The organism is Amycolatopsis sp. FBCC-B4732 (assembly GCF_023008405.1).
GTDB lineage: Bacteria > Actinomycetota > Actinomycetes > Mycobacteriales > Pseudonocardiaceae > Amycolatopsis > Amycolatopsis pretoriensis_A.
On sequence record NZ_CP095376.1, the window covers coordinates 3,143,401 to 3,199,145 of the forward strand.

A 55,745-nucleotide genomic window follows, 5' to 3' on the forward strand; every position below is an offset into this window, starting at 1 on the left:
GTGTCGAAGTACTGGGTGTGCAAGCGGGCGCCGGCGCACGCCGCCGAAGCCCTCGAATGCTTCGGTGGCAACGGTTACGTCGAGGAGTCGGGCATGCCGCGGCTCTACCGCGAGGCGCCGCTGTCGTCCATTTGGGAGGGTTCGGGCAATGTGGCGGCGCTGGACGCGTTGCGCGCCATGGGCAAGCAGCCCGAATCGGTGGCCGCGTTCTTCACCGAGGTCGAGCAGGCCGCCGGCGGCGACGCGCGGCTGGACGACGCCGTCGACCGGCTCCGCAAGGAGCTGACCGACCTGGACGCGATCGAGTACCGCGCGCGCCGCGTGGTGGAGTCGATGGCGCTGGTCCTGCAGGGCTCGCTGCTGGTGCGCCACGGCCACGCGGCGGTCGCGGACGCGTTCTGCGCCTCCCGCTTCGGCGGCGACTGGGGCATCGCCTTCGGCACGCTCCCGGCCGGCGTCGACACGGGAGCGATCATCGAGCGCGCCGCCGTGCGCTAGCCGCGTTCGGCTCGCCGCCGGGCGAGCTCCTCGACGGCGCTGGGGAGGGTCACCTCGAAGTCGATGAGCTTCGCCCAGGTCGGGGTGACGACGATGCGGACCATGCCGTCGTAGAGCGAGCGCACCTCGCGCTCCCACTCCACGCGCTGCTCGGACGTCATCTCGTAGCTGCCGTTCATCGTCAGGTACTCCTGCGGGATGCCGTCGACGACGTCGAGCTCGGCGCGGCCGCGCAGCAGCAGGATCTTCGGCGGGTGGGACTCGGTGTCGATCGTCATGGCGACGGCCGGGTTCGCCCGCAGGGAGCGCAGCTTCGGCATGTTCTTCGCGGTGCACATGACGATCTCCGCGCCGTTCCAGGTGAACGCCATCGGGACCGACCTCGGGGTGCCGTCCTGGGCGACGTAGGCCAGGCGGGTGATGTCGCGGGCCAGCAGTTCCTTGCTGTAGGGCCGGTTCAGCACCTCGGTGATCTCGTTCTGCTCCACGGTGTCCTCCGTCTCCGGGGCGGCCGGTGGTGGCCGCTGCTACCCCTGGGACGGAGCCGTCACCGGGTTTTCGACATCAGCCGCCGAGCGCGTCGAGGGCGCCGGCGACCGCGGCGGCTTTGAGCTCCTCGACGGGGGCGTCGGGGAACTGCATGCAGACGTCCTGGAGGCCGCCGAGGGCCAGGATCGCGCGGGCCTGGCGCGCGAGCGTCGGGGACGGGCCGCAGATCAGTTCAGTGAGCCGGGTGCGCCAGCCCAGCACCTTGTCGATCAGGCCGAGCTCCGCCAGGGTCGGCATCTCGGCCAGCAGCATGATCACGTCCGCGCGGTGGCGGTAGTTGAAGTCGAAGAACCCCTCGATCAGCTCCCGCACCGGCGCGTCGCCGCGGGCCTCCTGGGTGCGGAGGAACGCTTCGCCGTCGTCGAGCATGGGCTGGACGATGCTGAGCACGAGGTCGTCGCGGGACGGGAAGTGGTAGTAGAGCGCGGGTTTGGTGATGCCGAGCCGGCCGGCGATGTCCTGGAGGCTGGTGCGCTGGACGCCCTGGCTGGTGAACAGGTCGCGGGCGACGTCCAGGATGCGCTGCTTGGTGTCGGAGGGTTTCGGCACCCGCCCAGCATAACTGACTTAACGATAGGTAAGGACCCGTGGTACAACTTACCTACCGTTAAGTCAGGGAGGTACTCATGCGGATCCTCGTCTCCGGCGCGAGCATCGCCGGCCCCGTGCTGGCGTATTGGCTCAGCCGTCACGGCTTCGACGTCACCGTCGTCGAACGCGCCCCGGCGCTGCGCAAGACCGGCGGCCACGCGGTCGACCTGTTCCGGCCCGCCATGGACATCACCGAGAAGATGGGCGTGCTGCCCCGCGTGGAAGCGCTCAAGACCGGCACCACCCGGATGACCCTGCACCGCGAAGGCGTCCGCCGGCCGGCGCGGGTGGACCTGTCGAAGATCTTCCAGGCCACCTCCGACCGGCACGTCGAGATCATGCGCGACGACCTCGGCGAGATCTACTACGACGCCGGCCGTGACGACGTCGAGTACCTCTTCGGCGACTCCGTCACCGCCCTCTCCCCCGACGGCGACGTCACGTTCGAGCACGCCGCGCCCCGCCGCTTCGACATCGTCGTCGGCGCCGACGGGCTGCACTCGAACATCCGCCGCCTGGTCTTCGGCGAGGAGGCCGGGCTGACCCGGTTCATCGGGGCGTACCTGGCGGTGCTGTCCCTGCCGGACACCCTCGGCCTCGACGGCGAGACGGTGATGCACCTCGGCGCCGGCCGCACCGCGGGCATCTACAGCGCCCGCCACCTCGACGACGCCCGCGCGGTGTTCCTGTTCCGCCGCGACGAGGAGCTCGGCTACCACCACCGCGACGTCCTGCGGCAGAAAGAACTGCTGCGCGAGGCGTACGCCGGGATGCACCCGCAGGTCGACGAGTGGCTCGCCGGACTGGACGGGCCGGGCCCGTTCTACTTCGACTCGATCACCCAGCTGCGGCTGGACACCTGGTCACGTGGCCGCGTCACCCTCGTCGGTGACGCGGGCTACTGCCCCGGCCCGGCGGTCGGCGGCAGCACGAGCCTGGCGGTGCTCGGCGCGTACGTCCTGGCCGGCGAGCTGGCCGCGGCGGGCGGCGACCACGAACGCGCGTTCGCCGCCTACGAACAGGAGATGGGCGAGCTGGTCCGCAAGAGCCGCGCCTTCGCCGTCGGGGCGGCCCGGAGCCTGATCCCGGCGTCGCGGGCGGGGGTCTGGGCGCTGACCACCGGCGGCCGGCTGATCTCGGCCCTGCCGGCCGGGGTGAGCCGCGCGGTCGCGAAGCTCAACACCGGCGGTGTGCGGATGCACGACTCGATGCCGGTCAAGGACTACGAGGTCGCCCCGGTGGCCTGACGGTGGTGCTCGGCGTCGGCCGCGGCACCCGAGGAAGCACGGGCGGGCGCGCGGGGAGGAGCCCGCGCGCCCGCACCCCCAGTGGCCCGGCGGTACGCCGCCGTTGCCGGACAGGAGGCAGCTGCCCGTGCGCTGGATACCGCGAATTTCGTGGATTTCAGCCCGTGAGCAATCCCGGATCCGGCTCCGGCGGGCCCGAGGGCCACCAGGTGTCGCCGTCGAGGCGGTACGGGTGCCACCGGCCGCGGCGGTCCAGCCGCAGCTGGAGCGCGCCGATCGTGCAGTGGTTGCGCTCGAACACCGGGGCCTCGTCGGCGAGTGCGGCCCGCGCGGCCGCCAGCACCGGCTTCGGCGGGGTCCACGCCGAGTCCAGGACCTCCAGCCCGTCCCGGCCGCCGAAGGTCCACGCCGCGACCGCCCGGTCGAACTCTTCACCCGTGCCCAGCCGCTCCGCCACGGCGGGGAACTCCGCCGCCAGCCGCACCGCGTCGGGGCGCCGTCCCGGCCACGGCTCGCCCGCCAGCACCGCCCGGGCCTGCGCCGAAGCGTTGGCCGCCAGCAGCGCGAACACCTCCGCGGGCACCCCCGGCGCCGCCGGGATCGACGGCGACCCCGAGGGCCGGAACGCGTCCAGCTCCGGCAGCGGCCCCGGTGTCCGGTCCGCCGCGGCGACCGCGGACACCACCGGCGCCAGCCGGCTCTCCAGCTCCTCCCGGATCTCCCGCTCACCCCGCCCGCGCATCAGCAGCAGCACGAACGGGTCCGCGTCCAGCAGCCACGACGCCTGGAACGACAACGCCGCCGCGTGCCGGCACGGCAGTTCCCAGCCCGGGCAGTCGCACTCCGGGTCGAGGTCGCCGATCACCGGCAGCAGGTGCACGCCGGCGTCGTCGGCCGCCTCGACCAGGTCGTGCGGCATGTCCCGGTCCAGCAGCGCCGCCAGGTGCCCCGCTCGCGAGGCGACCCGGTCGAAGAACCGCGTCCAGTCGACGTCGGACAGCTCGGCCAGCCGCAGCTCCGTGCGGTACGGGCCGCCGTCGGCGTCGTCGACCACCGCCGCGATCCGGCCCGGGCTCACCGTGATCGGCCCGACCAGCCCGGCCGCGGCGTACCGGCGGCCCTTCTTCAGCTGCCGCAGGTCCAGCGCGGTGTCCTCCATCGCGCGCACCCACGCCCGTCCCCACCACGAACGGGCGAGGTGCCCGGCCGCCCCGAACGCGGGAAACCCGCGCACCCGGTCGTCGGTCATCCGCGGCTCCTCAGTTCGACGAGCTCCGCGAGCTCGGTGTCCGACAGTTCCGTCAACGCCGCCTCGCCACCGGCCAGCACCGCGTCCGCCAGCGCCCGCTTCTCCCGCAGCATCGCCGCGATCCGGTCCTCGACCGTGCCCTCGGCGACGAGCCGGTGCACCTGCACCGGTTTCGTCTGCCCGATCCGGTACGCCCGGTCGGTCGCCTGGTCCTCCACCGCCGGGTTCCACCAGCGGTCGAAGTGCACGACGTGGTCGGCGCGGGTCAGGTTCAGCCCCGTCCCGGCCGCCTTCAGCGACAGCAGGAACACCGGCACCGCACCCTCCTGGAACCGCGCCACCAGCTCCTCGCGCCGGGGCACCGGCGTGCCGCCGTGCAGCAGCTGCGTCGCGATCCCGCGCCCGGCCAGGTGCTTCTCCAGCAGCCGCGCCATGGCGACGTACTGGGTGAACACCAGCACCGCGCCCCCTTCGGCGAGGATCGTGTCCAGCAGCTCGTCGAGCAGCTCCACCTTGCCCGAGCGGCCACCCGGCTCCTTGAGGTACTGCGCCGGGTGGTTGCAGATCTGCTTGAGCGCGGTCAGCAGCTTCACGATCCGCCCGCGCCGCGCCATCCCGTCGCTGGCGGCGATGTCGGCCATCAGCTCCCGCACGACCGCCTCGTACAACGCCACCTGGTCGGGGCTCAGCGCCACCGGCCGGTCGGTCTCGGTCTTCGGCGGCAGCTCGGGCGCGATCCCGGGATCGGACTTGCGCCGCCGCAGCAGGAACGGCCGCAGCAACCGCGAAAGCCGCTCGGCCGCCGCCGGGTCCCCGGCCTCGATCGGCTTCGCCCAGCGCTCCCGGAACTCCGCCAGCGACCCCAGCAGCCCCGGTGCCGACCAGTCCAGGATCGCCCACAGCTCCGAGAGCGTGTTCTCCACCGGCGTGCCGGTCAGCGCCACCCGCGCCGCCGCCGGCACCAGCCGCAACGCCTTCGCCGTGCCCGAACGGTGGTTCTTCACGTGCTGGGCCTCGTCGGCGACCAGCAGCCCCCACCGCACCCCGGCCAGCGGCGCCGGATCGGTGCGCAGCGTGCCGTAGGTCGTCAGCACGAACCCGTCGAGCTCCTCGAGCGAGCGGGCGCTGCCGTGGAAGCGCCGCACCGGCACCCCGGGCGCGAACCGGCGGATTTCGCGTTCCCAGTTGCCCAGCAGCGACGCCGGGCACACCACCAACGTCGGCCCCGAAGCGCGGTGCAGGTGCAGCGCGATCAGCGTGACCGTCTTGCCCAGGCCCATGTCGTCGGCCAGGCACCCGCCGAGACCCAGCCCGGTGACGGTGGCCAGCCACTGCAGCCCGCGCAGCTGGTAGTCCCGCAGCTGGGCAGCGAGCCCGGCCGGGGGCACCTCGGGTTCCGGTGGCGCGGACAGCCGTTCCCGCAGCCGCGCCAGCCAGCCCTCGGTGACGACCTCGACCACTTCGCCGTCGACCTCGGTGGTGCCGGTCAGCACCGCACCGAGCGCGTCGACCGGGGTCAGCGGCTTCAGCACCCGCTCCCGCGCCTTCGCCGCCAGCGCCGGATCGACCAGCACCCACCGGTCACGCAGCCGCACCACCGCCCGGCGCGCCTCGGCGAGCTCGTCCAGCTCCGCCTCGGTCAGCACCTCCCCGCCCAACGCGAGCTGCCAGTCGAACTCCAGCGCGCGCCCGCCGCCGAAGAACGACGGCAGGTCGCCCGGTACGTCACCGGAGCGGACCACGGCTCGCGCGGTCAGCGCTCCGGCGAGCTCGGCCGGCCAGTGCACCTCGATGCCGGCGGCCGCCAGCCGCGGGGCCGCGGCCGCGACCAGCTCGGTCACCTCGTCTTCGCCCAGCGCCAGCTCGTCCGGCACCGCCGAGGTCAGCAGCGGGCTCAGCGCCGGCCAGACCTGCGCACCCCGCCGCAACGCCAGCACGACGTCGATGCGCGCCCGCGGCCCGAACCGGCCGGCCTCCCACAGCTCCGCCGCGTCGGCGAGCTGCCCGGGCTCGGCCAGGCTGTGCACCTGCACCACCGCGCGGTAGCGCCCGGCGTCGAACCCGCCGGGTGCCTCGATCCGCAGCGAGACGCGGATGCCGGAGTCCAGGCCCGCGGCCAGCTCGTCGGCCCAGTCGCGCAGCGGCTCGGCCCGCTGCGGGGCGACCGCGGCGAACAACCTCGTCCCGGCCGCCTTCGCCGCGGCGGGCGTGCGGGGCAGCGTGTCGGCGACGGCGTCGAGGAAGGCCCGCAGCAGCGGCTCCGGAGCGCGTTCGTCCGGCGGCATCGCGGCCGCGAGGTCGCGCAGCCACGCGGCTTCGGCCGGTTCCAGCGGGCCGACGCGCCAGGCGTCGTACCCGCCCGCGGTCACCCCAGGCAGCAGCCGTCCCGCGGCGACCAGCCGCAGCGCCGCCGTCGCCGCGGTCGCCCAGAACCCGCCCGGCTCGCCCAGCAGTTCCCCGAGTCCGTCCACCACCGACAGCTCACGGCCGTCCAGGACGAGCCGTCCGGCCCGCGGTGGTTCCCCCGGTGTGAAGTCGACGTTCAGTTCCCCAGCCTCTCGTATCGGCGCACGGACAGCGGCACGAAGACCGCGAGCAGCACCAGCGGCCAGACGAGCGCCATCAGCACCGGGTGCGCGCTCACCCAGGACGTCCCGGCCGCGCCGGGGTTGCCGAACAGCACCCGCGCGGCGGTCACCGTCGAGGACAACGGGTTCCACTCCGCCACGGTTCCCAGCCACGCCGGCATCGTCGCCGTCGCCACGAACGCGCTGGAGAGGAACCCGAACGGGAACTCCAGGGTCTGCGCGAGCGTCACCATCGACGGGTCCGACGTCAGCAGCCCCAGGTAGATCCCCGCCCACACCAGCGCCGTCCGCAGCAGGAGCAGCAACCCGACCGCGGCCAGCGTCTCGCCGAGCGAGCCGTGCGGGCGCCAGCCCACGGCGAACCCGCAGCCCAGCAGCACCACCAGCGCCAGCACCGCGTTCGCCAGGTCCGCGGCCACCCGCCCGGTGAGCACCGCCGACGGCGACATCGGCAGCGACCGGAACCGGTCGGTGACCCCCTTGGCCGCGTCGTCCAAGACCGCGATCATCGTCCCGGACAACCCGAAGGCCATCGTCATCGCGAACATCCCCGGCATCAGGAACTCCCGGTAGGAGCCGCCGCCGGGCACGCTCATCCCGCCGCCGAGCAGGTAGGCGAAGATCAGCACCATCAGGATCGGGAACGCCACCACGGTGGCCAGCCGGGCCGGGCGCCGCGCCAGCTGCGCCAGGTAGCGCTGGGTCAGCGTCCAGCCGTCGGCCAGTGCCCACCTCATCGCGCCACCCCCGTCAGCTCCAAGAACACCTCGTCGAGCGTCGGGTGCCGCAGCGCCACGTCGGCGAACGCCAGCTCCGACGCCGCCAGCTCCCGCACGACGCCGGTCAGCATCGACGGCTCGGCCGGCGCGCTCACCCGCAGCTCCTCGGTGACCGGTTCGGCGCCGGTGACCCGGGCCAGCAGCGCCGCCGCCGGGCCGAGCGCGGCCGGATCGGTCACCGCCAGCTCGATCCGCGTCGCCCCCAGCGAGCCCTTCAGCTCCGCCGGTGTCCCTTCGGCGACGACGCGCCCGTGTTCGACCAGCGAGATCCGGTCGGCCAGCTGGTCGGCCTCCTCCAGGTACTGGGTCGTGAGCAGCACGGTCGTGCCATCGGCGACCAGCGAGCGCACCGCCCGCCAGACCTCGAGGCGGCTGCGCGGGTCCAGCCCGGTCGTCGGCTCGTCGAGGAACAGCACCCGCGGTGCCGCCAGCAGCGAAGCGGCCAGGTCGAGACGGCGGCGCATCCCGCCCGAGTAGGCCGACACCGGCTTCGGCCCGGTCTCGGCGAGACCGAAGCGCTCCAGCAGGTCGTCGGCCCGGCGGGCGGCTTCGCGGCGGCCCAGGTGGTGCAGCCGGCCGAACAGCACGAGGTTCTGCCGCCCGGACAGGATTTCGTCGACCGCGGCCTGCTGGCCGACCAGCCCGATCATCGACCGCACCTTCGCCGGTTCGGTGGCGACGTCGAAGCCGGCGATCCGGGCGACGCCGCCGTCGTGGCGCAACAGCGTGGACAGCACGCGCACCGCTGTCGTCTTGCCCGCGCCGTTCGGCCCCAGCAGGCCGCACAGGGTGCCCGCCGGAACGGACAGATCGAACCCGTCGAGGGCGTACGCGTCGCCGTAGCGCTTGCGGAGCCCCTCGGCATGGATCTGCGAAGTCATTCTCCCCCTCTTACTCTGTACGTTGTACGAAGATCGAGGTTAGCACAACTCCGTACAAAGTACGAAGAACGGGTGGGCACAATGACCGGCATGAGCACGGAGGACACCGACGAAGGCGACCCGCGCAGGGCGATCGAGCTGCTCTGGGGCGTCTCGGAGCGCCCGCGCCGCGGCCCGAAACCGAAGCTGACCACCCTCGACGTCGTCCGCGCGGCCGTGTCGCTGGCCGACGCCGACGACATCGAGGCGGTCACCATCCGCCGGGTCGCCGAGCTCCTGGGCGTCTCCGCCATGTCGCTCTACACCTACGTACCCGGCCGCGCCGAGCTGGTCGACCTGATGATCGATCACGTCCACGGCGAGCTCGACGCCCCCGAGCCGGGCCTGGTCTGGCGTGCGGCGCTGACCGCCGTCGCCGAAGCGCAGTGGCAGCTCTTCCACCGCCACCCGTGGCTGCTGCAGGTCACCACCAGCCGCTCGCCACTCGGCCCGCACAGCTTCGCCAAGTACGAAAACGAGCTGCGCGCGGTCGAGGGCATCGGCCTCGACGACGTCGAGATGGACGCCGTGGTCAGCCTGATCACCGGGCTCGTCCGGACCACCGCGCGCAGCTCGGTCGACAACGCCCGGCTGGTCCGCACGACCGGCCTGACCGACGCGCAGTGGTGGGAGCGCGCCGCGCCGGTGCTGGCCGGCATCCCGACCGCCGGCGCGGCGCACCACCCGATCTCCTCCCGGGTCGGCACGGCCGCGGGCGAAGCCCACAACGCCGCGGAGAACCCGGGCTACACCTTCCGCTTCGGCCTCGCCCGCCTCCTGGACGGCATCGAAGCGCTCGTCTCAGAGCGCCAGCAGTAGCCGCGCGGGCCGCCAGGTCCCGCCGTCGGGCGCGCGCGGCACGTCACCGGCCAGGGCCAGGTCCGGGAAGCGCGCGAAGAGCAGCGACAGCGCCACCTCGGTCTCCACCCGCGCGATCGACGCGCCCAGGCAAAAGTGCGGGCCGTGCGAGAACCCCAGCTGGGCCGGGCCGGTGCGGGTGACGTCCAGGCGATCGGCGCCGTCGAAGACCCGCGGATCGCGGTCGGCGGCCACCATCGCCGCGGTCACCCGCTCACCCGCGCGGATGAGCTCGCCGTCGATCTCGACGTCCTCACACGCGAATCTCGGCGTGGTCAGCAGCTGCGGGCTGCAGAAACGCATCAGCTCCTCGACCGCCCCCGGCCACCGTCCGGGCTCCGCGCGCAGCAGGTCCAGCTGATCCGGGTGCCGCAGCAGCGCCTCGACGGCGTTGGCGATCAGGTTCACCGGGGTCTGCCCGGCCAGCACCAGGTGCCAGACCAGGGTGACCAGCTCGGTGTCGGTGAGCCGGTCGTCGTCTTGGGCGCGCACGAGATCGCCGATGAGGTCGTCGCCCGGGTGAGCCCGGCTGCGCGCCACGGCTTCCTTCGCGCCTTCGATGATCGCCGGGATGGCCGTGGCGAAGTCCGGTCCGACTCCGCTCGCGACCGCGGCGCCGTACTCGCGCCAGCGCGGGCGGTCGGCCTCCGGGATGCCGGTCAGCTCGCAGATGACGTCCATCGGCAGCGGCCGCGCGAAGTGCGCCACCAGGTCCACGACGCCGTCCTCGGCTTGCGCGGGCAGGGCGTCGAGCAGCCCCTGGGTGACGGCGGCCAGGCGCGGCCTCAGCTGAGCGGCGCGCTTCGGGGTGAACGCCGGGGCGACCAGCCGCCGCAGCCGCAGGTGCTCGGGGCCGTCCTGCTCGGCCATGGTCCTCATGTACGCGAGGCAGTGCTCGGGGATGCCGGGCGGGCGCATGAAGCTCTCGGCCCGGACCTCGAAGCGCGGATCGGCCAGCATCGCGCGGGCTTCGGCGTAGCGGGTCAGCGCCCAGAACGGGCCGAACCCGGGGATGACCAGCTTGGCCACCGCGCTCACTTCGCGCGCCTGGTCGTAGGCGGTGAACGGGTCGGTGAGCACCGCGAGGTCCGTGAGATCGATTTCGGGGGTCATCCACCACTCCAGATGTTCAAAACAGATGTTCTTATCATCTCAGTGGTCACGGTATCTTGATCCGCGACGCCGCGGCAAGGAGGACGATGGTCAGGCTCAGCAGGGCGGAAACCCAGGAACGCAACCGCGCCAGGGTGCTGGCCGCCGCCCGGGACGAGTTCGCCCACCGCGGCTTCCGCGACGCCAAGATCGACGTCATCGCCGAACGCGCCGAGCTCACCCGCGGCGCGGTCTACTCCAACTTCCCCGGCAAGCGCGCCCTGTACTTCGCCGTCCTGGCCGACCTCGCCGAACGCGCACCCCGCCCCGCCACCCCGCCCGCGGACCCGAGCGCACCCGACGTCCTGGCCGCGTTCGCCCGCGCCTGGGTCGCCCGCCTGCCCCTGGCCACCGACAGCGAGGGCGAAGACGCCCGCCTCGCCCGCGACCTGCTGCCCGAAGTCCTCGCCGACGAGCACACCCGGCGGCCGTTCGCGCAGCTCATGCGCGTGAACGCCATCCTGCTCGGGCTCGCCCTCGAACGCGCACGCCCGGGACGGCGGCTCGTGCGGGTCGCCGAAGCCGCCCTCACCACGCTGCACGGCGCGAGCCAGCTCGCGGCCGCCGCACCCGGCTTCGGCGAGCCGTTCCACATCGTCACCGCCTGCGCCGCGCTGCTCGACCTCGGCCTGCGCGACGACTGGCCGGCGGAACCGCCGATCACCACCCAGGCCCGCCCCGCCGACGACCCCTGGCAGCCGCCGCCGGCCGTGGACCTCCTCACCGGGGAGGCGAGCAAGCCCGGCGACGGCGTCGTCACCGTCCTCGGCCTGCACCGTGCCGCGGCCTTCGAAGAAGCCGTCCGCACCGGCGCCGACGTCACCGCCGTGCTCGTCACCAGCGACCCCGGCGAACTCGCGGCACTGGCCCGCCTCGCCGTCGCCGACCTGCGCGGCTGCCTCGACCAGGCGATCACCCCGCCCGCCCGTCCCCGGCTGCGGCTCGTCTGCGACGCGAGCGGGGACCTGGCGGCGGCCGCCGGCGTCACCGCGGTCAGCGACGCCACCGAAGCGGCCGTCCGCGTCGAAGGCAGCCGGATCGTCGCCCGCGCCGAAGGGTTCGGCGCCTGCCACGCGGCCGCTGTCGGTCCCGGCCCGGCCCGTTCGTCGGGCAGGTGAACCGGCGGGAGGAGCAGAAGTGGACGTCGAGACCGCGGTCGCCGCAGCGTTCCGTGAAGAGTGGGGCCAGGTCGTGGCCACGCTCATCCGCGTCACCGGCGACTGGGACCTGGCCGAGGAGTGCGCCCAGGAGGCGTTCGCCCTCGCCCTGCGCACCTGGCCCCGCGACGGCGTCCCGAAACGGCCCGGCGCCTGGCTGACCACCGCCGCCCGCAACCGCGCCACCGACCGGCTCCGCCGCGCCGCCGTCGGCGCCGCCAAGCTCGAGGAGGCCGGCCGCGTGCACGTCCCCGAAAACACCGCAGCCCCCGACGACGAAAGCGGCGTCACCGACGACCGGCTGCGGCTCATCTTCACCTGCTGCCACCCCGCGCTGGCCACCGAAGCACAGGTCGCGCTCGCGCTGCGCACCCTCGCCGGCCTGTCCACCGCAGAGATCGCCCGCGCCTTCCTCGTCCCGGAAGCGACCATGTCGCAACGGCTCGTGCGGGTGAAGCGCAAGATCCGCCACGCCCGCATCCCCTACCGCGTCCCGCCCGCGCACCTGCTGCCCGAACGCACCAACGCCGTGCTCGGCGTGCTGTACCTGACGTTCAACGAGGGCTACTCCGCCAGCGCCGGACCCGACCTGCAACGCCCAGACCTCGCCGCCGAAGCCGTCCGGCTCGCCCGCGTCCTCGCCGGGCTGATGCCCGACGAACCCGAAGCCCTCGGCCTGCTCGCACTGCTGCTGCTCCAGCACGCCCGCCGCGCCACCCGCGTCGGCGCCGGCGGCGAGCTCGTCCCCCTCGAAGAGCAGGACCGCACCCGCTGGGACACCGAGGCGATCACCGAAGGCACGCAGCTCCTCGAGACCGCGCTGCGCCGCCGCCGGCCCGGGCCGTACCAGGTCCAGGCCGCCATCGCCGCCTGCCACGCCACCGCCGCCCGCGCCGCCGACACCGACTGGCCCCAGATCGCCGGCCTCTACGGCGAGCTGCGCAAGTTCGTCCCCAGCGCCGTCGTCGAGCTCAACCGGGCCATCGCGGTCGGCATGGCCGAGGGCCCCGCGACCGGTCTCGCCCTGCTCGACGAACTGGACCTGGGCGGCTACCACCTGCTGCCCGCCACCCGCGCCGACTTCCTGCGCCGGCTCGGCCGCCGCGAAGAAGCCGTGCGGAGTTACACCGCCGCCCGCGAGCTGGCGCCCACCGACGCCGAGCGCGCGTACCTCACGCGAAGAATTTCGGAGACGCTGTCCATCCGGGGCGATCCCGTTCGTCGGGAGGACGAACCCCGACCGGAGGAGACCCCATGACCACCCTCGACGTTCCCGGCGCCACCCTCACCTACGACGTCACCGGCAGCGGCCCCGTCCTGCTGCTCGTGCCCGGCGGCGCGGCCGACTCCACCGTGTTCGCCCCGATCCGGCCGCTCCTGGCCGAGGACCACACCGTCGTCACCTACGACCCCCGCGGCATCTCCCGCAGCCCGCTGCACGGCGAGCCGGGGCCCGACACCATCCGCGAACACGCCGACGACGTGCACCGCCTGCTGACCGAACTCGGCCCGGCCGACGTCTTCGCCAGCAGCGGCGGCGCCATCACGCTGCTCGAGCACGTCGTGCGCCACCCCGGCCAGGTCCGCACCGTCGTGCTGCACGAACCGCCGGTCACGCGGTACCTCGGCCCCGACGTCCTCGACGGCCCGGACATCCCGGCGATCTACCGCGAACACGGCATCGGCGCCGCCATCGCCGCGTTCATGGAGATGGCCGGGTTCGACATCGCCCCGCCCACCGACCCCACACCCGGAGAACTCGCCCACATGAAGGTGATGGAAGGCAACTTCGCCTACTTCTTCGGGCACCTGATGGCCGCCATCGGCGCCTACGAGCCCGACCTCGACGCGCTGCGGGCGACGTCCGCGCGGCTGGTCGTCGGCGTCGGGGAGAAGTCCGCCGGCCTGCCCGCCCACGAAGCGGGCCTGGGCCTGGCCACCGACCTCGGGCTGACCGCCGAACCGTTCCCCGGCGACCACGGCGGCTTCGAAGCCGAGCCGGCCGCCTTCGCCGCGCGCCTGCGCGGCGTGCTGGAAGGATGCTGACATGCGGTACCTGCTGATGATCGCCGGCGACGAGAGCGCCGAGGAGCACCAGGACGACGGCTGCGGCGGCTGGGGTGAGGACCTCGAACGCCGCGGCAAGATCCACGGCGGCGGTGGCCTGCGCCCGCCGTCGGAAGCCACGACCATCCGGGTCCGCGACGGCGAAGTCCTGCTCACCGACGGGCCGTTCGCCGAGGCCAAGGAACAGATCGGCGGCTTCGTCGTCATCGAGTGCGACGACCTCGACGAAGCCCTCGAAATCGCGGCCAAGCACCCGGCCGCCACCTACGGCAGCATCGAGGTCCGCCCGATGCTCGGACCGGCGGACTTCGCCTGATGCCCACGATCGTCCAGCGCCCGGCCCAGCGCTACGTCGCCGAGCGCGCCACCGTCGCCATCCCGGAGTTCCCGCGCATCGCCGACCGGCTGCCGCCGCTGATCGGCGGCCTCGCCGCCCGCGGGGTCACCTTGGCGGGAGCGCCGTTCTTCCGCTACCGCGTACTGCACCAGGGGATGCGGTTCACCGTGGAAGCCGGCGTGCCCGTCGATGGCGACGTCGAGGTGGACGACCCGGCCTTCCCCGACGAGCTCCCGGCGGGCCGGTACGTCCTCGACACCTACGTCGGCGCCCCGGACGGCCTGGCCGCCGCGACGGCGTCGGTCCTGGAGTGGGGCGCCGCCGAGGGCATCGAATGGGACCGCCGGGAAGCGGCCGACGGCGAAGAGTGGGGCTGCCGCCTGGAAGTGCTGCGCAGCAACCCCCTCGAAGTGCCGGACCCCGCGCAGTGGGTGACCGACCTGCTCTTCCGCGTCGCGGACTGATCAGCGCCGGGTGAGCACGGCCGCGACCAGGCAGCCGAAGCCGGCCGTGCTCACCACCGCGCGCACCACGTTCCAGCGCACCCACACCGCCTCGAACTGCGCCCGCACCGCCGCGTAGTCGTCACCGCCGGCGTCCAGCGCGTTGTTGAGCGGGACGTTCACCACCCCGGTGATCACCAGCATCGCCACCAGGAACACGAATCCGGCGATCACCCACGGCCGCGCACCGGTGTCGAGGAACACCGCCACGCCCGCCAGCACGGGCGCGCCCAGGAACGTCAGCAGGAACACCGGGTTCACGATCGCGACGTTGATCCCCCGCATGCCCTCGACGAACGTCTTGTCGTCGCCACGCGCCAAACCGGGCAGGACCGAGCAGGCGTAGGCGTAGAACAGCCCGGCGATCAGCCCGGCAGCGACCAGCGCGGCCACCAGCACCACAGTGGACATCGGTTTCCCCTTCTCCTTCACCGGGCCCAGACCCCGGTCGCCGCGGCATCTTCGGCGTAGGTCGCGAAGTCGGTCGCCGGGCGGCCCAGCACCCGCTCGACGTCGGTCGTCAGCGTCGAGTTGCGGCCGTCGAGCACCCGGCCGAACAGCTCGACCAGCGCACCGGCTTCCTCCTCCGGCACCCCCTGGGCGGCCGCGCCCGCGGCGAACTCCGCCGCGGAAACCGGAACATAGCGGACATCCCGCCCCGAGGCGGCCGAGATATCCGCGGCGGCGTCGGCGAAGCTCAGCAGGCGCGGCCCGGTCAGCTCGTACCGCCGCCCGGTGTGCCCGGGCTCGGTGAGCACCCGCACGGCCACGTCGGCGATGTCGCGGACGTCGACGAACGGCTCGGTCACCGAGCCCGCCGGCAGCGCGATCTCGCCGCCGCGCACCGCGTCCAGGAGGAAGTGCTCGCTGAAGTTCTGCGCGAACCAGCTGCACCGCAGGACCGTCCAGCCGGTACCGGCGTCCCGCACGATCTGCTCGCACGCCTCGGCTTCTTCCTCGCCGCGGCCGGAGAGCAGCACCAGGTGCCGCACGCCGCCGGCCACGGCCAGCTCGGCGAACGCGTGGATGTCACCGGCCGCCGCCGGCACCACGAGGTCCGGGTAGTAGGTCAGGTAGACGGCGTCGATGCCGTCCAGCACCGGCTTCCAGGTCTCGCGGTCACCCCAGTCGAACGGCGGCGCGCCGCGGCGCGAGGTGATCCGCACCGGCAGATCGCGCTCCCGCAGCCGGTCCGCGACGCGGCGCCCGGTCTTGCCGGTCCCGCCCACCACCAAGTAGTTCGTTGTCATGGCCGTGAGTCAACCGGCCCGCAGTGAGACTCTCCATAGTTCAGAGCCTCGATGGCATGTTCCAGCGTCTACACTCACGATCATGGACCCGCTCGCCGCCCTCCTCGACGGCCCCCGCGCCCACGGCGCGTTCCTGCTGCGCTCGGTCATGACCCCGCCGTGGGCGCTGCGCATCGAAGACCGGGCACCGCTGACCGTCGTGGCCGTGGTCCGCGGCGAAGCGTGGATCGTGCCCGACGCCGGCGAAGCGGTCTCGCTGGGCGAAGGCGACGTCGCGATCGCCCGCGGCCCCGACCCGTACCTGGTCGCCGACCACCCCGGTACCCCGCCGCAGGCGATCATCCTGCCCGGCCAGGAGTGCCGCACCCCCGACGGCGGGCACCTCACCGAGCTCACCGGCCTCGGTGTCCGCACCTGGGGCCACGGCACCGACGGCCCGGTCGTGCTGCTCACCGGGACGTACACGATGGAAGGCGAGCTGAGCAAACGGCTCCTGGCGGCACTGCCCGCCCTGATCGTGCTGCGCGCGGCCGACTGGCCGACCCCGCTGGTGGCGCTGCTCGCCGCGGAGATCGGGCGGGACGTACCGGGCCAGGAAGCCGTCCTCGACCGGCTGCTCGACCTGCTGCTGATCGCGGCGCTGCGAGCCTGGTTCGACCGGCCGGACACCGCGGCACCGGCCTGGTACCGCGCCCACGACGACCCGGTCGTCGGCCAGGCGCTGCGGCTGCTGCAGCACCAGCCCGCCGAGCCGTGGACGGTCGCCGAACTCGCCTCGGCCACCGGCATTTCCCGCGCGGCGCTGGCCCGCCGCTTCGCCGTGGCGGTCGGCGAGACCCCGATGGCCTACCTGACCGGCTGGCGCCTCGCACTGGCCGCGGACCTGCTGCGCCAGCACCGGGAAACCACGATCGGCTCGGTCGCCCGCCAGGTGGGGTACGGCAGCGCGTTCGCTCTCAGCACGGCCTTCAAGCGCGAGTTCGGGGTCAGCCCGCAGCAGTACCGGACGCGGGAACCAGCGTCGTGAGCGCGGCTCCGGTGGCGGCGTCGAACGGCACCGAACTGTGCTCGTGCACGATCTTCCAGCCGTCGTCACCCCGCCGGAAACCGACGGTGGAGCGCACCCACATCGACACCTCGGTGCCGTCGGTCATGGTGCCCTCGACCTGGTAGAGGTAGTGCGCGAACCCGACATCGCCGCCGGTGACCACCTCGAGGTCCCGGATCTTCATCCCGATTTCCGTGCGGTAGGCGCCGAACCACTGCGCCAGCCGGGCCCGCTCGGCGTCGCGCCCCCGGTCCCGCAACGCACCGACCGCGTCGAACAGCGTGACGTCCTCGGCGTACTGCGCGACGAGGGCCTCGACGTCCTTCGCCGCCACCGCCGCGACCCGGGCTTCGATCAGCGCGGCGGTCACTTCAGCGCCTCGCCGAGGCGGTCCAGCCAGTCGCCCGTGCCCTGCTCGCGCCACTGCGGCTCCTCGGCGCCGTCGAGGAAGGTGCCTTGCTCGGTCAGGACCAGCCGGGTGCCGTCGCCGTCGGCTTCGAGCTCGACCGTGGTGATCGAGACCGTGGCGAGCACCTCGTCGCCGCTCAGCGTCGTGGCGTAGACGATCCGCCGGTCCGGCACGATGTCGTGGTACGTCGAGGTGACGCTCAGCTTGGCGTCGTCCGGCCCGGTCGCGCCGACGGTTTCCGTGCCGCCGACCCGGAAGTCCAGGGTGTGGGTGCCGGCGGGGACGAACCAGCGGGCCTTCGCGGCCGGGTCCGCCCACGCGGCGAACACCCGCTCCGGGGGTACGGGGTAGCTGCGTTCGAGGGTGAAGGTGGCGTGCTTGACGGTCATGACGTGCTCCCTTCCGAGGTCTCCGGCCCGGCGAGGAAGCCGCCGAGCCGGTCGAGCCTGCCCTCCCACGTGGTGCGCTGCCGTCCCAGCCAGTGCTCGCCGGCGCGCAGCACCTCCGGTTCGATCCGGCAGGTGCGCACGCGGCCGACCTTCTCCGACCGCACGATCCCGGCGGTTTCCAGCACCTGGAGGTGCTGCACCACCGCGGGCAGCGACATGGTCAGCGGCTCGGCGAGCTCGCTGACCGACGCCGGCCCGCGCACGAGCCGCTCCACCAGCGCCCGCCGCGTCCGGTCGCCCAGGGCGCGGAACACCAGGTCCAGCGACTCCTCATGGTTAAGCATCTACTTAAGTTAGGCTCGCTCGGCCGATTGGTCAAGTAACTGCTTAAGTGTTTCGGGGAGCTCCGGCGTCTCTCGCACAACAGTGAGCACCCGGGCCAGTTCACGCTCGGCCGCGTCGCCCCGGGCCAGCGCCGTGCGCAGTTCGGCGCCGAGGTTCGTGGTGGTCTCGTGCATCGACCGGACGGTCTGCTCGTGCGCGGCCTGCGCCTCGGCGAGCCGCTGGTCGAACCCGGCCCGCAGGCGTTCGGCGTCGACGCGGGCCCGCTCCTCCTGCGCGGCGACCGTCTTGACGTGGTCTTCGCGCACGGCGTCGAGGCGCGCCTGAACGGCGTCCGCGCGGCTTTCGGCTGCCTCGGTCCGCGCCTCGGCGACCTGGCTACGACCCCGTTCCTCGTCGACGGCGGTCCGGGCGGCGGCCAGTTCGGCGGTCAGCGTGGCGATCGCGGCAGCACGCTCGCCGGCCAGCGCCGCGGAGGCGTCGGCACGATCGGCGACCCGGGCGAGTTCGTCCCGGACCGCGGCCAGCTGCCCCTCGGCCCGCTGCTGCTCCTGCACGGCGGCGCGCCGGGCCGCCCGCTCCTCGTCCCGCTCCCGCAGCGCGGCGGTCTTCTCCTTCTCGGCCGCGGCCGCCGCTTCGACGGCCGCTTCGGCCTCGTCCCGGTCTTGAGCGGCGGCGGCTTCGGCGCGGCCGCGCTGCAGGCGGTGTTCGTCGGCTTCGGCCAGCGCCGCATCCCGTTCGGAGAGGGCGGCGGCGGTCGTCGCCTCGAGCTGGTGGCGCAGCGTCGTGAGCGTCTCCACGAGCCCGCGAGCGGGTTCGAGTACCCGGTCGACCTGCCCGGCGAGGGCGGTGACGGCGGTGTCGTCGAGTTCGGTGTCGCTCTCCCGCAGCGACTCGGCGTCGGCCAGCACGGCTTCGGCGTCCCGGCAGTTGAGGTTCCGCCGCCCCCAGGTCTTCCCGTCCTGACAGAACCGGGCTCGGCTTCCCCGCCCCACCGCGGGCGGCAGCGGCGCCCCGCACCGCCGGTACTCGCAAACCCGGATCTGACCAGCGTCTTCCGTCATGATCAGAACCCTATCAAAGCTTCTGGTTAGAACTAGAAGCAACTGTTCAAAATCAGAAGATATCTGGACACTTGTTTGAGTTTGGATAAGGTCACATATCCCAACCCAGAACCGCCTGGAGGCCGAACCGGCCCCTCGAAAACTGGGTGGGCTATCCGGGACGCTCCAAGACGCCGAGTTTGCGCTCCAGAAGCGCCCGCTCGGCGGCATTGCCCGTCAGCTCGATCGCCGCCGCGTACGCCTCGGCGGCCTCCCTCGCGCGACCCAGCCGGTCCAGCAGATCCGCCCGGATCGCGTGGTACAGCCCGAAGCGCGGCAGATCGAGCGCCTCGACCAACGCCAGACCCGCCGCCGGACCGTCGACCTCGGCGACCGCGACCGCGCGGTTCACCGCCACCACCGGCGTCGGCGTGACCGCCAGCAGCTGGTCGTACAGCGCCTTGACCTGCGTCCAATCGGTCGGCGCGTCGCTGTGGACGGCCTGGATCGCCGCCTGGATCTGGTACGGGCCGGGCTGGTTGCGCCGCAGGCAACGGCGGACGATGTCCTGGCCCTCGGCGATCAACGCCGTGTCCCATCGGGACCGGTCCTGGTCGCCCAAGAGCACCAGGTCGCCGTCCGGAGTGGTGCGGGCGGCTCGTCGTGAGTGGCTGAGCAGCAGCAACGCGAGCAGGCCCCAGACCTCCGGCTCGTCGGGCATCAACCCGGCCAGGGCGCGGGCGAGCCGGATCGCTTCCTCGCACAGGTCGTCGCGGACCAGGTGCTCCCCCGTGCTCGCCGCGTAGCCCTCGTTGAAGATCAGGTACAGCACGCTCAGCACCCCGGACAGCCGCGCGGGCAGGTCGGCGTCCTGGGGGACGCGGTACGGGATGCCGGCGTCGCGGATCTTGTTCTTCGCGCGGACGATCCGCTGGGCCATCGTCGGTTCGGGGACCAGGAACGCGGCCGCGATCTCCGTCGTGCTCAGGCCGCCCAGGAGCCGGAGCGTCAGCGCGACCTGGGTGGCGCGGGCCAGCGCGGGGTGGCAGCAGGTGAAGATCAGCCGGAGCCGGTCGTCGGGCACAGCGCCCTCCTCCACGGGCTCGGCTTCGGCGTGCACGAGGGCCGCCTGGGCGTACTTGTCCGCCCGCGCGGCCTCCCTGCGCAGGCGGTCGACCGCGCGGTTGCGGGCGGTGGTGATGATCCAGCCCGCCGGGCTCGGCGGGAACCCGGTGGCCGGCCACCGGCGGACGGCCTCGGCGAACGCGTCCTGCACCGCCTCTTCGGCGACGTCGATGTCGCCGAAGACCCGGACCAGCACCGACACCGCACGCCCGTACTCGGCGGCGTAGACGTCCTCGACCCTCATCCGCTGAACGGTCGCACCTCGACCGGCAGCGGTGCCACCGCGTCGGCGAGCCGCCCGCCCCAGACCAGGGCGGCGTCGAGGTCGGGCGTGGTGATGATCGTGAACCCGCCGAGGTGCTCCTTGCCCTCGGCGTAGGGACCGTCGGTGACGAGGGTGTCGCCGTCCCGGGCCCGCAGCACGGTGGCGGTCGAGGGCGGGTGCAGGCCCCCGGCGAACACCCACGCTCCGGCCGCCTTGAGATCGGCGTTCAGGGCGTCGAGCTCCTTGACGATCCCGTCGAGCACGTCCGCGGGCGGGGTGGGGCCGTCGGGCTGGTAGATGCTGAGCAGGTACTGCTTCACGTCGTCCTCCTCGGTGCCTTCACCGCTGATACGAACGGAGACCGGCCGGATCGACAGCGTCCGGCGCATTTTCCGTGGACACGACCGGCAAGATCAAGGTGTGCAGATCCGTGCGTCCGACCACGAGACCACCGTGACCGCCCGCGGCACCCGCGGCCCCGCCGTGGTGCTCGTCCATTCGCTCGGCCTGGACCGCCGGATGTGGGACCCGGTGCTCGACCGGCTCGCCACCGGCCGGCGGGTGTTCGCCTACGACGTGCGTGGGCACGGATCCGCCGCCGGCGCGCCCCTGCCGTTCACCATGGCTGCCACCGGTGCCGACCTCGTCGCGGTGCTGGACGCGCTCGAGCTCGGCATCGCCCACGTCGCCGGGTTGTCGCTGGGCGGGGCGATCGCGCAGACCGCCGCCGTCGCCGCACCCGGCCGCTTCGCCTCGCTGACCTTGCTGGGTGCCCCGGACCGGCCGGTCCCGGCGGCGTTCGAGGACCGGGCGCGGATCGCCGAAACCGAGGGCATGGCCGCACTGGTCGGGCCGACGCTCGAACGGTGGTTCACCGCGGCGGGGCTCGCAGCGGACACCGAAGGCGTGCGCTATGCCCGCGAGTGCCTCGCTTCGTTCGACCCCGTCACGTGGGCATCGATCTGGCGCGGCTACGGCGGTCTCGACGTCTTCCGGCGGTTGCGCGGCTTCCCGGCGCCGGCACTGGCGCTCGCCGGTGAGGCCGACGCGTCGATCACCATCGACGGCATGGCCGCCGTCGCCTCGCGGATCGGCGGCGGCGCGAAGCTGGAAGTCGTTCCCGGCGCCCCGCACATCCAGCCGCTCGAACGCCCCGATGAGGTGGCCGACGCCCTGGACCGGTTCCTGCCCGCGGAGATCGACATCCCGTAACCTCGGCGCGTGCCCGACCTGGAACCGGTGATCGACGCCGCCCTCGCCGCCGCCGGCCCGCAGGACCGGCTCGCGCTGCTCGACGAAGCCGCTGCCCGCCACGTCGACGGGCAGCGGCCGCCCAACACGCTCAAGGCCTACGCCCAGGACTGGCAGGTGTGGCAGGACTACACCGCCGAGGCCGGGATCCCGCCGCTGTCGGCGACGATCGGGGCGCTGACCGGGTTCGTCGTGTGGCTCGAACGGGGGCGCACGCTGCGCCCGGACGAACGCGCCGTGCCCGAAGTGCCCGAGCGGGCCGCGCCGGCGGCGCCGTCGACGATCGAGCGGCGGCTCACCGGGGCGCTCGCCGGGCTGCGGCACCACAAGGTCGTCGTCGACCCCGAAGCGAGCCGCGCCGCCTGGCGCGCGTTGAAGGGGTACCGGCAGCGGCTCGCCCGGGAGGGCGTCCAGCGCGGGCGCGGCAAGGCCACCATGGTGACCCTCGCCGACCTGCGGGCGATGTCGCGCGCCTGCCCGGACACCCTCGCCGGCGCCCGCGACCGGGCGATGCTGCTGATCGGGTTCCCGATCGCCGCGCGCTGCTCGGACCTGGCGAACCTGCTGGTCACCGACGTCGAGCCGGTCGACGACCGGGGGCTGGCGGTGACCGTGCGGCACGGCAAGAGCACCGGCGACATAGTCGTGCCGCGCCGCGAAAGCCCGGAAACGGACCCGGTGCGGGCGTGGCACGCGTGGCGCTCCGGCGCCGGGATCAGCGAGGGCCCCGCGTTCCGCCGGGTGGACCGGCACGGCAACGTCGGCGAGCCCGCGTTGAGCACTACCGGCGTCAACCAGATCCTGACCCGGGCCGGGGTCCGGGCGGGCCTGCCGTACCCGGTGACGGGGCACTCGCTGCGGTCCGGGTTCGCGACCGAGGCGCGCCGGGCCGGCGCGGACGACCTCGCCATCGCCGACCAGGGCCGCTGGGTGCGCGGCAGCCGCGCGCTCTACGAGTACATCCGCCGGGTCGACCAGTGGAACGACAACGCCGCGGGCGTGCTCGACCTCTGAGTCACCGGGCCGGCCGGGTGGCGCCGACGACTTCGCCGTCGAGGCGGGCGAGCCAGCTGCCGCAGACGCAGCGCACGTAGTCGAGCCGGTGGGAGGCGCGCTGGGCCGCGGTCGCCGGCAGTTCGGCGAGCGGCCAGCCGCAGCGGGGGCAACGGTTGACGTCCATGCCCCCGATCGTGCTGTAATGACTTTGTGCACTTCAACCCTTACGGCGGCCCGGCGGCGCTGGTGGCCGCGGACCTGGTGAACGCGGGGTCGGCGAGCGAGCTCCTGGACGGCATGGTCGGCAACGGCATGGCGATCCAGTTGCTGACCGACGACGAAGCCACCCGCATCGCCGACTGGGCCCACCACCTGCGGCCGGTGTTCGCCGCCCGCCCCGAGGACCGCCCGGAGCTGGTCAACGCGCTGCTCGCGGAAGCGGCGTGCCGCCCGTACATCACCAGCCACGACGGCAAGCCGCCCCACCTGCACTACTCGGCGGAGGACGCCGGGCCGGTCGGCCGGGTCCGCGCGTACACGGCGGGCGGGCTGGCGCACCTGGTGTGCGAGGCCCCGGACCGCCTGGGTATCTGCGGCCGCGAAGGGTGCGAGGTGGCGTACGTCGACACGTCCCGCAACGGCCGGCGGCGGTTCTGCTCGACCCGGTGCGCGACGCGGGTGCACGTGGCCGACCACCGGGCGCGGCAGGTCAGCGCCTGACGAGGGCCGGCTGGGTGCCCGGCGATGGCCGCGGCGGGTTTGCTTAGACTGACGACATGAGCAAGCGCTTAGTGGCCCTGGGGGATTCGTTCACCGAAGGTGTCGGTGACGACGATCCCGCTTACCCGAATGGTGTGCGTGGCTGGGCCGACCGGGTCGCCGAACAGCTCGCCGCGCGGGAGCCCGGGTTCCGGTACGCCAACCTCGCCATCCGGGGGAAGCTGATGCCGCAGATCCTCGGCGAGCAGCTCGAGCCCGCGCTGGCCATGGCGCCCGATCTCGTCACCCTCTACGCCGGCGGCAACGATCTCATGCGGCCCAAGGTCGACATCGACGCGCTGATGGTCGACTACGAGGCCGCCGTCGCGCGGATCCGGGCGACCGGGGCGCGGCTGGTGCTGTTCACCGGGGTCGACGGGGTCGAGGACGCGCTGTTCCGCAAGATGCGGGGGCGGGTCGCGATCTACAACGAGTTCGTGCGCGCCATCGCGACGAAGCACGGTGCGCTGCTGGTGGACATGTGGGCGATGCGGCAGCTGCGCGACCGGCGGCGGTGGGCCCCGGATCGCCTGCACCTCAACGCCCACGGCCACACCGAGGTCGCCATCGCGGTGCTGGCGGCTCTCGGTGCCGAACACTCGCTGACCGCCGCGGAGCTGGGGCCGCGCGAGGTGCCGAGCGCCGCTGTCCGGCGCAGCGAGAACCTGCGGTGGGCGCAGGAGCACGCGCTGCCGTGGGTGCGTCGCCGGCTGCGGGGCGAGTCCTCCGGGGACACGCTCACCGCGAAGCGCCCGGCGCTCGAGCCGGTCGCCTCAGCGCCGCTCCCCCGCTGACGGGCGGAGGCCATCGAAGAGGATCGTCACGGCCCGGTCGCGCAGGCGCGCGTCCGGGCCGGCGTACTCGGCAGCGCGCGCGACCCCGATGATCACCGTGATCAGCTCGCCGACAACGAGGTCCTCGCGCACCGCGCCCGCACCCTGCGCGCGGGAAAGCAGCACGCCGAGGGACTCCATCAGGCGGGCACCGATGTCGGACTTCGACACCGGCACGGTGACCCCGGCCGCCGTGAGCGCCTCGAAGTAGGCGTTCTTCGCGCTCGACATCTCGATCCAGCTGGTCAGGAAGGTGAAGAACGCGCCGCCCGGATCCGCCGAGTCCGCCGCGACGGCGGCTTCGGCCTCGTCCACGAAGCGGCGCAACCGGGCGAAGAGCACCGCTTCGAGCAGCGCTTCCTTCGTCGGGAAGTGCCGGAACACCGTGCCGATGCCGACGCCGGCCGCGCGGGCGACTTCTTCCGTGGGCGCCCCGGTCCCCTTGGCGGCGAACACGCTCTCGGCGGCCTCCAGCACCCGCGCGCGGTTGCGGCGGGCGTCGGCGCGCAGCGGTTTGGACGCGGCGGGATCAGCGGTCGCGGGGCTCACCACCCGATCGTAACCGGGCCGGGTCCGGCAGCGTGTCCAGCAACCGGGCCAGCGCCTTCGGCACATGGGAGCGCCAGCCGCCGCCCATGATCCGCCGGGAGACGCGCTGGAACTCGTCGTCCGGGTCGAAGCCTTCGTGGCTGAGGAACAGCCGGGTGCCGGTGCCTTCGGGCACCAGCCGCCAGGTGACCGTCCACTGCGGACCCCAGCGGATGCTGAGCTTGCGTTCGGGCTCGACCTCCAGCACCTCGCACGCCACCGGGCCTCCGGCGAACCCGGCCGCGGGCACCGGCTCGGCCAGCAGCTGGAACCGGTGTCCCACCACGGGTTTGATGTCGTTGGGCATGTTCATCCACCGCTCGAGCAGGTCCGGCTCGGTCAGCGCGCGCCACACCTTGCGGGCCGGGTGGGCGAGGAACTGGTCGACGTGGATCGCGGTCGGATCGTCGTCGGTCACAGGTCGTCCTCTTCGTCGAGCAGGTCTCGCAGGGTGGTGAGCTTGCTCCGCCAGAAGCGTTCGTACGGCGTGAGCCAGTCCGCGACTTCCTCCAGCGGCGCCGCGTCGAGGCGGTAGACGCGGTTGCGGCCCTGCCGCTGCTCGGCGACCAGGCCGGCCTCCCGGAGCACCCGGAGGTGTTCCGACAGGCTCGGCCGGGCCATCTCGAACCGTTCCGCGATCGAGCCGGCCGCCATCGGCCCGTCCAGCAGCAGCCGCAGGACCTCGCGCCGGGCCGGGCTGGCCAGCGCGGCGAAGACGTCGTCGTTGACCGGCATCAGTTCGGCACGGTGCCGAAGTCCGACGGCTGGAGCAGGCCGAGGGTGCGGCCGTCGAGGTCCTTGAACGACGTAGCCCGCCCCCACGGCCGCTCCTCCGGCTCGGCCACCTCGACCCCGGCGGCCCGCAGCGCGGCGACGTCGGTGTCGAGGTCGGTGACCTGCTGGTCGGTCAGCACGACCCCGGTCTTCGCCCCCTTCGGCGCGACCAGCACGAACCGGCCGCCCTCGGGCGTGCGGCGGTCGACGAACGCTTCGAAGCCGAGCTTGCCGACGTAGAAGTCCCGCGCGCGGGCGTGGTCGGCGACCGGCAGGGTCAGGAACTGCACGTGGGTGATCGTCATGCCACCGACCATACGTAGGAGATCTCCTACATGTCAATCGGGTCGCCGAACCACCGTTCCAGTGCCGTGCGGAGGGCCTTGCGCTCGGTGTCGTCGGGCTCCGGTGAGCTGGACGCCCAGGCGACGTAGCCGTCGGGGCGGATGAGCAACGCCGTCACCTCCCCCGGCGCCCGGCCGGAGACGAGGTCGACCCGGTCGGTCCAGCCGCGCAGGTCGTCGCCGAGCGAGCCGGTGAAGTCCAGCAGCAGCGGCCGGGCCGTCGTGGTCAGTTCGGCGAGCCGGGTGCCGTCGGCCAGCTCCAGGTCCGGGGCCCAGCGGCCGTCGAGCGGGTGGTCGGTGGCCGGTTCGTACCGGACGTCGGCGCCGGACATCAGGTTCGCGATGTGCTGCACCGTGCTCGGCAGCCGCAGCAGCTCGCCGAACAGCTCGCGCAGTGCGGTGACGTCGCGCCCGGGCGTGATCAGCGCGGCCTGGGCCTGGGTGTGCATGACGACGCGCTCGGCGACCGGGCGGCGTTCGCTCTCGTAGGTGTCGAGCAGCCCGGCCGGGGCCCAGCCGCGCACGGTGGCCGCGAGCTTCCAGCCGAGGCCGACCGCGTCCTGCAGCCCGAGGTTGAGGCCAGGGCCGCCGATCGCGGAGTGGACGTGCGCCGCGTCGCCGACCAGCAGGACGCGGCCCTCGCGGAACTTGTCGGCGAGGCGGGTGTTGCGTCCGCGCAGCCGGCGCAGCAGGTGCGGGCCGTCGCCTTCGGGCGGGCCGATCGGCAGGTCGAACCCGAGGACGCGGCGGATGCTCGCGCGCTGCGCGTCGAGGGTCATCGGCGGTTCGTCGCCCGTTTCCTCCTCGTCGGTCCACTCCATCGTGGTGACGAGCGGGCCGGCCGGGAACGGCGCGTAGACGAACAGGCCGGTTTCGGTGCGGTAGTGGAAGAACGGCGGGATGACGCCGTGCCCGGGCACCCGCAGGCCGCCGGACGCCGGGTCGACGAACTCGGCGGGCACGGTGGCGTTGGACGTCTGGGACAACGTGCGGTCTTCGGTGACGCCGGGGAAGCCGATGCCGGCGAGTTTGCGGGTGATGCTGCGGCCGCCGTCCGCGCCGACGAGGTACCGCGCGCTGATCCGCGACGGGCCACCGGGACCGGAGACGTCGAGGGTGACCGCGTCGGCGTCCTGGCCGAGCCCGGTGAGTTCGTGGCCGCGGCGGATTTCGACGCCGAGTTCGGCGGCGCGTTCGCCGAGCATCGCCTCGACGCGCCGTTGCGGCACGCCGAGGATGTTCAGCGGGTTGGGGTCGGTCAGGGTGAGGTCCAGGCGCATCGCCCCGAAGACGAACGCGGGCGGGGGCGGGCCGAGCGGGCCGGCCAGCCGCTCGTGCAGGCCGCGGCGGTCGAGGAGGCGGACGACCTGGCCGACGAGCCCGTTGGCGCGGTTCTCGGTGGTGGGCTCTGGCAGCCGTTCCAGCACCAGGGGGCGAACCCCGGCGAGGGCGAGTTCGCAGGCGAGCATGAGGCCGTTGGGCCCGGCTCCGGCGATGACGACGTCTTCCATGGCGGAACTCCTTCTGGGGCAAGCACTGTGGGCAGCACGAAATGGCCCGTCGAGCGGGCAGCTTCGGATTCGGATGGGTCAGCGCGGTTCGGGCAGGCCGGCGGCGAGCCGGCCGAACACGTCGCGCAGGAGCGTTTCGAGCGGTGGGGGCGGCTCAGCGACGAGCCACTGCTGGGTGACGACGTTGAGCGCGGCCCCGACGACCCCCGCGACGAGCCGCGGGTAGATGTCCCGGGCCGGGTCGGTGCCGGTGCGGTCGGCGACGGCGGTGGCGAACTCGGCCTCGGCCGCCGCGCCGGCTTTCTGGAACTCGCCCTGCAGTGCGGGTTCCGCGACCATCAGCCGCAGCCCTTCGATCCACGACCGGTCGGCGGCTTGCCCGGTGGGCTCGCCGAGCGGGAACCCCTCGAGCGCCGCCTGGGTGACGGCCTCCCAGATCGGTTCGCCGTCGGGCCGCTCCCGCAGCGCGGCGGCGATCGCCCGCGCCCGGTCGTGGTGGCGGGCGACGATGGCTTCGCCCTTGCTGCCGAAGTAGTTGCTGAAGGTCCGCGTGGACACCCCGGCTTCGGCGGCGATGTCTTCGATCCGGACGTTGTCGAAGCCGCGTTCGACGGTCAGCCGGATGGCCGCCCAGCTCAGCGCGATGCGCGTCTCGTGCTTCTTGCGCTCGCGCAGGCCTTTGGCGTCCATGCACCCACCATAGCGAGTTTTGCCGAATCTGCAAAGTTGCCGAATCTGCACTTTAGTTCATCACCGACCGGACGAGATACCGGTCATCGATCGCCTAAACCTTCCACGGGCGTCACACTGTCGTGTGACATCAGTCACCGGAGGTGTTGCGAGATGGTCCTGGGCGACAACGGCGTCACTCACAAGGTGGAGGCGGACAGCAAGTCCGGCAAGGTGCAGGTCCGGCGGGCCGCGCTGGCGAGCGCGATCGGCACGACGATCGAGTGGTACGACTTCTTCCTCTACAACACCGCGGCGGCACTGGTCTTCCCGCACCTGTTCTTCCCCGCGTCGAGTGCGTACGCGGGAGCCATGCAGTCCTTCGCCACCTACGCGGTCGGGTTCGCCGCACGCCCGGTCGGGGCCGCGATCTTCGGGCACTGGGGTGACCGGATCGGACGGAAGGCGACGCTGATCGTCACCCTGCTGCTGATGGGCATCTCCTCCGGCGTGGTCGGGATGCTGCCCGGCACGTCGGCGATCGGGTTCGCCGCGCCGCTGCTCCTGGTGCTGCTGCGGCTGGTGCAGGGCATCGCCATCGGCGGTGAGTGGAGCGGCTCGGTGCTGCTCGCGATGGAGTGGGGCGACCAGAGGAAACGCGGCCTGCTGGGCAGTTTCGCGCAGATCGGCGTCCCGGTCGGGCTGGTGCTCGGCACCGGCGGCATGACGCTGCTGTCGGCAACGCTCTCCCCCGAGGCGTTCGACTCCTGGGGCTGGCGGCTGCCGTTCCTGGCCAGCCTGATCCTGGTCGGGGTCGGCCTGGTGATCCGGCTGAAGATCCTCGAGACGCCGATGTTCGCCAAGCTCGTGGAGAACCGGCAGACCGCGAAGACGCCGGTGCTCGACGCGATCAAGCACCACTGGCGGGAAATCCTGCTCTCGGCCGGCGTCCGGTTCAGCGAGCAGATGCCGTTCTACCTGTTCACCAGCTACGTGCTGATCTACGTCGTCGCGCGCCACGAGTTCAGCAAGACGTTCGTGCTCAACGCGGTCCTCGTCGGGGCGGCGTGCGAACTGGCGCTGATCCCGCTGTTCTCGTCGCTGTCGGACCGCTTCGGACGCAAGAAGGTGTACCTGACCGGCGCGGTGTTCACCGCGGTGATCGCGTTCCCGTACTTCACGATCCTGGCGCACGGCAGCCACGCGCTGGTGTTCGTCGCGGTGGTGGTGTCGTTCGTCCCGCACGCGCTGCAGTACGGGCCGCAGGCGGCGCTGATCGGCGAGAGCTTCCCGACGCACCTGCGCTACGGCGGTGCCGGGCTGGGTTACCAGCTGGCTTCGGTGTTCGCGGGCGGGCCGGCGCCGCTGCTGGCGACGTGGCTGCTGCACACGACCGGGACGCCGTACTCGATCTCGGGCTACATCGTGCTCTCGGCGGTGGTCACGGTGGCGTGCGTGATCGCGTTGAAGGACCGTTCGAAGGCCGACATCGACGACGTTTCCGTGTACCAGCGCTGAAAGCCGTGAAGGCCACCTCGACTCGAGGTGGCCTTCACGGTGTTCGGTGCGTCAGCGGCGCGGGCCGCCCTGGGGGCCGCCGAACGGGGGCTGCTGCGGGAACGGCCCGCTGCCCGGGTTCTGCTGCTGCGGGCCGCCGAACTGGCCCGGGGGCGGCGACTGCGGTACCGGCTGGCCCTGGTACTGCTGGGCACCCGGGGGCGGCCCGGCCGGGGACTGCGGCTGGGGCAGCGCCGGCTGGCCGCTCTGCGGGGTCGGCGGCTGCTGCGGGGCCGGCGTGACCTCCGTGCCGCGGTCCTCGTCCGGTTCCGGCGCGGGCTGCGGCTGGGACGGGCGCGGGATCGACGGCCGCGCGGACGGCGCCGACGGGGCCCCGATCGCCGGGACCTCCTTGCGGGCCACGGCTTCCGCGGCCGCGACGGCCTCGGCGACCTTCGGATCGCTCTTGGTCTCGAACCAGCTGGAGACCTCTTCGTCCTCGAGGTCGGGCTTGGCCGGGACGTCGTCCTCCTTCGGCGGCTCGTAGCGGAAGACCCCGTCGTCACCGGGGGCACCGAGCGCGCGGGCGAAGCCTTCGAGGGCCTTGCCGTAGTCGCTGGGGATCATCCAGACCTTGTTCGCGTCGCCCTGCGCCATCTGCGGCAGCGTCTGCAGGTACTGGTAGGCCAGCACCTCCGGGGTCGGGCGGCCGGCCTTGATCGCGGCGAACACCTTCTCGATCGCCTTCGCCTGACCCTGCGCCTGCAGGTACCGCGCGGCCCGCTCACCCTGCGCCCGCAGGATCCGGGACTGCCGCTCGGCTTCGGCGGCGAGGATGGTGGCCTGGCGGGCACCTTCGGCGGAGAGGATCTGGCTCTGCTTCTGACCTTCCGCCGTCTTGATCGCGGACTCCCGCTGACCTTCGGCGGTGAGGATCATGGCGCGCTTCTCGCGGTCGGCGCGCATCTGCTTCTCCATCGAGTCCTGGATGGAGGGCGGCGGGTCGATCGCCTTCAGCTCGACCCGGCTCACGCGGATGCCCCACCGGCCGGTCGCCTCGTCCAGCACCCCGCGCAGCTGGGTGTTGATGGAGTCGCGGGAGGTCAGGGTCTGCTCGAGGCTCATGCCACCGACGACGTTGCGGAGCGTGGTGGTGGTCAGCTGCTCGACACCGACGATGTAGTTGGAGATCTCGTACACCGCGGCGCGCGAGTCCGTGACCTGGAAGTACACGACGGTGTCGATCGACACCGTCAGGTTGTCCTCGGTGATCACCGGCTGCGGCGGGAACGAGACGACCTGCTCGCGCAGGTCGATCCGGGCGCGCACCTTGTCCAGGAACGGCACGAGGATGTTCAGGCCCGGTGAGGCGACCGTGCGGAACCGGCCGAGCCGTTCGATCACGGCGGACTGGGCCTGCGGCACCACCATGACCGCCTTGGCTATCGTGATGACCACGAGCAGGGCCAAGGCTATGACCAGCCCGATCACAAATCCGGTCAAGAGAATTTCCCCTTACCTAGTACCATTCTTGCGCGGTTGACGGTGTCTCGGGTGCCGCCGGGCGCCGTACCGAAAGCTCGAGCTTCCGCACGGCGACGCCCCAGCGGCCGGTGGTGTCGCGCAGGACCGTCCACACCGTGCGGTGGAGGTCCCCCGGCGCGGCGACGGCGCGCTCGGCGGTGGTCCGGCCGGCTTCCTGCCGCAGCGCGGTGCGCACCAGCTGTTCGATCGCGATGGCCGGGTTGCTGATCGCGTAGGTCGCCAGCTGCGGGTCGGTGATCGTGAAGACGATTTCGAAGCCGGCGTCGACCTCCTTGCCGTCCCCCGTGGCGACCGGCCGCGGCGGCGCGGACAGGATCTGCTCGCCCAGGTCGACGCGCACCCGGACGCTGTCGACGAAGGGCAGCACGAAGTGACGGCCGGGACCGAGGACGACGCGGAACTTCCCGAGCCGTTCGATCACCGCGGCCCGGCCTTCGCCGACGGTGACGAGACCGAGGCTCACGGCTCGGTCGCCACGACGGCGGTGGCCCCGGAGATCTCGACGACGGTGACCGACGTGCCGGGCTGGATGGGCGGGAGGTGCTCGGACATGCTGCGCGCCGACCAGACGTCCCCGGCCAGCTTCACCCGGCCCGCCTCGTAGTCCACTGTGGACACGACGACGGCGCGCGCCCCGATCAGCGCCTCGATGCCGGTGTGGTGGGTCGGGCCGGCGAGGAAGCGCCGTTTGAGCGCGGGCCGCACCAGCACGAGCATGCCGACGGAGGTGACGGCGAACACGGCGACGTCGATGAAGACGTTCCCGGTGAGCACCTCGGCGCCGGCGCCGAAGAGCGCGGCGACCCCCAGCATGATCAGCACGAAGTCGCCGGAGACGACTTCCGCGATCATCAGGGCGATGCCGACGATCAACCAGACCAGTGCCCAAGACATGGCTTCATGCTCTCAGATCGCGCCGGATCGCACCGGCGCAGTGACGGGACGTGACCTTCGCGTGACCTGGGACAAATCGGACATTCAGTCCTCCTCGGCGGGTTCGGTGACGAAGTCGATGAGCCGCTCCACGGCCCCGATGAGCGGGGTCTCGAGGTCGCGGAAACTGCTCACCCCGCTCAGGACACGTTGCCAGCCTTCGAAAGGTTGCCCCCAGCCGAGCGCGTCGCAGATCCCCTGCTTCCACTCGGTGCCGCGCGGGATCTTCGGCCACGCCTCGATCCCGACCGCCGCGGGCCGCACGGCTTCCCAGACGTCGATGTACGGGTGCCCGGTGACCAGCACGTTCTCGTCGCGGACGGCCGCGACCAGCCGCGACTCCTTGCTGCCGGGGACGAGGTGGTCGACCAGTACGCCCAGGCGGCGGCCGGGGCCGGTGCCGAACTCGGCGATGCGGTCGGCGAGCACGTCGACGCCGTCCAGCGGTTCGACGACGACGCCTTCGACGCGCAGGTCGTGGCCCCAGACGCGTTCGACGAGCTCGGCGTCGTGCTTGCCTTCGACCCAGATGCGGGAGTCGCGGGCGACGCGGGCCCGCAGGCCCTGGACCTTGACCGAGCCGGACGCCGAGATCTGCCGCTCGGGTGCCTTGGCCGGGGCCTTGAACGGCACCAGCGTCACCGGCTTGCCCTCCAGCAGGAAGCCGGCGGGGACGAACGGGAAGACGCGGTGGCGGCCCTTGGCGTCTTCGAGCACGACGTTGCCGTACTCGATCTTCACCACCGCGCCGCAGAAGCCGCTGACCGGGTCCTCGACCACGAGCCCGGGTTCGGCGGGGACCTCCGGCACCTTCTTGCGGCGCTTGCCGGCGAGCACGTCGTCATAGGAGTGGGAGCGCACGACCTGGGAACTTAGCGGCCGTGGCGCCCTCGGCGGGGCGTGCCACGCCGGTCAGCGGGACAGTTCCAGCAGGGCTTCGGTGAACGGAGTGCGCTCGCCGCGGCGCAGCGGTGCGTGGGCGGCCAGCGGAGCGAGCGCGGCGCACCACGCGAGGGCGCGGTCCGCGTCGAGGCCGGGCAGGTGCGGCCGGAGCGCTTCGACGCCGTCGTCCAGCGTGCCGCCGGCGGCCAGCGGCAGGTAGAGCCAGTCGGCGAGGTCGAAGGCCGGGTCGCCGACGCTCGGTCGCGGGTCGATCGCGACCAGGCCGCGGCCGGGGCCGGCGTCGAGGACGTTGCCCGGGTGCAGGTCGCCGTGCACGACCGCGACCGGTCCGTCCTGGGCCAGTGCCATCGCCCGGTGCCGGGCCCGCGCGAGGAGTTCCGGAGTCAGGTACGGCTCGGCCGCGGAGCCCGAGCCCACGACGGTGCGCTCGGTGATGTCGTACATGAACGTCACCCGGTCGGTGAGCGGCGGCAGGTCTTCAGAGGGCTTGACGCCGTGCAGCTCGGCCAGCATTTCGCCCAGCTCCGGCCACGGGACCTCGCGGCCGCGCAGTTCGGTGCCGGGGACCAGGCCTTCGAGCAGGATCGCGCCGGCGTCGAGGTCGGTGCCGAGGACCTGCACCGCCCGCGTGCACCCGGCCCAGGCGCGCAGGCCGGTGGCCTCGAGCCGGGCGACCTCGGGGTCCGGGGTCAGCTTGAGCACGCGCAGGTCGCCGCCGGGGCCGGTGCACAGCAGGGTGCGGCCGGTGTTGCCGGGCCGGGCCTCGCGGACGGTCAGCCCCCACCGCGCGCTCAGGCGGGCGACCAGGCCGGGGAAGGTGTCGCACCAGGGTTCGGCCAGGTCGGCGCCGAAACGGCCGACGAGCCGGGCCCGGGTCGCGGCGTCGATCAGAACAGCGGCCACGGGATGGCGCGCCAGTCGTCGCCCGGCTCGGGGAAGATGCCTTCGGCGAGCAGGACGTCGGTGCGGTCGGCGAGCGCGCGGATCTCGAAGCCGGTGATGTGCTCGGCCAGGGTCTCGCCGAGGCCGCCGTCGAGCTCCGAACGCAGCTTGCGCAGCTTCTCGACGACGTCCGGCGGTACCGGCTCGCCGATCCAGCCCCACAGCACGGTGCGCAGCTTCGGGTCGGTGTGCAGGCAGATGCCGTGGTCGACGCCGTAGACGCGGCCGTCGACGCCGGGCAGCAGGTGCCCGCCCTTGCGGTCGGTGTTGTTGACGACGATGTCGAGCACGGCGAGGTCGCGCAGCCCGGGGTGGTCGGCGTGGGCCAGCACCGCGGGTTCGCCGAGCCGGTCGTGGGCGTGCAGCACCGGGCGCCAGCCGTCGGGGACGTCGTCGGGCGGGAGGACCTCGACGAGGTCGTCCTCGGTGGTCTCGACCCACAGCTGGACCATGCCGGGACCGAACGGCCCGTCGCGCAGCACGGTCGGCGGGATGGCGCCGACGCCGGCGGCGTCGGCGATGATCGCGGTGGCTACTTCGCGTCCGGCCAGCGTGCCGTCGGGGAAGTCCCACAGCGGCCGCTCCCCCGACACCGGCTTGTAGACGACCCGGCCGGTGACACCGTCGAGCTCGATGGCGCAGAAGAGCGTGACGTTGGAGGCGTCCACCAGCCGGCCTTCGACGTCGATGCGGCCGTGGGTGACCAGCTCGCGCGACGCCGGGTCGGCCGGATCGGGGGTGGGGGCCATGGTCAGTCTTCGTCCGCGTCGGTCTCGCGCCGGTAGCCGTTCTGCCGGGGGCAGATGTGGCCGGCCGGGTCGAGCGGCTCGCCGCACAGCGGGCACGGCTTGCGGCCGGCGTTGACGACGCGGTCGGCTCGCTCGGCGAAGGCGCGGGCGGCGGCCGGGCTGAGGAACACGCGGACGGCGTCCGGGCCCTCCTCGGTGTCGTCGAGCACGACCGTTTCGTCGACCTCGCCCTCGGTGATGGCGAGCAGCTCGATGACGACGGCGCTGGAGTCGGCGTCCCAGCCGAGGCCCATCGTGCCGACGCGGAACTCCTCCTCGACCGGCACGGTGAGGGGGTCGACGTCGACGAGGTCCTCGGGGACGTCGTCGGGTACGTCGGCGCCGAAGCGGCTGGCGACCTCTTCGAGGAGCGAGCTGAGCCGCTCCGCGAGGACGACGACCTGCTGCTTCTCGATGGTGACGCTGATGGTGCGCACGTCCTCCGATGCCTGGAGGTAGAACGTGCGATCGCCGGGCTCGCCGACGGTGCCGGCGACGAAACGATCCGGCTGGCGGAAGACGTGGATTACGCGAGACATAGCACTGTCGACCCTAGGCCACGGCCGCATGATCGGCATCCGCCGCCCCACCTTCGCGGGCCGCTAGCCTCTGGGGGTGTCTCGGATCTCCCCGTACGGAACCTGGTCTTCGCCCATCACCGCCGCCGAGGTGGCCGCCGCCGGTGGCGGCCCGCAGTGGCTCGACGTCGTCGGGGACGAGGTGTGGTGGGCCGAGGCGCGGCCCGGTGAGCAGGGCAGGGTCGCCCTGGTGAAGGCCGTGCCGGGCGGGACCGAGGACGTGCTGCCCGCCCCGTGGAACGTCCGCAACCGGCTGCACGAGTACGGCGGGCGGCCGTGGGCGGTCACCGGCGGTGCCGTCGTGTTCACGCACTGGTCGGATCAGCGGGTTTACGCGCTGAGCGAAACCGGTGTGGTGCCGCTGACACCGGAGCCCGCCGAGCCCCAGGGCGTCCGCTACGGCGACCTCCGGGCCGGGGCGTCGGGTGAGGTGTGGGCGGTGCGCGAGCGCGCCACCGGGCCGCGGCCGACCGACGTCGAGCGGGAGCTGGTGGCGATCGCGCTGTCCGGCGGCGAGCGGGTGCTGGCCGCGAGCCACCGGTTCCTGACCGTGGCGAAGCTGTCGCCGGACGGGCGGCACGCGGCCTGGTTCGGCTGGGACCACCCGGCGATGCCGTGGGACGGGACCGAGCTGTGCGTCGCGCCGGTGGCCGAGGACGGTTCGTTCGGGCCGCACGAAGTCCTCGCCGGCGGCGCCGAGGTTTCGGTGTGCCAGGTCGAGTGGGAGACGTCTTCGACGTTGCTGGCGTTGCTGGACCCGGACGGCTGGTGGAACCTGCACCGGGTCGGCCTGGACGGGTCGGTGGTCAACCTCGCGCCGGTGGAACAGGAACTGGGCGGGCCGCTCTGGAAAGCGGGTTCGCGCTGGTTCGCCCCGCTGGGCGGCGGGCGGCACGCGGTGCTGGCGTCGGGACGGCTCGCCGTGCTCGACGAGGCGGACGGCTCGGTGACGCCGCTGGGCGAGGAGCTGACGGCGTGGTCCTCGACCGGGTTCGCCGCCTTCGACGGCGGGGTGGCCGGGGTCGCGGCGGGGCCGGTGCGGGAAGCCGCGGTCGTGCACCTGGCCGGGTCGGTGCTGACCGAGCTGACGCCGCAGCCGGAGCTGCCGGCCGAGTACCTGCCGGTGCCGCAGGAGCGGGTGATCACGACCGCGGGCGGCGACGAGGTCCCGGTGGTGCTGTACCTGCCGGCGAACCCGGAGTTCGCGGCTCCCGGTGGTGAGCTGCCGCCGCTGCTGGTGCAGGTGCACGGCGGGCCGACCGGGCAGCACTTCCCGGTGCTGGACCTGGAGATCGCGTACTTCACCAGCCGCGGCATCGGCGTGGCGGCGGTGAACTACGGCGGGTCGACCGGGTTCGGCCGGGCCTACCGGGAGCGGCTGCGCGAGCAGTGGGGCGTGGTGGACGTGGCCGACTGCGTGGCGGTGGCCGAGGCGCTGGTGGCGGCCGGGCTGGCCGACGGCGGCCGGCTGGGGATCCGCGGCGGCAGCGCGGGCGGGTTCACCGCGGCGGCGTCGCTGACCACGACGAAGACGTACCGGGCGGGCACGGTGATGTACCCGGTGCTGGACCTGGCCGGGTGGACCGGCGACGAGGGCGACACGCACGACTTCGAGTCGCGCTACCTCGACGGGCTGGTCGGGCCGTTGCCGGCGGCGAAGCAGCGGTACGTCGAGCGGTCGCCGCTGGCGAACGCCGCGTCGCTGGCCGGGCCGGTGCTGTTCCAGCAGGGGCTGGAGGACCGGATCTGCCCGCCGGAACAGGCGGACCGGTTCGTGGCCGGGCTGGCCGGACGCGGCATCGCGTACGCCTACCAGCGGTTCCCGGGTGAGCAGCACGGCTTCCGGCAGGCGGCGACGATCGTGGCGGCGCTGGAGGCGGAGCTGTCGTTCTACGGCCAGGTGCTGGGCTTCGATACGCCGGCCGTGGCGCGCCTGGAGCTGTCCCGGTGAGGCCGCCCCGGGTGCGGGCCGGTGACACGGTGGCGCTGGTGGCGCCGTCCGGGCCGGTGCCGGCGGACCTGCTGGAGAAAGCGCTGCCGGTGCTGAGCGGCTGGGGTGTCGAGGTGCGCGTCGGGCCGTGCGTGCGTTCGACGCCCGGATCGCCGCCGTACCTGTCCGGTTCGGACGCGGCGCGGGCGGCGGAGTTCACCGAGGCGTGGCTGGATCCGGGCGTGCGCTGCGTGCTGGCCGCGCGCGGCGGGTACGGCGCGCAGCGGATGCTGGACCTGGTGGACTGGGCGGCGTTGCGGGACGCGGGTCCGAAGGTGCTGGCCGGGTCGTCGGACATCACGGCGCTGCACCGGGCGGTGGACGTCCACTTGGGACTGTCCAGTTTATTCTCCCCGATGCCGGCGAGCGTGCTGTTCGACGACTTCGCGGTGGAGCACCTGCGGCGGGCGCTGTTCGAGCCCGAGCGGAACCTGGTGGTCCGCGGCGGTGCCCCGCTGGTGCCGGGGCGGGCTTCGGGGACGTTGACGGGCGGGAACCTGTCGTTGCTGGCGGGCGGTCTCGGCACGCCGGAGGCGGGTTCGGCGCGGGACGCGGTGGTGCTGCTGGAGGACGTGACGGAGAGCGTGTACCGGCTGGACCGGATGCTGACGCAGCTGCTCCGCGCCGGCTGGTTCGACGGCGTCCGGGGGATCGTGCTGGGTTCGTGGGCGGCGTGCGGCGACCCGGCGGAGGTGCGCGGGTTGCTGCTGGAGCGGCTGGGGCCGTTGGGGGTGCCGGTGGTCGAGGAGTTCGGGTTCGGGCACGTGGCGTCGTCGCCGACGTTGCCGCTGGGCGTGCCGGTGACGCTCGACGCGGACCTGGGGACGTTGACGTTCGACTCCCCCGCGCTGACGTGAAGCTCTCGGCCGAGGAGGCCCGCGCCCGGTTCGCCGCGGCGCGGGTCGCGCGGCTGGCGACGGCGTCGGCTTCGGGGGTGCCGCACCTGGTGCCGGTGACGTTCGCGGTGCACGGGGATCAGGTGGTGTTCGCGGTGGACCACAAGCCGAAGTCGTCGACGTCGTTGCGGCGGCTGGCGAACATCGCGGAGAACCCGGCGGTGTGCTTCCTCGCCGACGGGTACGCGGAGGACTGGGCGGAGCTGTGGTGGGCGCGGGCGGACGGCGTCGCCGAGGTGGTGTCCGAGCGGGCGGAGCCGGTTTCGTGGCTGGTGGCGAAGTACGAGCAGTACGTGGCCCGCCCACCGGAGCACGCGGTGGTGGTGACGACGGTCCACACCTGGCGCGGCTGGTCGGGGTCGTGAGTGTTCAGGGCGGTTCCGACCGCCCTGAACACTCACGAGCGGTGGTCGCTGAGGAACTTCTCCGGGCGGCGCCACGCGTCGATGATGCCCAGCGGGTCCGGCCGCAGCAGGGACGCCGCCGAGTACAGGCTGGCCACCACGACCAGGGCGATGAACCACCAGTCGTACAGGGCCTGCTCGCCCGTCGGGTAGTACACGAGCGTCACGAACACCGACACCGCGACCACCAGCGCCAGGTGGCGCGGCTGCCACTTGAACGCCGACAGGAGCACGAAACCCCAGGTCAGGTACCACGGCAGGGTCGGCGGCATGAGGATCGCCACCGCCAGCAGGGAGATGCCCGCGCGGTAGACCGCCTCCGTGCCGCCGCCGCGGGCGAGCCACCACTGGCGGACGCCGAAGGCGATCAGCAGCAGCATCCCGGCCGCCCGGGCCACCGTCACGAACGGCGACACCTGGACGTCCACGACGATGTGGACCAGGTTGTAGAACACCTCGCCGATGCCGGTGGGGATGTTGAGCCAGTTCGCGATGAGCTGCGGGGCCTTGAGCCCGGACCACCAGCCCATGTTGAGCGAGCCCAGCGAGATCCACGTGCCCGCCACGAACACCGGCAGGAACAGGCCGACCGAGGCCGCGCCGGCGCGCAGGAAGTTGCGGACCTTCGACTCGCCGGGGAGGTGGTTGGCCCACATCCAGACGATGAACGGCAGCGCGATCGCCGCCGTCGGCTTGATGAGCATGCCGATCGTCACCAGGACCACCGCGACGACGTGCTTGCGCTCCAGGGCGGCGAGGACGCCGATGGTGAGGAACGCGAGCATCATCAGGTCGTTGTGCGGGCCGCCGAAGAGGTGGATCACCATCATCGGGCTGGCCACCGCGAGCCACAGCGCGACCGGGAGCTTGCCGCCGAGGTGCTTGACCAGCCGCGGGAGCGCCCACAGCGTCCCGGCGAGCCCGGCCAGCAGGACGACGCGCATCAGGATGACGCCGAGGATCATGTTGTCGCCGGTGGTGGCGACCACGCCCTTCGAGATCAGCAGGAACAGCGGCCCGTACGGGGCCGGGGTGGTCTGCCAGAGCGGGTGGACGTTCTGCACCACGTTCGGCAGCACGTCGAGCTCGGCCGGGCCGTTGGCGTACGGGTCGAGCCCGTAGAGCAGCTGGGCGCCCTGGCCGAGGTAGGAGAAGACGTCGCGGGTGAACAGCGGCGGCGAGATGAGCAGCGGCGCCATCCAGCAGCCCGCGGCGACCAGGATCGGGCGGCTGCCGATGCGCCCGGCCAGCACGTAGCGGCCGAGGCGGACCCAGGCCCACACGACGAGGCCGAAGCCGGTGTAGAGGACGGCGTTGGCGAGCATGCGCCCGTGGCCGTAGCGGATCCACGAGAGCGGGCCGTGGCCGAGCACGGGGTCCTTGATCAGGATGCCGCCGGCGCCGAAGGCGGCGAGCATGAGCAGGGTGCTCCCGACGGTGCCCATCGCGATCGTGCGGTACGGGAATCGCGAGGGCACGCGGAGCCGCTCGGCCAGTCCGGCCGAGGGCGTCTGTGCGGGGTCGGTGGTGGTCGCCATTTCCGTTCGGAGATTACACACCGCGCCTGGGCGGGCTTCCCGCAGTGTCAGGTTTCCACGGTGCGGCGCTGGGCCGTGCCGCCGGGCAGGGCGGCCAGCAGGGACTTCGTGTACTCGTGGTGCGGGTCGAGCAGGACCTGTTCCACCGTCCCGGTTTCGACCAGCTCGCCGCGGTACATCACGGCGACGCGGTCGGCGATGTTCCAGGCCAGCCCGAGGTCGTGGGTGATCACCAGCGCGGCCAGGCCGAGTTCGCGGCGCAGCCGCAGCAGCAACCCGAGGATCTCGCCGCGGACCGACGCGTCGAGGGAGGCGACCGGTTCGTCGGCCACCAGCATCGACGGCTCGAGCGCCAGGGCACCGGCGATGACGACGCGCTGGCGCTGGCCGCCGGAGAGCTGGTGCGGGAGCCGGTCGGCGTACTTCTCCGCCGGCCGCAGTTCCGCGGCCTCCAGTGCCCGGTGGACGACCGCGCGCTCGTCGGCGAGCTTGTGGATCCGCGGGCCTTCGGCGACGGCCTCGTACACGGTGTGGGCGGGGTTCAGCGCGCTGGTCGGGTCCTGCAGCACCAGCTGGACCTGGCGGCGGTAGGCCTTGAGGCCGGCGCCGGAGGCCGGGACCGGCTTGCCGTCGTAGCGGACCACGCCGGAGTCGGGTTTCTGCAGGCCGAGCAGCGTCCGGGCGAGCGTTGTCTTGCCGGAGCCGGACTGGCCGACCAGCGCGACGATCTCGTCGCGCGACACCGTGAGGTCGACCCCGGCGACGGCGTCGATCCGCTTGCCGGTGCGGTCGCGGAAGGACACGCGCAGGTTCTCCGCGGCCAGCAGCGGCTCGCCGCCGGCGACGCGGTCGGCCGGTTCGGGCAGTAGCGGGGTGCTGGTCGCCGGCGCGAAGCGGGACACGGGGTCGCCGACGGTCGGGAACGCCGCGGCGAGCGCCCGGGTGTGCTCGTGCTTCGGCGCGCCCATCACCTCGGCGCTGGGCCCTTCCTCGACGATCTGCCCGTCGTACATCACGGCGATGCGCTCGCAGGTCGAGGCGAGGACGGACAGGTCGTGGCTGATCATGATCAGCCCGATGTCCTGTTCGGCGACCAGCCGCGAGAGCAGGGCGAGGACCTGGGCCTGGACGATGACGTCGAGGGCGGTGGTCGGCTCGTCGGCGATGATCAGCCGGGGCGAGCAGGCCAGTGCCATCGCGATCATGACGCGCTGCTTCTGCCCGCCCGACAGCTCGTGGGGGTAGGCGCCGGCGCGGCCCGGGGGCAGGTCGACCTGGGTGAGCAGTTCGGCGACGCGGGCGTCGACCGCGGCGTCGGTGAGCGCGCCGCCCTCGGGCGGGTGCAGCCGGATCGGCTCGGCGATCTGCTCGCCGATCTTGCGGACCGGGTTGAGCGCGTGCATGGCGCCCTGGAACACCACCGACGCCTCGGCCCAGCGGACCGCGCGCAGGCGGCCCCACTTCATGGCGGTGACGTCTTCGCCGTCGAGGGCGATCTCGCCGGTGATCTTCGCCGAGCGCGGCAGGAGCCGCAGCACGCTCATGGCGACGGTGGACTTGCCCGACCCGGACTCCCCGGCGACGCCGAGGGTGCCGCCGGGGTCGAGGGTGAGGTCGACGCCGCGGACGGCGGGCACCTCCTGGTCTCCGACCGCGTAGGTGACGGTGAGGCCGGTGAGCTGCAGCAGCGGGGTGGTCACTTCTTCAACCTCGGGTTGAGCACGGTCTCCAGGCCCCGGCCGACCAGGGTGAAGAAGAGGACGACGAGGACGATCGCGATGCCCGGCGGGAGCACGTTCCACCAGGCGCCGCGGCTGATGGCGCCGTTGTTGAGCGCGCTTTCGAGCACCAGGCCCCAGGTGACGGAGTTGGGGTCGCCGACGCCGAGGAACGACAGGGTCGCGTCGGCGATGACGGAGTTGCCGACCACGAGCGTGGTGTTGGCCAGCACGAGCGGCATGACGCCGGGCAGGACGTGCTTGCCGATGACGTGCAGGTGGCCGCCGCCGAGGGCGTGGGCGCGTTCGATGTAGGGGCGGCTTTCGATGGTCAGCGTCTGCGCCCGGACCAGCCGGGCGGTGCTGGGCCAGGCGGTGAGGCCGATGGCGACGATGATCGTGCCGACGCCCTTGGGCAGCACCGCCGAGAGCGCGATCGCGAGGATCAGCGACGGCAGGACCAGGAAGAAGTCGGTGAACCGCAGCAGCGCGGCCGACACCCAGCCGCCGAAGTGCGCGGCGGCGATGCCGATCAGCGTGCCGATGATGACCGACAGCAGCGCGGCGGAGAACCCGACGAGCAGGGAGATCCGGCTGCCCCAGACGGTCATCAGCAGCACGGACCGGCCGAAGTTGTCGGTACCGAGCCAGAACTCGCCGCTGGGCGGGGAAAGCGGCTCGCCGGTCGCCTTGGTGACGTCGAGGCCGCTCTGGTCGCTGATGAGCGGCAGCAGCAGGGCGACGAGCACGGTGGCGCCGAGCAGGACCAGCCCGACGAGCGCGGCGCGCTGCCCGGCGAACTCCCGCCAGGTCCGGACGATCGACGCGCGCCGCCGGCTCCACGCGATCCGGCGCGGTGTCTCCGCGGTGGTCATGAGGTACGCACCCTCGGGTCGAGCACGCGGTAGAGCAGCTCCGCGAGCAGGTTCATCAGCACCACCGCGCTCGCCAGCACGGTGAACACGCCTTGGAGCACCGGCAGGTCGGGGCCGTGCAGGGCGTCGTAGGTCAGCTGCCCGAGGCCGGGCCAGCTGAACACGGCCTCGACGGTGACCGCGCCGGCGACGACCTGGCCGAACTGCATGAACACCAGCGTGGTGGTCGGCAGCAGGGCGTTGGGGACGGCGTGGCGCTTGCGGACGAGGTCGTCGCGCAGGCCCTTGGCGCGGGCGGTGGTGAGGTAGTCGGCGTTCATCTCCCCCAGCAGCGACGACCGCATGATCAGCATGTACTGGGCGTAGAACACCGCCAGCAGCGTCACGCACGGCAGCACCAGGTGGTGCAGGACGTCGAGGGTCTGGGAGAGGACGTCGGGCGCGGCGTCCGGGGAGTGCATGCCGCGGCTGGGGAACAGGCCGTTGGTCACCACGAGCAGCATCAGGCCGAGCCAGAACTGCGGGACCGACCAGAGGGTCAGGGCGATCCCGGTCTGGGCGCGGTCGAAGAAGCTGTCGCGGCGCCAGGCGGCGCGGATGCCCAGCCACAGCCCGATGAGCACGGCCAGGACGGTGGCGCTGCCGACGAGCAGGATGGTCGGCCAGAGCCGTTCGCCGATCATGTCGGCGACCGGGCGGCCGTTGTTGAGCAGCCGGGACTCGCCGAGGTCGCCGTGCAGCAGGTCCCAGAAGTACTGGCCGAACTGGACGAAGACGGGCTTGTCGACGCCCATCTTCTCGCGCAGCTCGGCGATCTGCTGGGGGCTGGTGACGCGGTCGCGGGTCATCGCGGCGACGGGGTCGCCGGGGAGCATCCGGAAGAGGAAGAAGAACAGGACGACCACCAGCACGACGCTGACGACCGCTTCGAGGACCTTCTGGAGGACGAACCGGGCGGTGCCGGTCCCGCCGCGGTGCTCGTCGGGGTCGACGAGCACCGCGGCTTGTTCGGGGGCGGTCATGCCTACTCGCGGTCTTCCGACGTCTTGCCGCGGCGGCTCAGGACGATCCCGCCGCCGACCAGGACCACCACGACGACCGCGCCGATGACGATCCACAGCACGGTGTTGCCGGAGCCGGAGTCGGCGGTGTTCTCGGTGCCGGCCGGGGTGGCGCCGTAGACGCCCCAGTAGCCGGTCTGCTCGAGGATCGCGCCCTTGGGCTGCGGCTGGGTGGTGAAGCCGGAGAACTTGTCGGAGCGGTAGGCCTCGAGCGCGTTCTGGTAGTCCAGGACGATCGTCGGGTACTGGCTGTAGAGCCGCGCCTGGGCCTGCTTGACGTAGTCGGCGCGCTTGGCGTCGTCGGTCTCGGTCAGCTGCTTCTTGTAGAGCTCGTCGTACTGGGCGTCGCAGAAGAACGTGTCGGTGCTGCCGCCCTTGGCGTCCGCGCTGGGGCGGGCGGCGCAGGTGTGCAGCGAGAGCGCGTAGTCCGGGTCGGGGTTGGTGCCGTAGCCGCCGATGGCAAGGTCGTACTTGCCGGTGGCGGTGCGGTCGGACAGCTCGTCGTCGGAGACCAGGTCCTGCTTGACGGCGATGCCGATTTCCTTGAGCCAGCCGGAGACGTACTGGGCGACGCCCTGGTCGTAGCTGCGGTTGGAGTGGCCGGTCAGGCGCAGTTCCAGCTTGGCGCCGCCGGGGGCGGTGCGGATGCCGTCCGGGCCCTTCTGGTAGCCGGCCTGCTCCAGGGTGGTGTTGGCGGCGGCGAGGTCGAACTTGACCTTCTCGCTGTCGCTGGGGTCCCAGTGGTAGGCGCCGTAGACGGCGGGCACGACGCCGCCGCCGACCTGGCCGAGGCCCTTGAGCACCTTGTCCACGATCGCCTGGGTGTCGACGGCCTGGGTGATCGCCTTGCGGACGTTGATGTCCTTCAGGACGGGGTTGCCGTCACCGATGGGATGGTTGGCGTTGTCCTGGACGCCGAAGTTGATCGACAGCTCGTCGTAGCGGCGGCCCGGGGCGGCGTTGGTGGTGATGCCCTCCTGGCCCTGCAGCGCGGCGAACTGGTTGGGGTTGAGCCGGTTGATGACGTCGACTTCGCCCTGCTTGAGCGCGTTGACCGCGGCTTCGGTGTCCTTGAACTGCAGCAGCTGCAGTTCGTCGACCTTCGGGGCGCCGCGCCAGTAGTCCTTGTTGGCCTTGAACTTGACGTACTCGTTCGGCTTGTACTCGGTGACCTGGTAGGGGCCGTCGGAGACGCCGGCGATGGCCAGGTCGTCGGTCTTCGGGTCCTTGAGGTCGGTGACCGGCTCCCAGATGTGCTGCGGCACGATCGGGACGTCGAGCAGGTTCATGTTGACCTGCACGGTCTTGGTCTTGATGACGAGCGTGGTGTCGTCGGGCGCGGTGACCGTCTCGAAGTTCGCCACGTAGTTGCCGTTGGCGGTGCGGGCGTTCTCGTCGGTGAGCATCCGGTTGAAGGTGTAGGCCGCGTCCTTGGCCGTCACCGGCTTCCCGTCGCTCCACTTGACGCCGGTGCGGATCTTGAACGTCCAGGTCAGCTTGTCCGGCGACGGCGTCCACGACTCGGCGAGCGCGGGCGAGGCCTCGGCCTTCTCGGCGTTCGGGACGGTCAGGAACTCGTAGGTGAACCGGCCGATCTGCGTGGACGCGGCGAGCACGGCGGTGAACGGGTTCAGGTGGTCGATGCCGGTGGTCAGCGCGACGCGCAGCACCTTGCCCTGCTGGGCCTGGGCGGGCGCCGCGAGCGGGACCGCCCCGAGCGCCGCCACGGCGAGCACCGCCGCCACCCGGCCGAGTCTGCGTTGCACATGCACCAAAAACCACCCCATCGTTCGCTTGTGAGCCTCCCCAAGGACGAGAAGTAACCACATACCGGGACAACCGCGCAATATGTTCCCGCCCCGGCAGGTGTCCGATCGTTATCGATCGCTTTCGACGACGCAGCGTGATCGGGGATTCCGCGTCCGGGGCCGGGACGGGCTGGCTAGAGTGCCGGGCATGCGCATCATGATCTCGGCGGACATGGAAGGCGCCACCGGCGTCACCTGGACCGACGACGTCGTGCCCGGATCGCCGCAGTGGGACCGCTTCCGCCGGTTGTTCACCGGCGACGTCAACGCGGTGCTGGCCGGGCTGTTCGACGCCGGGGCCGGGGACGTGCTGGTCAACGAGGCGCATTCGTCGCAGCGGAACCTCCTGCTGGAGGACCTGGACCCGCGGGCGCGGATGCTGACCGGGCGGCACAAGCCGATGTCGATGATGCAGGGCATCGATTCCGGTGTGGACGGTGTCGTCTTCCTCGGTTACCACGCCGGTGCCGGGTTCGACGGAGTGCTTTCCCACACCTACCTGGAGAACCAGATCACCGGGGTCTGGCTGGACGACGTCCCGGCGAGCGAGGGCAGGCTGAACGCGGCGGTGGCCGCCGAGTACGGCGTCCCCGTCCTGCTCGTTTCGGGTGACGACGAAACGTGTGAAGACGCCCGTGACTACGCTCCGGAGGCGGAGCTGGTCCAGGTGAAGGAGTGCGTGAGCCGGTACGCGGCGATCTGCCTGCCGCCGGCCCGCACGGCGGAGCTGCTGACCGGCGCGGCGGCCGACGCGATGGCGCGGGCCGGGCGCGAGGAGCGGCGGGTCCGGGCGCACCGGATCGAGGTGGAGTTCGACGCGAGCCACCTGGCGCAGGCGACGGCGGTGATCCCGACGGTGGAGCAGATCGGCACCCGGCGGGTCGGGTTCGACGCGCCGGACATGACCGAAGCGATGAAGGCGTTCAAGGTCGTCACGGCGATCGCGGCGGGGGCGGTGCAGGGCATCTATGGCTGACGTCGTCGAACTGTGCGCGGACCTGATCCGGTTCGACACGACCAACCGCGGCGGCAACGACGCCGAGCCCGAGCGCCCGGCCGCGGAGTACGTGGCCGCGTTCCTGGCCGGCCTGGGGATCCCGTCTCAGCTCCTCGAAGCGGCGCCCGGGCGGGCCAGCGTGATCGCGCGTGTACCCGGCACGGACCCGTCGCTGCCGGCGCTGCTGGTGCAGGGCCATCTGGACGTCGTCCCGGCGGACGCGGCGGACTGGTCGGTGCCGCCGTTCGCGGGCGAGGTGCGCGACGGGTACCTGTGGGGCCGCGGCGCGACCGACATGAAGGACTTCGTGGCGATGGTGCTCGCCGCGCTGGCGAGCGGCGTGCGGCCGCGGCGTGAGCTGGTGCTGGCGTTCGTCGCCGATGAGGAGGACCGCGGCGAGTGGGGCGCGCACTGGCTCGTCGCCGAGCACCCCGAGCTGTTCGAAGGCTGCGTGGCGGCGATCAGCGAGTCCGGCGGCTACACCTACCACGTCCCGGCGGCCGACGGCCGTGACGTGCGCCTGTACCCGGTGGGGACGGCCGAACGCGGCACGGCGCACCTGCGCCTGACCGCCCGCGGCCGCGCCGGGCACGGTTCGCGCCCCAATGCCGAGAACGCCGTCACCCGGCTGGTGGGCGCGTTGCACCGGATCGCGGCGCACGAGTGGCCGGTGTCGCTGACCCCGGCGGTGCGGGCGTTCCTGGAACGCACCGGCGCGGCGCTGGGCGTCCCGGTGGACCTGTCCGATGTGGACGCGACGGTGGCCGCGCTGGGTCCGGCGGGTTCGCTGGTGCTGCCGACGGTCCGCACCAGCACCACCCCGACGATGCTGGACGCCGGCTACAAGGTGAACGTCATCCCGTCGACGGCGACCGCGCAGGTCGACGTCCGGGTGCTGCCGGGCACCGAGGAGTCGTTGTTCGCGAAACTGGACGAACTGCTCGGCGAAGGGGTGACGCGGGAGTTCGTCGCGCACCAGCCGCCGGTGCAGGCGCCGGTGGACTCGCCGTGGTTCTCGGCGATGGCCGACGCGCTGCGGGCGGAAGACCCCGAGGCCGTGGTGGTGCCGTACTGCCTGGGCGGCGGGACGGACGCGAAGGCGTTCGCGCAGCTGGGCATCGACAACTACGGGTTCGCGCCGCTGTGGCTGCCGAAGGGCTTCCCGTACCGGGCGATGGCGCACGGCGTGGACGAGCGCGTCCCGGTCGAAGGCCTGCACTTCGGGACGCGGGTGCTGTCCCGGTTCCTGGCTACCGCGTGAACTCGGCCCAGTAGCGGCCGCCGTCGCGGATGGTTTCCAGGCTCACCAGGTGGACGCCGTCCTGGGCGATCGAGGCGATCTCCGCGCGGTTGAACGGCCACGGCGGGCCGACCCACGTCTCGGTGTCCGTGCTCTCCTCCGCGACCTCGGAGACCAGCAGCGTGCCGTCCGGGGCGAGGAAGCCGGCCAGCGCGGACAGTGCCTTCGGGCGGTACTCGCGGGGCATCGCCTGGACGTTGATGATCTCCACGACCAGGTCGAACGCGTGCCGCCACTCCCCCGGCGGGGCGAGCAGGTCGGCCACCACGTAGTCCACCGCGGAGTCCGGGAAGCGGGCGCAGGCGGCCTTGACCGCGGTCGGGGCGACGTCGAACGCCGTCACCGCCCAGCCGTGGGAAGCCAACAGCTCGGCGTCGTCGCCGAGGGCGCTGCCGACGACCAGCGCGCGGCGGCCTTCACCCGGCTCGACCCAGTCGGCGAGGTCGGCGTTGGGTTCGCCGCGGGTCCAGGGGACTTCCGCCTCGCCGCGCTCGGCGGCGGTGTAGAGCTGGTCGAACCAGCCGGTCGGATTGCCTGCGGCGAGGGACGCCCGGGAGAGGACCCGGTCGGCGGGGTCGGTCATGGCGGTGACCTTACCGATCGGGTGAACTGGCCGGGATCCGGTTACCGCGCGCGGTCGGACCGGGGAGTCCGGTGGCCCGGTCGAGTGCCCGTCAACGGGGCCGGGGCCGTCGAGTTGTCCACTTCTGGCCAGGTTTGACCGGCAGCCTTGACATCGATGTCACCCGCGCGTTTGTCTTCCTGGGCGCCGCCGGTCCCCGCCTGCGCGGCGCTTGATGAACCCGCCCTCCAGCACTGGGAGCAATGATGCCCCGAAGCGCCAGACCACCGGTCGCTTTCCTGGTGACCGCCGCCGTGGTCGCCGCCGGCCTGGTCGCCGTCCCCGCGGTCCCGGCCGCCGCCGACGAAGCTCTGCCCGCCGATTTCTCGTCCTCGTTCGAAGCCGGTGACGTCCAGCCGACCTGGACCGACACCGTGGACACCGACGCCGCAGGCAAGCCGCGCGCGTCCGGGATCAACGGCGCGAACGGCACCGCCATCCCCGGCGACATCCGCGGCAAGGTCACCGAAAGCAGCGCCAGCAGCGAGAACACCAGCGGCGGCGAGGTCGTGTCGAATCTCTTCGACGGGACCACCGACACGAAGTGGCTGTCCTGGGACCCGACCGCGTGGGCGCAGCTGTCGCTGTCGGAGCCGACGTCGATCACGCACTACGCGCTGTCCTCGGCCAACGACTTCGACAACCGCGACCCCAAGGACTGGACGCTGCAGGGCTCGAACGACGCCCTCACCTGGACCGACCTCGACAAGCAGGCCGACCAGGCGTTCACCGCCCGCTTCCAGCAGAAGGACTACACGCTGGCCGCCCCGAGCGCCGCGTTCAAGTTCTTCCGGCTGAACGTCACCCGCAACAACGGCGGGCCGATCCTGCAGCTCTCGGAGCTGCTGCTGGCCAACGACGAGCCGGCGCCGCCGCCGCTGCCGAACATGCGCAGCTTCACCGACTCCGGCCCGACCAGCGGGTACACGAACAAGAACCGCGTCGGCTACACCGGGCTCAAGGCGTTCCGCTACTCCGGCAGCCAGACCGCGGAAGGCCACGGCTGGTCCTACAACAAGGTCTTCGACGTCGACGTCCCGGTCGTCGCCTCGACCGAGCTGTCCTACAAGGTGCAGCCGCAGTTCATCACCGGTGACCTGAAGTACCAGAGCACGAACGTGGCGATCGACCTGGTCTTCACCGACGGGACCCGGCTGCGCGACCTCGGCGCGACCGACCAGTACGGCTTCCCGCTGACGCCGGAGGGCCAGGGCAAGAGCAAGGTCCTCTACACCAACCAGTGGAACCTGGTGCGCTCGGCGATCGGCACGGTCGCCAAGGGCAAGACGATCGACCGGATCCTGGTCGGCTACGACAACCCCGACGGCCCCGGTTCACTGCAGGGCTGGCTCGACGACGTCAAGATCTCGGCGACGCCGACCCCGCCGGCCAGCACCCGCCCGAGCGACAACGTGCTCACCACGCGCGGCACGATGGCCAACAGCACGTTCTCCCGGGGCAACAACTTCCCGGCGACCGCGGTGCCGCACGGCTTCAACTTCTGGACGCCGGTGACCGACGCCGGGTCCGACAGCTGGCTGTACAACTACAGCACCCAGAACAACGCGGACAACCTGCCGGCGCTCCAGGCGTTCAGCGTGAGCCACGAGCCGAGCCCGTGGATGGGTGACCGGCAGAGCTTCCAGGTGATGCCGTCCGCGGCCGCCGGGGTGCCCGACGCCAACCGCGACAAGCGCGCGCTGGCGTTCAAGCACAGCGACGAGACCGCGCGGGCGCACTACTACGGGGTGCAGTTCCAGAACGGGATCAAGACCGAGATCGCCCCGACCGACCACGCGGCGGTCATGCGGTTCGGTTTCCCGGGCGCGGACTCGAGCCTGATCTTCGACAACGTGAACAACTCCGGCGGGCTGACGCTCGACCCGGCGACGGGCACGCTGTCCGGCTTCACCGACGCCAAGAGCGGTCTGTCGGCCGGTGCGGGGCGGATGTTCGTCTACGCCACCTTCGACAAGCCGGTCACCGCGGGCGGCAAGCTCACCGGGCAGGGCCGCGACAACGTCACCGGCTACCTGCGGTTCGCCGCCGGCGCCGACAAGACCGTGACCATGCGGATCGCGACGTCGCTGCTCAGCGTCGAGCAGGCCAAGAAGAACCTGGCCCAGGAGATCGCCCCGGCCGCGACCTTCGACTCCGTCCGCGACGCCGCGCAGCGCACGTGGGACGACCAGCTGAAGGTGATCGAGGTCGAGGGCGCGTCGAAGGACCAGATCACGACGCTCTACTCGAACCTCTACCGGCTGTTCCTGTACCCGAACTCGGCGTTCGAGAACACCGGCACGACCGAGAAGCCGGCCTACAAGTACGCGAGCTTCGTCTCGCCGAAGGCCGGGGCGGACACCCCGACGCAGACCGGGTCGAAGATCGTCGACGGCCAGACCTACGTCAACAACGGGTTCTGGGACACCTACCGCACGACGTGGCCGGCGTACTCGCTGCTCACCCCGGACATGGCCGGGAAGATGGTCGACGGGTTCGTGCAGCAGTACCGCGACGGCGGCTGGATCTCGCGCTGGTCGTCCCCGGGCTACGCCGACCTGATGACCGGCACCAGCGCCGACGTCGCCTTCGCCGACGCCTACCTCAAGGGCGTGAAGAACTTCGACGTCAAGTCGTTCTACGACGCGGCGCTGAAGGACGCGACGGTGACCCCGCCGAACAACGCGGTCGGCCGCAAGGGCGTCGACGAGGGCATGTTCCTCGGCTACGCGCCCAACACCGCCGACCACGGCTTCTCGTGGTCGATCGAGGGGTACGTCAACGACTTCGGCATCGCGAACCTGTCGAAGAAGCTCTACGACGAGGCCCCGGCGAGCGACCCGCGCAAGCAGGAGTACCTGTCGAACTACGAGTACTTCACCAGCCGCGCGCAGCAGTACGTGAACCTGTTCGACCCGAGCGTCGGGTTCTTCCAGGGCCGGGACGCGGCGGGCAAGTTCAGCCGGTCGCCGCAGGACTACGACCCGCGGGTGTGGGGCATCGACTACACCGAGACCGACGGCTGGGGCATGGCGTTCTCCGTGCCGCAGGACGGTCAGGGCCTGGCGAACCTCTACGGCGGCAAGGCAGGGCTGGCGAAGAAGCTGGACGCGTTCTTCGCCGACCAGGAGACCGCGAACTTCCCCGGCTCCTACGGTGGCGTGATCCACGAGATGCGGGAGGCCCGCGACGTCCGGATGGGCCAGCTGGGTCACTCGAACCAGGCCTCGCACCACACGCTCTACATGTACGACTACGCGGGCCAGCCGTCGAAGACGCAGGAGAAGGTCCGCGAGGCGCTCTCGCGGCTCTACACCGGCAGCGAGATCGGCCAGGGCTACGCGGGTGACGAGGACAACGGCGAGCAGTCGGCGTGGTGGACCTTCAGCGCGCTGGGCTTCTACCCGCTGCAGATGGGCAGCCCGGACTACGCGATCGGGTCCCCGCTGTTCAAGAAGGCGACGATCCACCTGGCCGGCGGCAAGGACCTGGTGATCAACGCGCCGAAGAACAGCGCGAAGAACGTCTACGTCCAGGGCGTGAAGGTCAACGGCAAGGCGTACTCCTCGACGTCGCTGTCGCAGGACGTCATCGCTCGCGGCGGGGTCATCGACTTCGACATGGGCCCGAACCCGTCGAAGTGGGGCACCGGCCCGAACGACGCGCCGAAGTCGATCACCCAGGGCGACGCCGTCCCGGCGCCGCTGCACGACGAGACCGGTCCCGGCCGGGGTACGCTGTCCACTTCGGACGGTTCCGACGCCAAGGCGCTGGTGGACAACACGTCACGCACCCAGGCCGCCGTCACCGGGGCCGTGCAGTACCAGCTCAACAGCACCGACGAGGCTGTCACGAACTACACGCTGACGTCCCAGACCGGTGCGGGCGACCCGAAGAGCTGGACGCTGAAGGGCTCCTACGACGGCAAGACGTGGGCGGTGGCCGACCAGCAGGCGAACCAGGCGTTCAGCTGGCGGCAGCAGACCCGCGCGTTCAAGGTCGCCAACCCGGCGCACTACGCGTACTACAAGCTCGAAGTGACCGCGACCAGCACCGGCGCCCCGGCGCAGCTGGCCGAGTTCGAGCTGCTGGGCAAGCCGGACGCGGCGTGCACGAAGACGGTGACGGGCACTCAGTCCGGTCCGCTGTCGGTGACGTCGGGCACGGTGTGCCTGCAGGACGCGACGATCTCCGGCCCGGTCACGGTGGGCGGCGGCGCTTCGCTGATCGTCCGCGGCGGCCAGATCAAGGGCCCGCTCGCGGCGACCGGCGCCGCGCAGGTCGTGCTGAACCGCACGAAGGTGGGTGGCCCGGTGGCGATCACCGGGGCGACGGGGACGGTGTCGATCGAGCTGACCGACATCGCCGGCCCGGTCGCGCTGACCGCCAACCACGGCCCGGTCCTGACGTCGAGCACGGTGGGCGGCCCGCTGGCGTGCGCGGCGAACTCGCCGGTCCCGACGGACCACGACCTGCCGAACACGGTCCGCGGCCCGGTCGCGGGTCAGTGCACGAAGATCTAGCCCGGTAAGTGCGGTGAAGGCCACCTTCAGAAACTCTACGTTCCTGAAGGTGGCCTTCACCGCGTTCGGGGGCCGGCCGCGTCGGGACCGCGGCTGCGCCGTTCGGCGGATACGGTGTTCCCATGTCCGACGCCGTGTTCTTCTCCTCCTTCGAAACGGGTGATCCGCAGCCCGCGGATCCCGCCCTCGTCGTGGACACCGGGCCGGACCGCTCCCCCACGGCCAAGACCGGCGTCGGCTTCACCGGGGCACGCGCCCTCCGCTACGGCTCACCGGCGCGCGCGGTGCTGTTCGAGGTCGACGTCCCCGTCACCGGGCGCACCGAGCTGTCCTACGTGGTGTTCCCGGCCGCCGACGGGGACGTCCCCGCCTACCACGCCACCCGGGTCAGCCTCGACGTCGAATTCGCCGACGGCACGAGCGCCGGGTTCGAGCCGGTCGACGACAAGACGCTCTGGGTGGACCAGTGGAACCCGGTCCGCCGCCCGCTGGGCGCGTTCGCCGGACGCCGGATCCGAAGGATCGTCCTGCGCACCGACACACCGGACGACAGCACCGGGTGGATCGACGACGTCCGCGTCGCCGAACGTCCCGGGCCGCCGCGGGATCCGGTCGACTTCGTCCGCACCACGCGGGGCACGCACTCCAGCGGCGACTTCTCCCGGGGCAACAACTTCCCGGCCACCGCGGTGCCGCACGGCTTCAACTTCTGGACCCCGGTCACCGACGCCGGGGTCACCAACTGGCTCTACTCCTACCACCGCCACAACAACGCCGAGAACCAGCCGGCGCTGCAGGCCCTCGCGCTGAGCCACCAGCCGAGCCCGTGGATGGGCGACCGGCACACCTTCCACGTCATGCCCGGCACCGGCCCGGTCGAGCCGAAGCGCCGCAAGCGCGCGCTGGCCTTCTCCCACGCCGACGAGACCGACTCACCGCACCACTACGGCGTCCGGTTCGCCAACGGGATGACCGCCGACCTCGCCCCGACCTCGCACGCGGCGATCCTGCGGTTCACCTTCCCGGACAAGCACGGCTGGCTGCTGTTCGACAACGTCCGCAACCGCGGCCGCCTGCGGCTCAACGCCGACACCGGCGTGATCAGCGGGTACACCCGGGTCCGCAGCCGGCTCTCGGCCGGGGCGCGCCGGATGTTCGTCTACGGCGTCACCGACGCCCCGGCCACGCGGGGCGCGAAGGTCCGCCGCCCGCCGTGGCGGCGCGTGTCGGGGTACTTCGAGTTCGACGGGCCCGACGCCACGCTGCGGATCGCGACGTCGCTGATCAGCCTCGCCCAGGCCAAGCGCAACCTCGAACTGGAGATCCCGGCCGGGACGACGTTCGAGGAGGTGCGGGCGCGGGCCAGGCAGCTGTGGCAGGAGCAGCTCGGCCGCGTCGAGGTCGAAGGCGCGACCGACGACCAGGCCACCACGCTCTACTCGAACCTGTACCGGCTGTTCCTGTACCCGAACGCCGCGCACGAGAACACGCCGAAGGGGATCCGGCACGCGAGCCCGGTCGTGCGGCGGCGGTGGCCGAGCACCCGGCGGCGCACCGGCGCGAAGGTCGTCGACGGCGAGCTGTACGTCAACAACGGCTTCTGGGACACCTACCGCACCACCTGGCCGGCGTACGCGCTGTTCACCCCGGAGCAGTGCGGGCGGATGATCGACGGCTTCGTCCAGCAGTACCGCGAGGGCGGCTGGATCTCCCGCTGGTCCTCACCCGGCTACGCCGACCTGATGACCGGGACCAGCTCCGACGTCGCGTTCGCCGACGCCTACCTCAAGGGCGTGCGCGACTTCGACGTAGAGGCCGCCTTCGACGCCGGGCTGAAGAACGCCACCGTCACCCCGCCGCACCGCGCGGTCGGCCGCAAGGGCCTCGAGGAGTCGATCTTCCTGGGCTGGACGCCGGTGTCGGTCCACGAAGGACTGTCGTGGGCGCTGGAAGGCTGCATCAACGACTTCGGCCTCGCCAACCTCGCCGACGCCCTCGCGCGGGAAAGCGAAGGCGAGCGGGCCCGCCGTTACGCCGACTACGCGGCCTACTTCCGCGAGCGCGCGAAGCACTACGTCCACCACTTCGACCCGGAGATCGGGTTCTTCCAGGGCCGCCACCGCGACGGGCGCCGCAAGTTCGGGCTCGCCGGCTACGACCCGGCGGCGTGGGGCGGCGACTTCGTCGAGACCAACGCCTGGAACACCGCCTTCACCGCACCCCACGACGGCCCCGGCCTGGCCGCCCTCCACGGCGGCAACGCCGGGCTCGAGGCCAAGCTGGACGAGTTCTTCGCCACCCCGGAGACCGGACGGCGGCCCGGCGCGTACGGCGGCCTGATCCACGAGATGACCGAGGCCCGCGACGTCCGCATGGGCCAGTACGGGCACTCCAACCAGCCCTCCCACCACATCCCCTACGTCTACAACCTCGCCGGCGCGCCCGCGAAGACCCAGCGCCTCGTGCGGGAGGTGCTGCGGCGGCTCTACCTCGGCAGTGAAATCGGCCAGGGCTACCCCGGCGACGAGGACAACGGCGAGATGTCCGCGTGGTACCTGTTCAGCGCGCTCGGCTTCTACCCCCTCGCCGTCGGCAGCCCGCGCTACGCGATCGGGTCGCCGTTGTTCGAGAAGGCGACCGTCCACCTGGGCGACGGCAAGAAGCTCGTCGTCCACGCGCCGGGCAACACCGACGAGACCGTCTACGTCCGCGGGCTCATGGTGAACGGCGAGCCGC

General features: G+C 72.4%; 56 protein-coding genes (2 of these 56 only partly in view). 21 read left to right on the forward strand and 35 right to left on the reverse strand.

Annotation, left to right across the window (positions count from 1 at the left end; translation table 11 throughout):
* Positions 1–498 carry the final stretch of an acyl-CoA dehydrogenase family protein gene (locus MUY14_RS13490; RefSeq protein ID WP_247023329.1) on the forward strand. It extends 1,125 nt beyond the left edge of the window, so only the last 498 of its 1,623 coding nucleotides appear in the window; the start codon falls outside the window, past its left edge; it ends in the stop codon at positions 496–498.
* On the opposite strand, the gene MUY14_RS13495 is transcribed toward MUY14_RS13490, so the two are convergent.
* On the reverse strand, positions 495–986 hold the full coding sequence (locus MUY14_RS13495; protein ID WP_247023330.1) for a pyridoxamine 5'-phosphate oxidase family protein: 492 nt from the start codon (positions 984–986) through the stop codon (positions 495–497). The genes MUY14_RS13490 and MUY14_RS13495 overlap by 4 nt on opposite strands.
* Before the next feature lie 76 nt (positions 987–1,062).
* Complete coding sequence (locus MUY14_RS13500) at positions 1,063–1,596, reverse strand: TetR/AcrR family transcriptional regulator (RefSeq protein ID WP_247023331.1); 534 nt, start codon at positions 1,594–1,596, stop codon at positions 1,063–1,065.
* A 77-nt stretch (positions 1,597–1,673) separates the two neighbouring features.
* Here MUY14_RS13500 and MUY14_RS13505 point away from each other — a divergent pair, with 77 nt between their 5' ends.
* Complete coding sequence (locus MUY14_RS13505; protein ID WP_247023332.1) at positions 1,674–2,885, forward strand: FAD-dependent monooxygenase; 1,212 nt, start codon at positions 1,674–1,676, stop codon at positions 2,883–2,885.
* Between the two features lie 157 nt (positions 2,886–3,042).
* Here the strand turns inward: MUY14_RS13505 and MUY14_RS13510 are convergent, their stop codons facing one another.
* From MUY14_RS13510 to MUY14_RS13525, 4 genes are all read right to left on the reverse strand, one after another.
* A complete protein-coding gene (locus tag MUY14_RS13510; protein WP_247023333.1) occupies positions 3,043–4,134 on the reverse strand; it encodes an SWIM zinc finger family protein in 1,092 nt (363 codons plus the stop codon).
* Entirely contained in the window at positions 4,131–6,605 is a 2,475-nt protein-coding gene (locus MUY14_RS13515; RefSeq protein WP_247023334.1) for a DEAD/DEAH box helicase, read from the reverse strand. The genes MUY14_RS13510 and MUY14_RS13515 overlap by 4 nt, the downstream gene beginning before the upstream one ends.
* A 71-nt stretch (positions 6,606–6,676) precedes the next feature.
* The gene (locus MUY14_RS13520; protein ID WP_247023335.1) at positions 6,677–7,459 is read right to left on the reverse strand and encodes an ABC transporter permease; all 783 of its coding nucleotides are present in this window, start codon (positions 7,457–7,459) and stop codon (positions 6,677–6,679) included.
* Positions 7,456–8,382 (reverse strand): ATP-binding cassette domain-containing protein, encoded by a 927-nt coding sequence (locus MUY14_RS13525; RefSeq protein WP_247023336.1) that lies wholly within the window; start codon positions 8,380–8,382, stop codon positions 7,456–7,458. The genes MUY14_RS13520 and MUY14_RS13525 overlap by 4 nt, the downstream gene beginning before the upstream one ends.
* Before the next feature lie 90 nt (positions 8,383–8,472).
* Here MUY14_RS13525 and MUY14_RS13530 point away from each other — a divergent pair, with 90 nt between their 5' ends.
* Positions 8,473–9,240 (forward strand): TetR/AcrR family transcriptional regulator C-terminal domain-containing protein, encoded by a 768-nt coding sequence (locus MUY14_RS13530; RefSeq protein ID WP_396126797.1) that lies wholly within the window; start codon positions 8,473–8,475, stop codon positions 9,238–9,240.
* Here the strand turns inward: MUY14_RS13530 and MUY14_RS13535 are convergent.
* Complete coding sequence (locus tag MUY14_RS13535; protein ID WP_247023338.1) at positions 9,223–10,392, reverse strand: cytochrome P450; 1,170 nt, start codon at positions 10,390–10,392, stop codon at positions 9,223–9,225. The genes MUY14_RS13530 and MUY14_RS13535 overlap by 18 nt on opposite strands.
* An 86-nt stretch (positions 10,393–10,478) precedes the next feature.
* Here MUY14_RS13535 and MUY14_RS13540 point away from each other — a divergent pair, with 86 nt between their 5' ends.
* From MUY14_RS13540 to MUY14_RS13560, 5 genes are read left to right on the forward strand one after another with little or no spacing between them, the layout of a single operon-like run.
* Complete coding sequence (locus tag MUY14_RS13540) at positions 10,479–11,549, forward strand: TetR/AcrR family transcriptional regulator (RefSeq protein ID WP_247023339.1); 1,071 nt, start codon at positions 10,479–10,481, stop codon at positions 11,547–11,549.
* Between the two features lie 19 nt (positions 11,550–11,568).
* Positions 11,569–12,846, forward strand: a complete 1,278-nt coding sequence (locus MUY14_RS13545; RefSeq protein ID WP_247023340.1) for an RNA polymerase sigma factor — start codon at positions 11,569–11,571, stop codon at positions 12,844–12,846.
* Positions 12,843–13,634, forward strand: coding sequence for an alpha/beta fold hydrolase (locus tag MUY14_RS13550; protein WP_247023341.1), 792 nt, complete (start codon positions 12,843–12,845; stop codon positions 13,632–13,634). Before MUY14_RS13545 ends, MUY14_RS13550 begins: the two co-directional genes overlap by 4 nt.
* A gap of 1 nt (position 13,635) precedes the next feature.
* A complete protein-coding gene (locus MUY14_RS13555) occupies positions 13,636–13,971 on the forward strand; it encodes a YciI family protein (protein WP_247023342.1) in 336 nt (111 codons plus the stop codon).
* Positions 13,971–14,456: a GyrI-like domain-containing protein gene (locus MUY14_RS13560; RefSeq protein ID WP_247023343.1), complete on the forward strand. Its 486-nt coding sequence runs from the start codon at positions 13,971–13,973 to the stop codon at positions 14,454–14,456. The genes MUY14_RS13555 and MUY14_RS13560 overlap by 1 nt, the downstream gene beginning before the upstream one ends.
* Here the strand turns inward: MUY14_RS13560 and MUY14_RS13565 are convergent, their stop codons facing one another.
* Together MUY14_RS13565 and MUY14_RS13570 are read right to left on the reverse strand one after the other, a co-directional pair.
* A complete protein-coding gene (locus tag MUY14_RS13565; protein ID WP_247023344.1) occupies positions 14,457–14,906 on the reverse strand; it encodes a DUF1772 domain-containing protein in 450 nt (149 codons plus the stop codon). It abuts the gene before it with no gap.
* 17 nt (positions 14,907–14,923) lie between these two features.
* Positions 14,924–15,745: an NmrA family transcriptional regulator gene (locus tag MUY14_RS13570; protein WP_247023345.1), complete on the reverse strand. Its 822-nt coding sequence runs from the start codon at positions 15,743–15,745 to the stop codon at positions 14,924–14,926.
* 82 nt (positions 15,746–15,827) lie between these two features.
* Here MUY14_RS13570 and MUY14_RS13575 point away from each other — a divergent pair, with 82 nt between their 5' ends.
* Entirely contained in the window at positions 15,828–16,772 is a 945-nt protein-coding gene (locus MUY14_RS13575; protein WP_247023346.1) for an AraC family transcriptional regulator, read from the forward strand.
* Here the strand turns inward: MUY14_RS13575 and MUY14_RS13580 are convergent.
* The 6 genes from MUY14_RS13580 to MUY14_RS13605 all read right to left on the reverse strand — a co-directional run bounded on the left by MUY14_RS13580 (position 16,732) and on the right by MUY14_RS13605 (position 20,686).
* Positions 16,732–17,163 carry a nuclear transport factor 2 family protein gene (locus tag MUY14_RS13580; RefSeq protein WP_247023347.1) on the reverse strand — a complete coding sequence of 144 codons (432 nt, stop codon included), beginning with the start codon at positions 17,161–17,163 and terminating at the stop codon, positions 16,732–16,734. The genes MUY14_RS13575 and MUY14_RS13580 overlap by 41 nt on opposite strands.
* Positions 17,160–17,591: an SRPBCC domain-containing protein gene (locus tag MUY14_RS13585; protein WP_247023348.1), complete on the reverse strand. Its 432-nt coding sequence runs from the start codon at positions 17,589–17,591 to the stop codon at positions 17,160–17,162. The genes MUY14_RS13580 and MUY14_RS13585 overlap by 4 nt, the downstream gene beginning before the upstream one ends.
* A complete protein-coding gene (locus MUY14_RS13590; protein WP_247023349.1) occupies positions 17,588–17,935 on the reverse strand; it encodes a helix-turn-helix transcriptional regulator in 348 nt (115 codons plus the stop codon). The genes MUY14_RS13585 and MUY14_RS13590 overlap by 4 nt, the downstream gene beginning before the upstream one ends.
* Positions 17,936–17,944: 9 nt before the next feature.
* Positions 17,945–18,997 carry a hypothetical protein gene (locus tag MUY14_RS13595; RefSeq protein WP_247023350.1) on the reverse strand — a complete coding sequence of 351 codons (1,053 nt, stop codon included), beginning with the start codon at positions 18,995–18,997 and terminating at the stop codon, positions 17,945–17,947.
* A 151-nt stretch (positions 18,998–19,148) separates the two neighbouring features.
* Positions 19,149–20,345, reverse strand: coding sequence for an RNA polymerase sigma factor (locus MUY14_RS13600; protein WP_247023351.1), 1,197 nt, complete (start codon positions 20,343–20,345; stop codon positions 19,149–19,151).
* Positions 20,342–20,686: a YciI family protein gene (locus tag MUY14_RS13605; RefSeq protein WP_247023352.1), complete on the reverse strand. Its 345-nt coding sequence runs from the start codon at positions 20,684–20,686 to the stop codon at positions 20,342–20,344. The genes MUY14_RS13600 and MUY14_RS13605 overlap by 4 nt, the downstream gene beginning before the upstream one ends.
* A 100-nt stretch (positions 20,687–20,786) precedes the next feature.
* Here MUY14_RS13605 and MUY14_RS13610 point away from each other — a divergent pair, with 100 nt between their 5' ends.
* Complete coding sequence (locus tag MUY14_RS13610; protein WP_247023353.1) at positions 20,787–21,578, forward strand: alpha/beta fold hydrolase; 792 nt, start codon at positions 20,787–20,789, stop codon at positions 21,576–21,578.
* A gap of 9 nt (positions 21,579–21,587) precedes the next feature.
* Positions 21,588–22,631 (forward strand): site-specific integrase, encoded by a 1,044-nt coding sequence (locus MUY14_RS13615; RefSeq protein ID WP_247023354.1) that lies wholly within the window; start codon positions 21,588–21,590, stop codon positions 22,629–22,631.
* A 1-nt stretch (position 22,632) separates the two neighbouring features.
* Here MUY14_RS13615 and MUY14_RS13620 read toward each other — a convergent pair whose 3' ends face one another.
* Positions 22,633–22,797: a hypothetical protein gene (locus MUY14_RS13620; protein WP_166640695.1), complete on the reverse strand. Its 165-nt coding sequence runs from the start codon at positions 22,795–22,797 to the stop codon at positions 22,633–22,635.
* A gap of 26 nt (positions 22,798–22,823) precedes the next feature.
* Between MUY14_RS13620 and MUY14_RS13625 the strand changes: the two genes are divergently transcribed.
* Entirely contained in the window at positions 22,824–23,333 is a 510-nt protein-coding gene (locus tag MUY14_RS13625; protein ID WP_247023355.1) for a CGNR zinc finger domain-containing protein, read from the forward strand.
* A 56-nt stretch (positions 23,334–23,389) separates the two neighbouring features.
* The gene (locus MUY14_RS13630) at positions 23,390–24,166 is read left to right on the forward strand and encodes an SGNH/GDSL hydrolase family protein (protein ID WP_247023356.1); all 777 of its coding nucleotides are present in this window, start codon (positions 23,390–23,392) and stop codon (positions 24,164–24,166) included.
* On the opposite strand, the gene MUY14_RS13635 is transcribed toward MUY14_RS13630, so the two are convergent.
* From MUY14_RS13635 to MUY14_RS13660, 6 genes are all read right to left on the reverse strand, one after another.
* Entirely contained in the window at positions 24,146–24,754 is a 609-nt protein-coding gene (locus MUY14_RS13635; RefSeq protein ID WP_247023357.1) for a TetR/AcrR family transcriptional regulator, read from the reverse strand. The genes MUY14_RS13630 and MUY14_RS13635 overlap by 21 nt on opposite strands.
* Complete coding sequence (locus tag MUY14_RS13640; protein ID WP_247023358.1) at positions 24,735–25,211, reverse strand: SRPBCC domain-containing protein; 477 nt, start codon at positions 25,209–25,211, stop codon at positions 24,735–24,737. Before MUY14_RS13640 ends, MUY14_RS13635 begins: the two co-directional genes overlap by 20 nt.
* The gene (locus MUY14_RS13645) at positions 25,208–25,528 is read right to left on the reverse strand and encodes a metalloregulator ArsR/SmtB family transcription factor (protein WP_247023359.1); all 321 of its coding nucleotides are present in this window, start codon (positions 25,526–25,528) and stop codon (positions 25,208–25,210) included. The genes MUY14_RS13640 and MUY14_RS13645 overlap by 4 nt, the downstream gene beginning before the upstream one ends.
* Entirely contained in the window at positions 25,528–25,872 is a 345-nt protein-coding gene (locus MUY14_RS13650; protein WP_247023360.1) for a VOC family protein, read from the reverse strand. Before MUY14_RS13650 ends, MUY14_RS13645 begins: the two co-directional genes overlap by 1 nt.
* Before the next feature lie 26 nt (positions 25,873–25,898).
* Positions 25,899–27,422, reverse strand: a complete 1,524-nt coding sequence (locus MUY14_RS13655; RefSeq protein ID WP_247023361.1) for an FAD-dependent monooxygenase — start codon at positions 27,420–27,422, stop codon at positions 25,899–25,901.
* A 78-nt stretch (positions 27,423–27,500) separates the two neighbouring features.
* Entirely contained in the window at positions 27,501–28,112 is a 612-nt protein-coding gene (locus tag MUY14_RS13660; protein WP_247023362.1) for a TetR family transcriptional regulator, read from the reverse strand.
* A 153-nt stretch (positions 28,113–28,265) separates the two neighbouring features.
* On the opposite strand from MUY14_RS13660, the gene MUY14_RS13665 reads away from it, so the two are divergent.
* Positions 28,266–29,609 (forward strand): MFS transporter, encoded by a 1,344-nt coding sequence (locus tag MUY14_RS13665; RefSeq protein WP_247023363.1) that lies wholly within the window; start codon positions 28,266–28,268, stop codon positions 29,607–29,609.
* A gap of 51 nt (positions 29,610–29,660) precedes the next feature.
* Here MUY14_RS13665 and MUY14_RS13670 read toward each other — a convergent pair whose 3' ends face one another.
* From MUY14_RS13670 to MUY14_RS13700, 7 genes are all read right to left on the reverse strand, one after another.
* A complete protein-coding gene (locus MUY14_RS13670) occupies positions 29,661–31,019 on the reverse strand; it encodes an SPFH domain-containing protein (RefSeq protein ID WP_396126849.1) in 1,359 nt (452 codons plus the stop codon).
* A gap of 88 nt (positions 31,020–31,107) precedes the next feature.
* Positions 31,108–31,596, reverse strand: coding sequence for an SPFH domain-containing protein (locus MUY14_RS13675; RefSeq protein WP_247023365.1), 489 nt, complete (start codon positions 31,594–31,596; stop codon positions 31,108–31,110).
* Positions 31,593–32,027, reverse strand: coding sequence for an NfeD family protein (locus tag MUY14_RS13680; RefSeq protein ID WP_247023366.1), 435 nt, complete (start codon positions 32,025–32,027; stop codon positions 31,593–31,595). Before MUY14_RS13680 ends, MUY14_RS13675 begins: the two co-directional genes overlap by 4 nt.
* Positions 32,028–32,111: 84 nt before the next feature.
* A complete protein-coding gene (locus tag MUY14_RS13685) occupies positions 32,112–32,927 on the reverse strand; it encodes a DUF3097 domain-containing protein (RefSeq protein WP_247023367.1) in 816 nt (271 codons plus the stop codon).
* Positions 32,928–32,978: 51 nt separating this feature from the next.
* The gene (locus tag MUY14_RS13690; protein WP_247023368.1) at positions 32,979–33,872 is read right to left on the reverse strand and encodes an aminoglycoside phosphotransferase family protein; all 894 of its coding nucleotides are present in this window, start codon (positions 33,870–33,872) and stop codon (positions 32,979–32,981) included.
* Positions 33,857–34,660, reverse strand: coding sequence for an SCO1664 family protein (locus MUY14_RS13695; RefSeq protein WP_247023369.1), 804 nt, complete (start codon positions 34,658–34,660; stop codon positions 33,857–33,859). The genes MUY14_RS13690 and MUY14_RS13695 overlap by 16 nt, the downstream gene beginning before the upstream one ends.
* Before the next feature lie 2 nt (positions 34,661–34,662).
* On the reverse strand, positions 34,663–35,238 hold the full coding sequence (locus tag MUY14_RS13700; RefSeq protein ID WP_247023370.1) for a DUF3090 domain-containing protein: 576 nt from the start codon (positions 35,236–35,238) through the stop codon (positions 34,663–34,665).
* Between the two features lie 76 nt (positions 35,239–35,314).
* On the opposite strand from MUY14_RS13700, the gene MUY14_RS13705 reads away from it, so the two are divergent.
* The 3 genes from MUY14_RS13705 to MUY14_RS13715 are packed head-to-tail and all read left to right on the forward strand — an operon-like array spanning position 35,315 to position 38,528.
* Positions 35,315–37,228 carry a prolyl oligopeptidase family serine peptidase gene (locus MUY14_RS13705; RefSeq protein ID WP_247023371.1) on the forward strand — a complete coding sequence of 638 codons (1,914 nt, stop codon included), beginning with the start codon at positions 35,315–35,317 and terminating at the stop codon, positions 37,226–37,228.
* On the forward strand, positions 37,225–38,124 hold the full coding sequence (locus MUY14_RS13710) for an LD-carboxypeptidase (RefSeq protein WP_247023372.1): 900 nt from the start codon (positions 37,225–37,227) through the stop codon (positions 38,122–38,124). Before MUY14_RS13705 ends, MUY14_RS13710 begins: the two co-directional genes overlap by 4 nt.
* On the forward strand, positions 38,121–38,528 hold the full coding sequence (locus tag MUY14_RS13715) for a TIGR03668 family PPOX class F420-dependent oxidoreductase (RefSeq protein ID WP_247023373.1): 408 nt from the start codon (positions 38,121–38,123) through the stop codon (positions 38,526–38,528). The genes MUY14_RS13710 and MUY14_RS13715 overlap by 4 nt, the downstream gene beginning before the upstream one ends.
* 32 nt (positions 38,529–38,560) lie before the next feature.
* On the opposite strand, the gene mptB is transcribed toward MUY14_RS13715, so the two are convergent.
* Genes mptB through MUY14_RS13740 form a run of 5 tightly spaced genes read right to left on the reverse strand, consistent with a single transcriptional unit; the run spans position 38,561 to position 45,546 of the window.
* Positions 38,561–40,105, reverse strand: a complete 1,545-nt coding sequence (gene mptB / locus MUY14_RS13720) for a polyprenol phosphomannose-dependent alpha 1,6 mannosyltransferase MptB (protein WP_247023374.1) — start codon at positions 40,103–40,105, stop codon at positions 38,561–38,563.
* A 47-nt stretch (positions 40,106–40,152) separates the two neighbouring features.
* A complete protein-coding gene (gene nikE / locus MUY14_RS13725; RefSeq protein WP_247023375.1) occupies positions 40,153–41,805 on the reverse strand; it encodes an ABC transporter ATP-binding protein in 1,653 nt (550 codons plus the stop codon).
* Positions 41,802–42,698 carry an ABC transporter permease gene (locus MUY14_RS13730; RefSeq protein ID WP_247023376.1) on the reverse strand — a complete coding sequence of 299 codons (897 nt, stop codon included), beginning with the start codon at positions 42,696–42,698 and terminating at the stop codon, positions 41,802–41,804. Before MUY14_RS13730 ends, nikE begins: the two co-directional genes overlap by 4 nt.
* The gene (locus MUY14_RS13735; protein WP_247023377.1) at positions 42,695–43,720 is read right to left on the reverse strand and encodes an ABC transporter permease; all 1,026 of its coding nucleotides are present in this window, start codon (positions 43,718–43,720) and stop codon (positions 42,695–42,697) included. The genes MUY14_RS13730 and MUY14_RS13735 overlap by 4 nt, the downstream gene beginning before the upstream one ends.
* A gap of 2 nt (positions 43,721–43,722) precedes the next feature.
* On the reverse strand, positions 43,723–45,546 hold the full coding sequence (locus MUY14_RS13740; RefSeq protein WP_247023378.1) for an ABC transporter substrate-binding protein: 1,824 nt from the start codon (positions 45,544–45,546) through the stop codon (positions 43,723–43,725).
* Positions 45,547–45,715: 169 nt separating this feature from the next.
* On the opposite strand from MUY14_RS13740, the gene MUY14_RS13745 reads away from it, so the two are divergent.
* Positions 45,716–46,543: a M55 family metallopeptidase gene (locus tag MUY14_RS13745; RefSeq protein ID WP_247023379.1), complete on the forward strand. Its 828-nt coding sequence runs from the start codon at positions 45,716–45,718 to the stop codon at positions 46,541–46,543.
* Positions 46,536–47,825: a M20/M25/M40 family metallo-hydrolase gene (locus tag MUY14_RS13750; RefSeq protein ID WP_247023380.1), complete on the forward strand. Its 1,290-nt coding sequence runs from the start codon at positions 46,536–46,538 to the stop codon at positions 47,823–47,825. Before MUY14_RS13745 ends, MUY14_RS13750 begins: the two co-directional genes overlap by 8 nt.
* Here MUY14_RS13750 and MUY14_RS13755 read toward each other — a convergent pair.
* On the reverse strand, positions 47,815–48,447 hold the full coding sequence (locus MUY14_RS13755) for a bifunctional 2-polyprenyl-6-hydroxyphenol methylase/3-demethylubiquinol 3-O-methyltransferase UbiG (RefSeq protein ID WP_247023381.1): 633 nt from the start codon (positions 48,445–48,447) through the stop codon (positions 47,815–47,817). The two genes, MUY14_RS13750 and MUY14_RS13755, sit on opposite strands and share 11 nt — an antisense overlap.
* A gap of 245 nt (positions 48,448–48,692) precedes the next feature.
* Between MUY14_RS13755 and MUY14_RS13760 the strand changes: the two genes are divergently transcribed.
* Positions 48,693–53,009 carry a GH92 family glycosyl hydrolase gene (locus MUY14_RS13760; RefSeq protein ID WP_247025125.1) on the forward strand — a complete coding sequence of 1,439 codons (4,317 nt, stop codon included), beginning with the start codon at positions 48,693–48,695 and terminating at the stop codon, positions 53,007–53,009.
* Positions 53,010–53,131: 122 nt separating this feature from the next.
* Positions 53,132–55,745: the 5' portion of a GH92 family glycosyl hydrolase gene (locus MUY14_RS13765; RefSeq protein ID WP_247023382.1), read on the forward strand. It continues 509 nt past the right edge of the window; the window shows 2,614 of its 3,123 coding nt (coding positions 1–2,614); it begins with the start codon at positions 53,132–53,134; its stop codon lies beyond the right edge, outside the window.

Coding starts and splice junctions, on each gene's coding strand:
- MUY14_RS13505 (WP_247023332.1), top strand. CDS start 1,674: ATGCGGATCCTCGTCTCCGGCGCGAGCATCGCCGGCCCCGTGCTGGCG.
- MUY14_RS13520 (WP_247023335.1), bottom strand. CDS start 7,459: ATGAGGTGGGCACTGGCCGACGGCTGGACGCTGACCCAGCGCTACCTG.
- MUY14_RS13510 (WP_247023333.1), bottom strand. CDS start 4,134: ATGACCGACGACCGGGTGCGCGGGTTTCCCGCGTTCGGGGCGGCCGGG.
- MUY14_RS13570 (WP_247023345.1), bottom strand. CDS start 15,745: ATGACAACGAACTACTTGGTGGTGGGCGGGACCGGCAAGACCGGGCGC.
- MUY14_RS13730 (WP_247023376.1), bottom strand. CDS start 42,698: ATGACCACCGCGGAGACACCGCGCCGGATCGCGTGGAGCCGGCGGCGC.
- MUY14_RS13760 (WP_247025125.1), top strand. CDS start 48,693: ATGCCCCGAAGCGCCAGACCACCGGTCGCTTTCCTGGTGACCGCCGCC.
- MUY14_RS13755 (WP_247023381.1), bottom strand. CDS start 48,447: ATGACCGACCCCGCCGACCGGGTCCTCTCCCGGGCGTCCCTCGCCGCA.
- MUY14_RS13555 (WP_247023342.1), top strand. CDS start 13,636: ATGCGGTACCTGCTGATGATCGCCGGCGACGAGAGCGCCGAGGAGCAC.
- MUY14_RS13575 (WP_247023346.1), top strand. CDS start 15,828: ATGGACCCGCTCGCCGCCCTCCTCGACGGCCCCCGCGCCCACGGCGCG.
- MUY14_RS13550 (WP_247023341.1), top strand. CDS start 12,843: ATGACCACCCTCGACGTTCCCGGCGCCACCCTCACCTACGACGTCACC.
- MUY14_RS13650 (WP_247023360.1), bottom strand. CDS start 25,872: ATGACGATCACCCACGTGCAGTTCCTGACCCTGCCGGTCGCCGACCAC.
- MUY14_RS13665 (WP_247023363.1), top strand. CDS start 28,266: ATGGTCCTGGGCGACAACGGCGTCACTCACAAGGTGGAGGCGGACAGC.
- MUY14_RS13645 (WP_247023359.1), bottom strand. CDS start 25,528: ATGCCGGTCAACGACGACGTCTTCGCCGCGCTGGCCAGCCCGGCCCGG.
- MUY14_RS13680 (WP_247023366.1), bottom strand. CDS start 32,027: ATGTCTTGGGCACTGGTCTGGTTGATCGTCGGCATCGCCCTGATGATC.
- MUY14_RS13630 (WP_247023356.1), top strand. CDS start 23,390: ATGAGCAAGCGCTTAGTGGCCCTGGGGGATTCGTTCACCGAAGGTGTC.
- MUY14_RS13530 (WP_396126797.1), top strand. CDS start 8,473: ATGAGCACGGAGGACACCGACGAAGGCGACCCGCGCAGGGCGATCGAG.
- MUY14_RS13670 (WP_396126849.1), bottom strand. CDS start 31,019: ATGGTGGTGCCGCAGGCCCAGTCCGCCGTGATCGAACGGCTCGGCCGG.
- MUY14_RS13595 (WP_247023350.1), bottom strand. CDS start 18,997: ATGACGGAAGACGCTGGTCAGATCCGGGTTTGCGAGTACCGGCGGTGC.
- MUY14_RS13585 (WP_247023348.1), bottom strand. CDS start 17,591: ATGACCGTCAAGCACGCCACCTTCACCCTCGAACGCAGCTACCCCGTA.
- MUY14_RS13565 (WP_247023344.1), bottom strand. CDS start 14,906: ATGTCCACTGTGGTGCTGGTGGCCGCGCTGGTCGCTGCCGGGCTGATC.
- MUY14_RS13620 (WP_166640695.1), bottom strand. CDS start 22,797: ATGGACGTCAACCGTTGCCCCCGCTGCGGCTGGCCGCTCGCCGAACTG.
- MUY14_RS13590 (WP_247023349.1), bottom strand. CDS start 17,935: ATGCTTAACCATGAGGAGTCGCTGGACCTGGTGTTCCGCGCCCTGGGC.
- MUY14_RS13695 (WP_247023369.1), bottom strand. CDS start 34,660: ATGGCCCCCACCCCCGATCCGGCCGACCCGGCGTCGCGCGAGCTGGTC.
- MUY14_RS13740 (WP_247023378.1), bottom strand. CDS start 45,546: ATGGGGTGGTTTTTGGTGCATGTGCAACGCAGACTCGGCCGGGTGGCG.
- MUY14_RS13525 (WP_247023336.1), bottom strand. CDS start 8,382: ATGACTTCGCAGATCCATGCCGAGGGGCTCCGCAAGCGCTACGGCGAC.
- mptB (WP_247023374.1), bottom strand. CDS start 40,105: ATGGCGACCACCACCGACCCCGCACAGACGCCCTCGGCCGGACTGGCC.
- MUY14_RS13735 (WP_247023377.1), bottom strand. CDS start 43,720: ATGACCGCCCCCGAACAAGCCGCGGTGCTCGTCGACCCCGACGAGCAC.
- MUY14_RS13700 (WP_247023370.1), bottom strand. CDS start 35,238: ATGTCTCGCGTAATCCACGTCTTCCGCCAGCCGGATCGTTTCGTCGCC.
- MUY14_RS13745 (WP_247023379.1), top strand. CDS start 45,716: ATGCGCATCATGATCTCGGCGGACATGGAAGGCGCCACCGGCGTCACC.
- MUY14_RS13750 (WP_247023380.1), top strand. CDS start 46,536: ATGGCTGACGTCGTCGAACTGTGCGCGGACCTGATCCGGTTCGACACG.
- MUY14_RS13660 (WP_247023362.1), bottom strand. CDS start 28,112: ATGGACGCCAAAGGCCTGCGCGAGCGCAAGAAGCACGAGACGCGCATC.
- MUY14_RS13655 (WP_247023361.1), bottom strand. CDS start 27,422: ATGGAAGACGTCGTCATCGCCGGAGCCGGGCCCAACGGCCTCATGCTC.
- MUY14_RS13560 (WP_247023343.1), top strand. CDS start 13,971: ATGCCCACGATCGTCCAGCGCCCGGCCCAGCGCTACGTCGCCGAGCGC.
- MUY14_RS13540 (WP_247023339.1), top strand. CDS start 10,479: ATGGTCAGGCTCAGCAGGGCGGAAACCCAGGAACGCAACCGCGCCAGG.
- MUY14_RS13600 (WP_247023351.1), bottom strand. CDS start 20,345: ATGAGGGTCGAGGACGTCTACGCCGCCGAGTACGGGCGTGCGGTGTCG.
- MUY14_RS13535 (WP_247023338.1), bottom strand. CDS start 10,392: ATGACCCCCGAAATCGATCTCACGGACCTCGCGGTGCTCACCGACCCG.